This is a genomic window from Halomonas sp. C10-5, from assembly GCF_057169305.1.
This window is the reverse complement of the sequence record NZ_CP175665.1, coordinates 901,479-958,154: the sequence shown is the minus strand read 5'-3', so window position 1 is coordinate 958,154 and position 56,676 is coordinate 901,479. Positions and strand designations below refer to the sequence as shown.

Annotated in this window: 51 protein-coding genes (2 of these 51 running past the window's edge); 8 read left to right on the top strand and 43 right to left on the bottom strand. The window is 66.7% G+C overall.

Going from position 1 to position 56,676, the window contains the following annotated elements; translation table 11 throughout:
• Nucleotides 1-886, bottom strand: partial view of a virulence RhuM family protein/type II toxin-antitoxin system death-on-curing family toxin gene (locus ACJ7IV_RS04475; RefSeq protein WP_483865956.1) — the 5' portion only. 131 nt of this gene lie to the left of the window's left edge; 886 of the gene's 1,017 nt are visible here — the first part of the coding sequence; its start codon is at nt 884-886; its stop codon lies off the left edge, out of view.
• 211 nt (nt 887-1,097) lie between these two features.
• Complete coding sequence (locus tag ACJ7IV_RS04470) at nt 1,098-2,231, bottom strand: alkene reductase (protein ID WP_483865955.1); 1,134 nt, start codon at nt 2,229-2,231, stop codon at nt 1,098-1,100.
• 228 nt (nt 2,232-2,459) lie between these two features.
• On the opposite strand from ACJ7IV_RS04470, the gene argE reads away from it, so the two are divergent.
• Together argE and ACJ7IV_RS04460 are read left to right on the top strand one after the other, a co-directional pair.
• A complete protein-coding gene (gene argE / locus ACJ7IV_RS04465) occupies nt 2,460-3,614 on the top strand; it encodes an acetylornithine deacetylase (RefSeq protein ID WP_483865954.1) in 1,155 nt (384 codons plus the stop codon).
• Nucleotides 3,615-3,647: 33 nt separating this feature from the next.
• Entirely contained in the window at nt 3,648-4,370 is a 723-nt protein-coding gene (locus ACJ7IV_RS04460) for a glutamine amidotransferase (protein ID WP_483865953.1), read from the top strand.
• A 222-nt stretch (nt 4,371-4,592) separates the two neighbouring features.
• Here the strand turns inward: ACJ7IV_RS04460 and ACJ7IV_RS04455 are convergent, their stop codons facing one another.
• The gene (locus ACJ7IV_RS04455; protein ID WP_483865952.1) at nt 4,593-5,576 is read right to left on the bottom strand and encodes a DMT family transporter; all 984 of its coding nucleotides are present in this window, start codon (nt 5,574-5,576) and stop codon (nt 4,593-4,595) included.
• A gap of 111 nt (nt 5,577-5,687) precedes the next feature.
• A complete protein-coding gene (locus ACJ7IV_RS04450) occupies nt 5,688-7,391 on the bottom strand; it encodes a DEAD/DEAH box helicase (RefSeq protein WP_232912846.1) in 1,704 nt (567 codons plus the stop codon).
• 444 nt (nt 7,392-7,835) lie between these two features.
• Here ACJ7IV_RS04450 and ACJ7IV_RS04445 point away from each other — a divergent pair, with 444 nt between their 5' ends.
• Nucleotides 7,836-8,285, top strand: a complete 450-nt coding sequence (locus tag ACJ7IV_RS04445) for a YaiI/YqxD family protein (RefSeq protein WP_483865951.1) — start codon at nt 7,836-7,838, stop codon at nt 8,283-8,285.
• A 51-nt stretch (nt 8,286-8,336) separates the two neighbouring features.
• The gene (locus ACJ7IV_RS04440) at nt 8,337-8,450 is read left to right on the top strand and encodes a DUF188 domain-containing protein (protein WP_420841743.1); all 114 of its coding nucleotides are present in this window, start codon (nt 8,337-8,339) and stop codon (nt 8,448-8,450) included.
• A gap of 6 nt (nt 8,451-8,456) precedes the next feature.
• Here ACJ7IV_RS04440 and hslR read toward each other — a convergent pair whose 3' ends face one another.
• Both hslR and yrfG read right to left on the bottom strand, forming a co-directional pair.
• Nucleotides 8,457-8,843 carry a ribosome-associated heat shock protein Hsp15 gene (hslR, locus tag ACJ7IV_RS04435; protein ID WP_483865950.1) on the bottom strand — a complete coding sequence of 129 codons (387 nt, stop codon included), beginning with the start codon at nt 8,841-8,843 and terminating at the stop codon, nt 8,457-8,459.
• Entirely contained in the window at nt 8,836-9,540 is a 705-nt protein-coding gene (gene yrfG, locus ACJ7IV_RS04430; RefSeq protein WP_483865949.1) for a GMP/IMP nucleotidase, read from the bottom strand. Before yrfG ends, hslR begins: the two co-directional genes overlap by 8 nt.
• Nucleotides 9,541-9,612: 72 nt before the next feature.
• On the opposite strand from yrfG, the gene nudE reads away from it, so the two are divergent.
• Nucleotides 9,613-10,197, top strand: coding sequence for an ADP compounds hydrolase NudE (nudE, locus tag ACJ7IV_RS04425; protein WP_161431104.1), 585 nt, complete (start codon nt 9,613-9,615; stop codon nt 10,195-10,197).
• Between the two features lie 6 nt (nt 10,198-10,203).
• Here nudE and ACJ7IV_RS04420 read toward each other — a convergent pair whose 3' ends face one another.
• The 18 genes from ACJ7IV_RS04420 to ACJ7IV_RS04335 all read right to left on the bottom strand — a co-directional run bounded on the left by ACJ7IV_RS04420 (nt 10,204) and on the right by ACJ7IV_RS04335 (nt 30,076).
• Nucleotides 10,204-11,289: an oxidoreductase gene (locus ACJ7IV_RS04420; protein ID WP_483865948.1), complete on the bottom strand. Its 1,086-nt coding sequence runs from the start codon at nt 11,287-11,289 to the stop codon at nt 10,204-10,206.
• Nucleotides 11,290-11,350: 61 nt separating this feature from the next.
• Nucleotides 11,351-13,195: a dihydroxy-acid dehydratase gene (gene ilvD, locus ACJ7IV_RS04415; RefSeq protein WP_483865947.1), complete on the bottom strand. Its 1,845-nt coding sequence runs from the start codon at nt 13,193-13,195 to the stop codon at nt 11,351-11,353.
• Nucleotides 13,196-13,291: 96 nt separating this feature from the next.
• Nucleotides 13,292-13,840, bottom strand: a complete 549-nt coding sequence (locus ACJ7IV_RS04410; protein WP_483865946.1) for a hypothetical protein — start codon at nt 13,838-13,840, stop codon at nt 13,292-13,294.
• A 9-nt stretch (nt 13,841-13,849) separates the two neighbouring features.
• Nucleotides 13,850-15,661: a TRAP transporter permease gene (locus tag ACJ7IV_RS04405; protein ID WP_483865945.1), complete on the bottom strand. Its 1,812-nt coding sequence runs from the start codon at nt 15,659-15,661 to the stop codon at nt 13,850-13,852.
• A complete protein-coding gene (locus ACJ7IV_RS04400; RefSeq protein ID WP_483865944.1) occupies nt 15,661-16,626 on the bottom strand; it encodes a TAXI family TRAP transporter solute-binding subunit in 966 nt (321 codons plus the stop codon). Before ACJ7IV_RS04400 ends, ACJ7IV_RS04405 begins: the two co-directional genes overlap by 1 nt.
• A gap of 126 nt (nt 16,627-16,752) precedes the next feature.
• Entirely contained in the window at nt 16,753-17,415 is a 663-nt protein-coding gene (locus ACJ7IV_RS04395) for an ATP-binding cassette domain-containing protein (protein WP_483865943.1), read from the bottom strand.
• 1 nt (nt 17,416) lies between these two features.
• Nucleotides 17,417-19,075: a thiamine/thiamine pyrophosphate ABC transporter permease gene (gene thiP, locus ACJ7IV_RS04390; protein WP_483865942.1), complete on the bottom strand. Its 1,659-nt coding sequence runs from the start codon at nt 19,073-19,075 to the stop codon at nt 17,417-17,419.
• On the bottom strand, nt 19,051-20,049 hold the full coding sequence (gene thiB / locus ACJ7IV_RS04385) for a thiamine ABC transporter substrate binding subunit (RefSeq protein WP_483865941.1): 999 nt from the start codon (nt 20,047-20,049) through the stop codon (nt 19,051-19,053). The genes thiP and thiB overlap by 25 nt, the downstream gene beginning before the upstream one ends.
• Before the next feature lie 112 nt (nt 20,050-20,161).
• Complete coding sequence (gene lon / locus ACJ7IV_RS04380; protein ID WP_483865940.1) at nt 20,162-22,606, bottom strand: endopeptidase La; 2,445 nt, start codon at nt 22,604-22,606, stop codon at nt 20,162-20,164.
• A 79-nt stretch (nt 22,607-22,685) separates the two neighbouring features.
• Nucleotides 22,686-23,927, bottom strand: coding sequence for a DUF945 family protein (locus tag ACJ7IV_RS04375; RefSeq protein ID WP_483865939.1), 1,242 nt, complete (start codon nt 23,925-23,927; stop codon nt 22,686-22,688).
• 58 nt (nt 23,928-23,985) lie between these two features.
• A complete protein-coding gene (locus tag ACJ7IV_RS04370; RefSeq protein ID WP_161431090.1) occupies nt 23,986-24,459 on the bottom strand; it encodes a phosphatidylglycerophosphatase A family protein in 474 nt (157 codons plus the stop codon).
• Entirely contained in the window at nt 24,456-25,421 is a 966-nt protein-coding gene (thiL, locus tag ACJ7IV_RS04365) for a thiamine-phosphate kinase (protein WP_483865938.1), read from the bottom strand. The genes ACJ7IV_RS04370 and thiL overlap by 4 nt, the downstream gene beginning before the upstream one ends.
• Nucleotides 25,422-25,432: 11 nt before the next feature.
• Entirely contained in the window at nt 25,433-25,930 is a 498-nt protein-coding gene (nusB, locus tag ACJ7IV_RS04360) for a transcription antitermination factor NusB (RefSeq protein WP_232913647.1), read from the bottom strand.
• Entirely contained in the window at nt 25,927-26,421 is a 495-nt protein-coding gene (gene ribH, locus ACJ7IV_RS04355; protein WP_213311347.1) for a 6,7-dimethyl-8-ribityllumazine synthase, read from the bottom strand. The genes nusB and ribH overlap by 4 nt, the downstream gene beginning before the upstream one ends.
• Nucleotides 26,422-26,512: 91 nt before the next feature.
• Nucleotides 26,513-27,682 carry a bifunctional 3,4-dihydroxy-2-butanone-4-phosphate synthase/GTP cyclohydrolase II gene (ribBA, locus tag ACJ7IV_RS04350; RefSeq protein ID WP_483865937.1) on the bottom strand — a complete coding sequence of 390 codons (1,170 nt, stop codon included), beginning with the start codon at nt 27,680-27,682 and terminating at the stop codon, nt 26,513-26,515.
• A 181-nt stretch (nt 27,683-27,863) separates the two neighbouring features.
• Nucleotides 27,864-29,009 (bottom strand): bifunctional diaminohydroxyphosphoribosylaminopyrimidine deaminase/5-amino-6-(5-phosphoribosylamino)uracil reductase RibD, encoded by a 1,146-nt coding sequence (gene ribD / locus ACJ7IV_RS04345; RefSeq protein WP_483865936.1) that lies wholly within the window; start codon nt 29,007-29,009, stop codon nt 27,864-27,866.
• 13 nt (nt 29,010-29,022) lie between these two features.
• Nucleotides 29,023-29,496, bottom strand: coding sequence for a transcriptional regulator NrdR (gene nrdR, locus ACJ7IV_RS04340; protein WP_213311350.1), 474 nt, complete (start codon nt 29,494-29,496; stop codon nt 29,023-29,025).
• A 76-nt stretch (nt 29,497-29,572) separates the two neighbouring features.
• Nucleotides 29,573-30,076, bottom strand: coding sequence for a copper chaperone PCu(A)C (locus ACJ7IV_RS04335; protein ID WP_483865935.1), 504 nt, complete (start codon nt 30,074-30,076; stop codon nt 29,573-29,575).
• Between the two features lie 184 nt (nt 30,077-30,260).
• On the opposite strand from ACJ7IV_RS04335, the gene ACJ7IV_RS04330 reads away from it, so the two are divergent.
• Nucleotides 30,261-31,082: a TlpA disulfide reductase family protein gene (locus ACJ7IV_RS04330; protein ID WP_232912327.1), complete on the top strand. Its 822-nt coding sequence runs from the start codon at nt 30,261-30,263 to the stop codon at nt 31,080-31,082.
• Nucleotides 31,083-31,140: 58 nt separating this feature from the next.
• Nucleotides 31,141-31,902 (top strand): thiol:disulfide interchange protein DsbG, encoded by a 762-nt coding sequence (gene dsbG / locus ACJ7IV_RS04325; RefSeq protein ID WP_269816164.1) that lies wholly within the window; start codon nt 31,141-31,143, stop codon nt 31,900-31,902.
• A 102-nt stretch (nt 31,903-32,004) separates the two neighbouring features.
• On the opposite strand, the gene ACJ7IV_RS04320 is transcribed toward dsbG, so the two are convergent.
• The 13 genes from ACJ7IV_RS04320 to ACJ7IV_RS04260 form a co-directional block, all read right to left on the bottom strand.
• Nucleotides 32,005-32,970, bottom strand: coding sequence for a c-type cytochrome (locus tag ACJ7IV_RS04320; RefSeq protein WP_483865934.1), 966 nt, complete (start codon nt 32,968-32,970; stop codon nt 32,005-32,007).
• Nucleotides 32,967-33,665, bottom strand: coding sequence for a c-type cytochrome (locus ACJ7IV_RS04315; protein WP_483865933.1), 699 nt, complete (start codon nt 33,663-33,665; stop codon nt 32,967-32,969). Before ACJ7IV_RS04315 ends, ACJ7IV_RS04320 begins: the two co-directional genes overlap by 4 nt.
• 30 nt (nt 33,666-33,695) lie before the next feature.
• Complete coding sequence (locus tag ACJ7IV_RS04310) at nt 33,696-35,024, bottom strand: ATP-binding protein (protein ID WP_483865932.1); 1,329 nt, start codon at nt 35,022-35,024, stop codon at nt 33,696-33,698.
• On the bottom strand, nt 35,021-35,710 hold the full coding sequence (locus ACJ7IV_RS04305; protein WP_232912331.1) for a response regulator: 690 nt from the start codon (nt 35,708-35,710) through the stop codon (nt 35,021-35,023). The genes ACJ7IV_RS04310 and ACJ7IV_RS04305 overlap by 4 nt, the downstream gene beginning before the upstream one ends.
• A 158-nt stretch (nt 35,711-35,868) precedes the next feature.
• The gene (locus ACJ7IV_RS04300; RefSeq protein ID WP_483865931.1) at nt 35,869-36,282 is read right to left on the bottom strand and encodes a DUF6691 family protein; all 414 of its coding nucleotides are present in this window, start codon (nt 36,280-36,282) and stop codon (nt 35,869-35,871) included.
• Nucleotides 36,279-36,740: a YeeE/YedE family protein gene (locus ACJ7IV_RS04295; RefSeq protein ID WP_483865930.1), complete on the bottom strand. Its 462-nt coding sequence runs from the start codon at nt 36,738-36,740 to the stop codon at nt 36,279-36,281. Before ACJ7IV_RS04295 ends, ACJ7IV_RS04300 begins: the two co-directional genes overlap by 4 nt.
• A gap of 34 nt (nt 36,741-36,774) precedes the next feature.
• A complete protein-coding gene (locus ACJ7IV_RS04290) occupies nt 36,775-38,583 on the bottom strand; it encodes a SulP family inorganic anion transporter (RefSeq protein WP_483865929.1) in 1,809 nt (602 codons plus the stop codon).
• Nucleotide 38,584: 1 nt separating this feature from the next.
• The gene (locus ACJ7IV_RS04285) at nt 38,585-39,019 is read right to left on the bottom strand and encodes a protein tyrosine phosphatase family protein (protein WP_483865928.1); all 435 of its coding nucleotides are present in this window, start codon (nt 39,017-39,019) and stop codon (nt 38,585-38,587) included.
• A gap of 20 nt (nt 39,020-39,039) precedes the next feature.
• Nucleotides 39,040-39,906: an MBL fold metallo-hydrolase gene (locus tag ACJ7IV_RS04280; protein WP_483865927.1), complete on the bottom strand. Its 867-nt coding sequence runs from the start codon at nt 39,904-39,906 to the stop codon at nt 39,040-39,042.
• Nucleotides 39,907-40,075: 169 nt separating this feature from the next.
• Nucleotides 40,076-40,987 carry an MBL fold metallo-hydrolase gene (locus ACJ7IV_RS04275; RefSeq protein ID WP_483865926.1) on the bottom strand — a complete coding sequence of 304 codons (912 nt, stop codon included), beginning with the start codon at nt 40,985-40,987 and terminating at the stop codon, nt 40,076-40,078.
• A 202-nt stretch (nt 40,988-41,189) separates the two neighbouring features.
• Nucleotides 41,190-41,381: a YgaP family membrane protein gene (locus ACJ7IV_RS04270; RefSeq protein WP_483865925.1), complete on the bottom strand. Its 192-nt coding sequence runs from the start codon at nt 41,379-41,381 to the stop codon at nt 41,190-41,192.
• Between the two features lie 23 nt (nt 41,382-41,404).
• On the bottom strand, nt 41,405-41,893 hold the full coding sequence (locus ACJ7IV_RS04265) for a DsrE family protein (RefSeq protein ID WP_483865924.1): 489 nt from the start codon (nt 41,891-41,893) through the stop codon (nt 41,405-41,407).
• A 109-nt stretch (nt 41,894-42,002) separates the two neighbouring features.
• On the bottom strand, nt 42,003-42,581 hold the full coding sequence (locus ACJ7IV_RS04260) for a rhodanese-like domain-containing protein (protein WP_483865923.1): 579 nt from the start codon (nt 42,579-42,581) through the stop codon (nt 42,003-42,005).
• A gap of 220 nt (nt 42,582-42,801) precedes the next feature.
• Between ACJ7IV_RS04260 and ACJ7IV_RS04255 the strand changes: the two genes are divergently transcribed.
• A complete protein-coding gene (locus tag ACJ7IV_RS04255; protein WP_483865922.1) occupies nt 42,802-43,428 on the top strand; it encodes an ankyrin repeat domain-containing protein in 627 nt (208 codons plus the stop codon).
• A gap of 6 nt (nt 43,429-43,434) precedes the next feature.
• On the opposite strand, the gene ACJ7IV_RS04250 is transcribed toward ACJ7IV_RS04255, so the two are convergent.
• From ACJ7IV_RS04250 to ACJ7IV_RS04225, 6 genes are all read right to left on the bottom strand, one after another.
• A complete protein-coding gene (locus tag ACJ7IV_RS04250; RefSeq protein ID WP_483865921.1) occupies nt 43,435-44,406 on the bottom strand; it encodes an arsenic resistance protein in 972 nt (323 codons plus the stop codon).
• A gap of 81 nt (nt 44,407-44,487) precedes the next feature.
• Nucleotides 44,488-45,897 (bottom strand): MBL fold metallo-hydrolase RNA specificity domain-containing protein, encoded by a 1,410-nt coding sequence (locus ACJ7IV_RS04245; RefSeq protein WP_483865920.1) that lies wholly within the window; start codon nt 45,895-45,897, stop codon nt 44,488-44,490.
• Between the two features lie 178 nt (nt 45,898-46,075).
• The gene (locus tag ACJ7IV_RS04240) at nt 46,076-52,003 is read right to left on the bottom strand and encodes a beta strand repeat-containing protein (protein ID WP_483865919.1); all 5,928 of its coding nucleotides are present in this window, start codon (nt 52,001-52,003) and stop codon (nt 46,076-46,078) included.
• Nucleotides 52,004-52,928: 925 nt separating this feature from the next.
• A complete protein-coding gene (locus ACJ7IV_RS04235; protein WP_483865918.1) occupies nt 52,929-55,190 on the bottom strand; it encodes a DUF5801 repeats-in-toxin domain-containing protein in 2,262 nt (753 codons plus the stop codon).
• A gap of 397 nt (nt 55,191-55,587) precedes the next feature.
• Entirely contained in the window at nt 55,588-56,262 is a 675-nt protein-coding gene (locus ACJ7IV_RS04230; protein WP_483865917.1) for a LuxR C-terminal-related transcriptional regulator, read from the bottom strand.
• A 45-nt stretch (nt 56,263-56,307) separates the two neighbouring features.
• A protein-coding gene (locus ACJ7IV_RS04225) for an HlyD family type I secretion periplasmic adaptor subunit (RefSeq protein ID WP_483865916.1) crosses the window boundary here: on the bottom strand, nt 56,308-56,676 show its end. Its footprint extends 1,020 nt past the window's final position; 369 of the gene's 1,389 nt are visible here — the last part of the coding sequence; the start codon falls outside the window, past its right edge — the gene reads right to left on this strand; it ends in the stop codon at nt 56,308-56,310.

Below are 56,676 nucleotides of genomic sequence, written 5' to 3'. Positions count from 1 at the left end.
TGACCACCACCTCGCCGTGGGCATCGAGCAGGCGATCGTTGCGGTAGAGGAAGTCGACGAAGAGGTAGGCGGCACTACGCTTGTTGCCATCGGCAAAGGGATGGTTCTTGACCACGAAATAGAGCAGGTGCGCCGCCTTGGCCTCCACCGAAGGATAGGCCGGCTCGCCGAAGACCGTCTGGTCGAGATTGCCGAGCAGAGAACCGAGGCCGTCGCCACGCTCGCGGGCGAATAGCTCGGTGGCTTCCCCCTTGGCGATCAGCTCGGCCTTGAGCGACGCAAGCGCCTTGTGGGCCTCATCCAGCGTCGGCAGTCGGCCTCCGACCTGGGCATGGGGCTCTGTCAGCAGGCCCTCGTCGTAGCGCTGCAGCAGCAGGAAGGTCTGGGCGTAGCGGGTGAAGATATCCACCAGGCCCCGTCCGCTGGTGGCATCCAGCGCTGGGCTGCCGGCAGTCTTGCGCACCAAAGCCATGGCGGCCTCCAGCTCGCGGGCGTTCTCCTCGAAGCGCTGGCGGTTCAGCGTCCAGCCCTGGGTGAGGTGCTCGCGCAGCACGCGGGTGGCCCACTGACGGAACTGCACAGCGCGCCGAGAGTTGACGCGATAGCCCACCGAGATGATGGCATCGAGGTTGTAATACTCCACCTGATAGGTTTTGCCATCTGCGGCAGTTGTTGCATTTTTTGCAACAACTGACTCGCGATCCAGTTCCGCATCACCGAAGATGTTCTTCAAGTGTCGCGAAATCACAGACTTGTTGCGTTCGAACACGTCGGATAGCTGCTGCAGACTGAGCCAAACGGTCTCATGTTCGGCATCCAGTCGTACCTCGACCTCACGGCCGGCCTCCTGATAGAAGACGATGGGTGTCTCGCGGTTGGTGGTCATGTCCTGTATCCCCGATTCCCCTGCCTGCCCGTGCCTGCATTATGCGACGACTGTCCCGGATAGCGCTCCTTGCAGACGCATTATGTGGATGCTAAGCCGCAGCGTTGAAGGACGCCAATCGGCAAGTCCCCCGTACAACCCGCCCACAAAGCCACAAGCCCGGCTCGATGGCCGGGCTTGTGGCATTCAACGGCTTGTTGCTGGCGTCGGCTCAGCCGAGGCGGTCGTAGCCGTTGTCGAGGAAGGGGTAGTCGGTGTAGCCCTCCTCGGCGCCGCCGTAGAAGGTGGCGTGGTCGGGCTCGTTGAGCGCGGCGACCACCCGGAAGCGCTCTGGCAGGTCGGGGTTGGCGATAAAGGGGCGACCGAAGGCGATGGCGTCGGCGCTGTTCTCGTCGAGGCGCGACTGGGCACTTTTCGCGTCATAGCCGCCGCAGTAGATCAGTCCACCCTTGAAACACTCGCGCATCTGCTCGCGGAAGCCCTCGGGGTAGGTGATGTCGGCACCCGCGAAGCCGGGCTCGTTGAAGTGGAGATAGGCCAGGCCGCGCCGGTTGAGTTCATCGGCCAGGTAGTGGGCCATTTCCTCGGGCTCGTCGTCGGTAAGGCCGAACAGCTCGAGGAACGGCGTCAGGCGGATACCGACGCGCTCGGGGCCGAACACCTCGGCCACCGCATCGACCACCTCAAGAGTCAATCGCGCGCGGTTCTCGAGGGAACCCCCGTACTGGTCGGTGCGCTGGTTGGTGCCGGTGGCCAGGAACTGGTTGAGCAGGTAGGCGTTGGCGGCGTGGACCTCGACCATGTCGAAGCCGGCGCGCTTGGCACGCACGGCGGCCTGGCGGTAGTCCTCGACGATGCCGGGGATCTCGTCGGTCGCAAGCGCCCGCGGGGTGCTGGTAGGGTGCGGACCCGCCGTGCCGTCCTCGAACTCGACGAAGCACTCCGCGCCCTCGCCTTTCAGGGCGCTGGGGGCCACGGGCGGCTGACCGTCGGGCTGGACCATCTCGTGGGAAACGCGGCCGACGTGCCACAGCTGCAGGGCGATGCGCCCACCCTTGGCATGCACGGCCTCCACGACGCCCTTCCAGCCGGCCTCCTGCTCGTCGGTCCAGATCCCCGGGGTGTAGACGTAGCCGCGGGCGGTGGGCGAGATATTGGTGGCCTCGCTGATGATCAGGCCCGCCCCGGCGCGCTGGCCATAGTAGGCCTGCTGCAGCTTGCCGGGCACGCTGTCCGGGGTGCGTGAGCGGGTCAGCGGCGCCATGATCACGCGGTTGGGCAGGGTCAGGCTGCCGAGCTTGAGCGGCATGAATAGCCCGGGATTGAACTGGGGTGTATCGGTCATGGATCGCCTCCTGAGGCAAAAGATATTTCACTGAATGAAGATGCGACACACCATAAGCCTGTTAACGGCCAGCGCCAAACCAGTGAGAGGATCGACCAGATAGCCTGGCGCTATCACCCAGGCACACTGCCCCGCCTTCGGCCCGCCCGGCGGGCATGGTAGGCTGCTGCGAGTCGTCTTCATGCTTGCCCGCCATTCCATCTCTCACCCTCAGTCCAGGAGTGCGCCATGACCGCTGCCGAAATGCTCGACCGCCTGGTGGGCTTTCCCACCGTATCCCGGGATTCCAACCTGGCCCTGATCGAGTGGGTCGAAGCCTGGCTCGACGATTACGGCGTGGCGCACTGGCGGGTGGAGAGCGACGACGGCCGCAAGGCCAACCTGCTGGCACGCATCGGTCCGGACGTGGCCGGGGGCGTGGTGCTCTCCGGGCATACCGACGTGGTGCCGGTAGATGGCCAGCCTTGGGCGACCGACCCCTTCACCCTGACCGACAAGGGGGATGGTCGCCTCTATGCCCGCGGCACCTGCGACATGAAGGGCTTCATCGCCTGCGCCCTGGCCGAGGTACCGCGCTGGGTGAGCATGGAGCTCGACACGCCGATCTGGCTGGCGCTCTCCTACGACGAGGAGGTGGGCTGCATCGGTGCGCCGCGCATGATCGAGAAGCTGATGGCCGAGCATCCGCTGCCGGCGGCGGTCATTGTCGGCGAGCCGACCCTGATGCATCCAGTGGTGGCCCACAAGGGCGCCACCAACCTGCGCACCACGGTCACCGGGCGGGCCAGCCACTCCAGCCAGGTCAACCAGGGGGTCTCGGCGATCCACGTGGCGGCGCGGCTGGTCACCTATATCGAGGAGGTGATGGCCGAGCTGCGCGCCGAAGGGCGGGTCGACGAGGCCTTCAACGTGGTGCACTCCAGCCTGCATGTGGGCAGGATCCAGGGTGGCACGGCGATCAACATCATGGCCCGGGAGTGCACCTTCGAGTGGGAGATCCGCCACCTGCCCTCGGACCGCTTCGAGGACCTGATCGGCCGGGTCGAGGCCCGCGCCGCCGAGCTCGAGGCGGAGATGCGTAAGCGCGCGCCGGAGGCGAGCATCGTCACCCAGGCGCTCAACCAGACGGTGCCGGCGCTGGCCGACGACAACAACGCCGAGGTGCTGGCGCTGTGCCACGACCTGCTCGGCGAGCGCCCCGCCGGGGCGGTGGCCTACGCCACCGAGGCCGGCCAATTCCAGCGCCAGGGGCTGCCCACGGTGATCTGTGGCCCCGGCAGCATCAGCCAGGCCCACCAGCCCGACGAGTACATCGAGCACGAACAGCTCGAGGCGGGAACACGCTTCATGGCGGCACTGGGCGAGCGCCTGCAACGAAAGTAGAATACGGAGCCGTCACCCACGCCAGGAGTTCCCATGCCCCGACTACTGATCGTCAAGACCGGCGACGCCTTCCCCGAAGTGATCGAGCAATACGGCGACTTCGAGGGGCTGTTCCGGGAAGCCCTGGCGGGTGCCGGCTTCGCGGCCGAGGTGTTCGACGCCCGCCATGAGCCGCTACCTGACCTGGCCGAGATCGATGGCCTTATCATCACCGGCTCCCACGCCATGGTCAGCGACGAGGAACCCTGGAGCGAGGCGCTCAAGCCCTGGCTGGTCGCGGCCCGGGAGCGTAACCTGGCGATGCTCGGGGTGTGCTACGGCCACCAGCTGATGGCAGCGGCGTTCGGTGGGGTCAGCGGCTACCATCCCGCGGGGCGTGAATCCGGCACCCACGAGGTGACGCTCACCGAGTCGGGCCACGAGGACCCGTTGTTCGGCCGCCTGCCGGCGCGCTTCCCCGCCCAGCTGACCCATGCCCAGTCGGTGCTCAAGGCGCCCAGCGGCGCGGTGGTGCTGGCCCGCAATGCCCACGATGCCCACCAGGCCCTGCGCTACGGCCCGCGCCAGTGGAGCGTGCAGTTCCACCCCGAGTTCACCCCCGAGGTGATGCACGCCTACCTGGCCCGCCAGGTCGACAAGCTGCGCGACCAGGGGCAGGACGCCCACGCGCTAATGCGCCGTGTCATCGACACGCCCGAGGCGCGCTCGCTACTGGTGCACTTTGCCGAGGTGGCGGGGCAACACCCCAAGCGCTGAGACCGAGCCAACACCAACACCGAGGCGCCTGACGGCACCATTTGCCCGGGAAACCCGGCCTCCCACCAGGCAACGCCACATTTGCCAGAAGCTGGTCGTGAGCAGAGCCCTGGCCCATCACGACACAACCCCACCATATCGATAGGGTGGGGTTGTGTCCTCGCTTTCCGCTTCCAGCCGCGAAGCGGCGCCCTTCCAGCTTCAAGTCCCGGCGCAGCCGGGTCAGTGGCGCTCGCCCACCGGCGGGGCGGGGTCGCCGCGTGCGATGCTCGCCTCGGCGGCTTCATCACGCAGCCGTCTGGCATCCGGCGCGCCTTCGGCGGCCTTGCGCCGCTGGCGAGCGAGGTCACGCAGCGAGCTTGCCAGCATGGCGGCGACGATCATGCCGCCCCCCACGAAGGCCAGCGGCGCCGGCACCTCGCCGACCCACCACCACACCAGCAGGGTGCCGACCAGGGTCTCGAGCAGCATCACCAGGCTCACCTCGGCGCCCGGCAGATAGCGTGCCCCGGTCTGGATCAGGAAGTAGGCCAGCGGCAGCAGCAGCCCCATCAGCAACAGGCGCTGCATGTCCTCGCTCCCCGGCAGCTGGGCACCTCCCATGAGGGCCGCGGGCAGCAGCATCGCCAGGCAACCCAGCGGCAATACCACGGTGGTATCCAGGCCGCGCTGGCCGGTGCCGGGCCGGGAGCTGGCCACGCTGGTATTGACCGCAATGGAGACCGGGATGATCAGCGCCACCCCCAGCCCCAGCAGGCTGCCCTGCCCCACTTCGCCGGCGGCCATCAGGCTGGCCCCGACGATGCATACGCCGATCACCACCCAGGTCTGGCGGCGCAGTCGCTGGCCGAAGAACAGCATGCCGATCAGCCCGGCCACCAGCGGCGCCAGGTTGAGCATCACCAGCACGTTGCCTGCCGAGGTCAGCCGGGTTGCCCCCACGAAGGCCCAGGCACTGGCGGCGAACGCCAGCGGACACCAGAGCGCCGCCGGGCCGCAGTCGAGGATCGCCTGACCCAGACGCTGGCGGTAGCGTGCGGCGGCGATCAGCAGCAGCACCAGGCCCAGCATCAGCCCGCGCCAGAACATGAAAGTGGCCACGTCCACCGTGGTGTCCTTGACCAGCAGGGCATCCGGCGAGAGCAGCAGCACGCCGCTCATGGTGATCAGGTAGCCGCGCAGGCGAAACGGCAGCCGCTTCCACATCGGGGAGTCCTCCTTCCAGGCGAGATGGCGTGGTTACCAACGACAACAGGCCGGAGCGAGGCTCCGACCTGTCGTTGGGTGGGGTGCCGCCCGAGGGCGGCATCCGGGGCGTTACGCGCGCGACTGGCGGCGAATCGGTGACTCGCCGTCATCGCTGCGACGACGCGGGGCACGCTCGGGAGCACCACGGTCCTCGCTGATCTCCAGCGGACGGCCGGCCACGCGGGCGCGGGCCATCTTGGCCAGGATGCTGGCGGGCAGCGAGTTGGGCAGCTCGACCACCGAGAAGGCGTTGCGGATATCGATGCGCCCGATGCGGGCCCCTTCGATGCCACCCTCGTTGGCCAGGGCGCCGACCAGCTGGCCGGGCTTGACGCCGTCCTTGTGGCCCACGGAGACGCGATAGCGAGTCATGCCCTCGCTGGGACCACGCTCGCGGCGCGCCGGTTTGCCGTCACGCGGGGCGCGATCGTTGCGCTCCTTGCGCGGGGCCTGGAGGCGACCGATGGGCGCCTCGTCGGCACGCGCCAGGCGGGCGAAGGCACAGGCCAGCTCGACGGGGTCGTAGCCCTCACCGATCAGGCGCTCGACCAGGGCCTGCTGCTCCTCGGCACCGGCGGTCAGGGCGGCGATCACCTTCTGGTGGAAGGCCTCGTCGCGGTGGGCGCGGATGGCCGCCTCGTCGGGCACCTCCATCTCGCTCATCTTCTGGCCGGTGGCCTGCTCGATCCAGCCCGCCTTGCGGCCTTCGCGGAAGCCCACGAAGGTGATCGAGATACCGGTACGCCCGGCACGGCCGGTACGACCGATGCGGTGGGTGTACGCCTCGGAGTCCTGGGGCAGGTCGTAGTTGAAGACGTGGGTGATGCGCGGCACGTCGAGGCCACGGGCGGCCACGTCGGTGGCGATCAGCACGTCGACCTTGCCGCGCTTGAGGCGCTGGATGGTGCGCTCGCGCAGGCTCTGGTCGAGGTCACCGGAGAGGCTGGCCACGTTGAGGCCACGGGCGGAGAGCTGCTCCATCAGGGTGGTACAGGCCGCACGGGTACGCACGAAGACGATGGCACCATCCACCGGCTCCACCTCGAGGATGCGGGCCAGCGCTTCCAGCTTGGCGCCACCATCGACGCGCACCAGGCGCTGCTCGATGTTCTCGCCGGTGGTGGTGCGGGACTCGATGGCCACCTTCACCGGGTCCACCAGGTAGCGATTGACGATGCGCTCGATCTCGGCAGGCAGGGTAGCGGAGAAGAACACCCGCTGGGCGGCCTTGGGGGTGTCGGCGACCACGCGCTTGACGTCGTCGATGAAGCCCATGCGCAACATCTCGTCGGCTTCGTCCAGCACCAGGGCGGAGAGGCCGTCGAGCTTGAGGCTGCCGCGATCCAGGTGATCGATGATCCGGCCCGGGGTACCCACCACCACCTGGGCGCCGCGCTTCAGCGCACCCAGCTGCTCACGGTACTCCTGGCCGCCACACAGGGTGGCCACTTCCAGGCCCTTGAGGTTCTGACCATAGCGGGTGAAGGAGACGGCAACCTGCTGCGCCAGCTCGCGGGTCGGTGCCATCACCAGCACCTGGGGCTCGCGACGGGTCAGCTCGAGACGCGAGAGCAGCGGCAGGGCGAAGGCCGCGGTCTTGCCGGTGCCGGTCTGGGCCTGGCCCAGCATGTCGCGCCCTTCCAGCAGTGCCGGAATGGTCTCGACCTGGATCGGCGAGGGAGTCTGGTAGCCCAGAGACTCGACGGCAGAGAGAACGGCAGGCAGCAGAGCGAGATCGCCGAAGCTCGGCGAAGCGACAGAAGAAGAGGTCATCAATCACACCTTGGTAGGCCGGGATCACCGGCGTAAATTCATTGGCGTCCCTGACGCAGCAATAACGGTCAGGCGCGCTGTGCCCTCGAGGGGTGGCAGCACGGGACATCGGAGTCGGGGACGCCGGTCGCACCTGGCATCGGTTCCTGCCATCGTGGATGGCGAACAGGAACCCTGTGGCGACCGTTTGCGCCGATCTCGCCAGAACGGCGGGATCTCGGTGGCGCTCCATCTACACAATTCGAACGCTTGCGGCCTTCAGCGATGGCGCTGGACCTGGCGTTGCGGCGCCCATCCTGTGCTCGGTCGGTGACCGGCGGCGATGGCGTCGTACATGATGGTGGGGTCAACACATGCGAGGAGCGCGCATGCTACCATCGTCGACCTGTTCTGTCCACCCCTTTCGGCCGCTCTCTTGTTGCTGCTGTTAATCGAGGAGATGTCATGCCCAGCCTGTGGGTCGATGCCGACGCCTGCCCCAAGGTGGCCCGCGAGATCATCGTACGCGCCGCCGAGCGTACCCGGACGACGACCTGGTTCGTGGCCAACCATACGCTGCCACTGCCCCGCTCCCCGTGGGTCAAGGCGCTGGCCGTCAGCCAGGGCTTCGATGCCGCCGATGACGAGATCGTCGAGCGCATCCAGCCGGGCGACCTGCTGATCACCTCGGACCTGCCCCTGGCCATGGCGGCCATCGAGCGGCAGGCGAAGGTGATGACCACCCGCGGCGAGGCCCTGGACGCCAACAACATTCGCGCCCGGGTTCAGATGAGGGACTTCATGGAGACTATGCGCGCCAGCGGCGAGCACACCGGCGGCCCCAGCGGCTATTCCGACAGCGACCGCCGCGAGTTCGCCAACGCCCTGGATCGCTGGCTGGCGAAGAACGTCTAAGCGATGACGCATCTGCACCCGGGGTGCAGATTCGGCTGATTCAAGGGCAGCATGGAGACCATGCGCGCCAGCGGCGAGCATACCGGCGGGCCCAGCGGCTATTCCGACAGCGACCGCCGCGAGTTCGCCAACGCCCTGGATCGCTGGCTGGCGAAGCAGCGGTAGCCTGTCTTACTCCCCCTGGTTGCGCTGGAAGCGCTGGATCTCGCGGCGCTGCTTCTTGTCGGGGCGCTTGAGGGGGTGCTGCATGGCCTGGTTGGTCAGCCGGCGCGCCTCGGCTTCGCGCTCGCGACGGGCCACGCTCTCCTCGGTCTCGCGGTAGAGGGCGCGCGCCTCGGGGGCGCCGCGGCGCTGGTCGGAGAGCGCGATGACCTCCACCTCGAGGATGTCCCAGCCCTGGGGCACGCGAATGATGGCCCCCACCTCCACGGTCTTGCTGGTCTTGGCCCTGGCACCGTTGTAGTGCACCTTGCCGCCCTCGATGGCCTTCTTGGCCAGGCCGCGGGTCTTGAAGAAACGCGCCGCCCATAGCCACTTGTCGAGCCGTACGCTATCCATGGGCGCCTCCTCCATTCGCCTCGGCGCCCGGAGCCAGCGGCGGCTCGTTGCCGGGCAGGATGGCAGCGAAGGTATCCAGGGCGACGAACTCCTCTAACTCGCGTTCGGGCCGCCGACTGTCGGGCTGCTTGATGCCCAGCAGATGGCGGATGCCGAACTCCCGTGCGCTCTCCAGCACCCGCGGGTTGTCATCGATGAACAGGGTGCGGGAAGGGTCGAAGGGCTCCACCTCCTGCAGCGCGAACCAGAACGCCTGCTCCTCCTTGGGCACACCGAGGTCGGCGGAGGAGACGATGACGTCCAGGTACTGCTCCAGGCCGGTGAGCGGCAGCTTGAGCTCGAGGCTGGCGCGGTCGGCATTGGTGGCGAGCACCACCCGCGGGTGGGCCTGCTTGAGCCACTTGAGGAAGTCCAGGGCATCGCCGCGCAGGCCGATCAGGTGCTGGATCTCGCGCTTCAGGGCGACCACGTCGACGTCGAGCTCGCGGCTCCAGTAGTCGAGGCTATACCAGTTGAGGGTGCCCTGCTCATGCAGCACCTTCGAGCGCACCACCTCCTGGGTGGCCTCGTCGAGCTGGTGCAGCTCGACGTAGCGGCGCGGCAGGTGCTCGAGCCAGAAATGGCTGTCGAAATGCAGGTCCAGCAGGGTGCCGTCCATGTCCAGCAGGACGGTATCGATGGCGCGCCAGTCGATCATGGGGATTCCGGGTCGTGGCTTGCGGGAGGTGATATGGTAACAGGCGATCCCTCCCCCAGAAACGGAGCCGCCATGACCTCGCCCAGTTGGCCGCAGAAACCCGCTATCCTCGACCGCCGCTCGGTGGCCAGGAGCCGCCTGTTCCACGTGGAGTCACTGGACCTGCGCTTCTCCAACGGCGAAGAGCGCACCTTCGAGCGCCTGACCGGCAGCGACAGCGGCGCGGTGATGATCGTGGCCATGCCCGACCCCGAGCACGTGCTGCTGATCCGCGAGTACGCCGCGGGATTCGAGGACTATGTGCTGACCCTGCCCAAGGGGCTGGTGGACCCCGGCGAGGACATCATCACCGCGGCCAACCGTGAACTGATGGAGGAGTGTGGCTTCGGCGCCCACAACATCCAGCCGCTGGTCGAGCTGTCGCTGGCGCCCAACTACATGCGCCATCGCATGCAGGTGCTGCTGGCCAGTGACCTCTACCCCAAGCGACTGCCTGGTGACGAACCCGAACCACTGATCGTCGAGACGCACTCGATCCACGAGCTGCCCGCCCTGCTCGCCCGGGAGGACTTCCACGAGGCCCGGGCCATCGCCGCGTTGTATATCGCCCGCGACAAGCTGCTCGAACGCGAAGCGGAGACGGCCCTGCGCTGGTAGCGGGACTCAGCGCCGGTGCAGTCGCTGGCGCAGCAGCCCGTTGCCCTCCTTGAGACGCACCCAGCGCGCCTGGCGATAGCTGTCCAGGCCCGCCTCCAGCAGTTCCATCACCTCCATGGCACCGTCCAGCTGCACCGGCGGTGGCGTATCGTGCAGCAGCATCTCGGCCACCCCCGTGTAGAAGGCCGGGTAGTCGCCGGGCCGGTTGGGCTGCTCATGCACCGCCGGTGTTTCGCTCTCGTCACTGGCCAGGGTCAACCGCCCGAGGTCGGGGTCATCGCCCAGGCCAGCCACCACCGCCAGGCTCTCCCTGAGGCGTGCCTCCTGTGGATCCTGGCCGAACTTCACGTAGCTGCCGAGGGTCCCGTGCACCCGGAAGCGGGGCGTGGGATCGGCCACCAGCGAGCTCGCCTGGAGGGTGACCCGCGGGCCGTCGTACTCCAGCAGGCAGAGGAAGTCATCGTCCACCTCGGCGCCGTCGCGCAGGGTGGCGAGTTCCAGCAGGATCGCCCGCGGCATGCCGAACAGCTGCACCACCTGGTCGAGCAGGTGCGGCCCCAGGTCGTACCAGATCCCCCCGCCCGGTCGATGGTTCTCGAGCCAGCGATCGGTCACCGTGGGCCGGAAGCGATCGAAGCGCGACTCCAGCGACACCACCCGCCCCAGGGTGCCCGCCTCGAGCAGCCCCTTGAGGGTCAGGAAGTCGCTGTCCCAGCGGCGGTTATGGAAGACACTCAGGCTACGCTCGGCGTTATCCGCCTGGGTGCGCAGCAGGCGTGCCTCGGAGAGTGACACCGTGAAGGGCTTGTCCACTACCACATGCTTGCCCGCGGCGAGCGCCGCCTTGGTCAGCGGGAAGTGGGTATCGTTGGGGGTGGCGATGACCACCAGGTCGATATCGCGACGCGCGAACAGTGCCGGCGACTTGGCCAGCACCTCCACCTCCGGCAGGTCAGCGTGGACCCGTTCGGCATCGCCGCTGACCACGGCGACGAGCTCCAGGCCCTCGGTGGCCTGTATCAGGGGCGCGTGGAACACCTGGCCCGCCTGGCCATAACCGACCAGCCCGACGCTGAGCGTATGGGTCTTCATCGCAGCCTTCCTTGAAAGAGACGCCGACGCCCCGGCCAGAACCGGGGCGTCGGGGAGTGGATCAATCGAGCTTGGTCAGATCGCGTACCGCACCCTTGTCGGCCGAGGTGGCGAGCAGTGCATAGGCCTTGAGTGCCGCGGAGACCTTGCGGTCGCGCTGGATACTGGGCTTCCAGGCATCGCCCCCCCTGGCCTCCATGGCCGCGCGGCGCTTCGCCAACTCCTCATCGGAGAGCTTGACGTTGATGGCGCGGTTGGGGATATCGATCTGGATGATATCGCCCTGCTCGACCAGGCCGATGGCGCCGCCGGCGGCAGCCTCCGGGGAGGCGTGGCCGATGGAGAGACCGGAGGTGCCGCCGGAGAAGCGACCGTCGGTGAGCAGCGCACACGCCTTGCCCAGCCCCTTGGATTTCAGGTAGCTGGTCGGGTAGAGCATCTCCTGCATGCCGGGACCGCCCTTGGGTCCCTCGTAGCGGATGACGACCACGTCACCCTCCTTCACCTTGCCGCCGAGGATATGCTCCACCGCCTGGTCCTGGGATTCCACCACGTGGGCCGGCCCCTCGAATACCAGGATCGACTCGTCCACGCCGGCGCTCTTCACCACGCAGCCGTCGACTGCGATATTGCCCTTGAGCACCGCCAGGCCGCCCTCCGTCGAGAAGGCATGCGCCAGGTCGCGGATACAGCCGGTGGCGCGGTCACCATCGAGGCTCGGCCAGCGCGCGCTCTGGGAGAAGGCGGTCTGGGTGGGAATGCCGCCGGGACCGGCCTTGTAGAACTCCACCACCTCGGGGCTGGGATTGCGCATGATGTCCCACTCATCCAGGGCAGCCTTCATGGAGTCGCCGTAGACGGTGGGCACCCGGGTATCCAGCACCCCGGCGCGATCCAGCTCGCCGAGGATCGCCATGATGCCGCCGGCGCGGTGCACGTCCTCGATATGGTACTTCTGGGTGTTGGGGGCCACCTTGCACAGCTGCGGCACCTCACGCGAGAGGCGATCGATATCCTCCATGGTGAAGTCGACCTCGGCCTCCTGGGCGGCGGCCAGCAGGTGCAGGATGGTGTTGGTAGAGCCACCCATGGCGATATCCAGGGTCATGGCGTTCTTGAACGCCGCCTTGGAACCGATGGCACGCGGCAGCAGGTGCGCCTCGTCCCCCTCATAGACCCGCTTGGCCAGCTCGACGATACGGTGCCCGGCATTCTCGAACAGGCGACGGCGATCGGCATGGGTAGCCACCACTGTACCGTTGCCCGGCAGCGCCAGGCCCAGGGCTTCCATCAGGCAATTCATGGAGTTGGCGGTAAACATGCCGGAGCAGCTACCACAGGTGGGGCAGGCGCTGCGCTCCACCTCGGCCAGGGTCTCGTCGTCGACGCTGTCGTCGGCGGCCATCACCATGGCATCCACCAGGTCGAGGCCGTGGTCGAGCAGCTTGGTCTTGCCCGCCTCCATGGGGCCGCCGGAGACGAAGATCACCGGGATATTGAGGCGCATGGCGGCCATCAGCATTCCGGGAGTGATCTTGTCGCAGTTGGAGATGCACACCAGGGCGTCGGCGCAGTGGGCATTGACCATGTACTCGACGCTGTCGGCGATCAGGTCGCGGCTGGGCAGCGAATAGAGCATGCCGTCGTGGCCCATGGCGATACCGTCGTCCACGGCGATGGTGTTGAACTCCTTGGCCACCCCGCCGGCCTTCTCGATCTCGCGGGCCACCAGCTGCCCCATATCCTTCAGGTGCACGTGGCCCGGCACGAACTGGGTGAAGGAGTTGGCCACGGCGATGATCGGCTTGTGGAAGTCGTCATCCTTCATGCCAGTGGCGCGCCACAGGGCGCGGGCGCCGGCCATGTTGCGACCGGCAGTGGTGGTGCGGGAACGGTACTCGGGCATGGTGTCCTCTTCTTCGCGTGCGGCCGCCTGTGCCGGCGGCTCGGTGTCCAGGTCAGCCCACGATTCTGGCACGCGACCGGCCGTCAGGCCAGTGACTCAGGCAAGTACCAGCGGGTGGTCCTCGGGCAGCGGCCGAGTGCCGTAGAGCACCCAGACATCCAGCGCCGGCCCCAGGTCCTCCATCAGGCGCAGCTGATCGGGGTTTCGCTCAAGCGCTTCCCAGGCGCAGATACCGGCATCGAGCTCCCCTGACAACAACGCCTCCGACACCGCCACGATGGTGGCGTAGTCACGCTGCTCGCTGAAAGTCGAGAGATCCGTGTAGTAGCGCGTGGCGGGCTGCAAACCTACCCTCGCCGGGGCGCCCACCCCCGTCCTCGCCAACAGCGCCAACGGACGACTTCCGGCAACGAAGGTATCCACCGGAAAGGCACGGTGCATAGTGCGCCCCACGCAATCGGCGTGGCTGAAGTGGGCACTACACTGCAGCACCCGATCGACCCGGCCAGCGAGGAGCGCCTCGAAGGCCGCGGGGAAGGCCTCGAACAGCTGGATTTCCGCGCCGGCGGGACCGCGCCGCTCGAGATAGCGACGTAACACCAGCGCATGGTTGCTGGCCTCAGGACCCAGGGTGGCAAAACGCATCGCGACCTCCTAAAGCAGAAAGACGATCACCGCCCCCGCGACGATCAGCAGCAGGCGCAGCCACACCGCCCGCCGCGCGATCACACCGAAGGAGATGGCTGACAGCCCGGCACCAATCTTGACCATGTCGAACAAGGCCGCCACCGGCGAAGATGCCAGACGGATGACTTCCGGGTTGGCCACCATGGCCAGCGGAATCAGGTAGAGCCCGATCCCCAGCGCCATGGCCCGTAAGGCCACCTTCAGCCAGCTCTCACCCGCCATGCCGGCAGCAATGAAGACCCCGCCACATACAGGAGGCGTGATGGTGGAGAGCAGCGCGTACCAGAACACGAAGAGGTGAGCCATCAGCGGTGGCAGACCCAGTTCGGTCAATGCCGGGCCGGCCACCGAGACGCAGATCACGTAGGCCGCAGTGGTGGGAACTTCCATCCCCAGCACCAGGCAGGCCAGGGCGGTCAGCAGCAACGCCGGCCACAACATCTCCCCGGAAAGCGAGAGGATACCCGAGGTGATCTTGACTCCTAGCCCGGTCATCGACAGCACACCGATCACCAGTGAGGCACAGATGATGATCGAGCCGATCACCGCCACCTGGCGTCCGGCCGTCAGCAGCGCCTCGGCAAGCCGCGAACCGAAACCACGCAGCGAGAAGGAAAGCGTAACGTCGAAGAAGAGCAGTGCCAGCCCAGCGAAGATCGCCAGGCTGGCCGCATACTGGGGCGTATTACCACCCAGGAAGATCCGTTCCAGCAGGATCACGAAGGGAACGGTGAAGAACAGCGAGGTGATCAGGACCTCACGCCCAGAAGGGCGATCTGCCTCGGCAACCGGCTTGAGGTCGTGCCGGGTAGCATAGGCATTGATTCCCACCCAGACGGTGGAGAAGTAGAGAATCGCTGGCAGCATTGCCGCCGCCATGATCTGCGTGTAGGGCGTGCCGGTAAGCTCCACCATGACAAAGGCCCCAGCGCCCATCAGCGGCGGCATGATCTGCCCACCGGAAGAGGCGACAGCCTCCACGCCACCGGCAAGCGCACGCGGGTACCCCAGGCGCACCATGGAGGGAATCGTGATGGCTCCGGTTGAAGCCACATTGGCCGAGGCAGAACCGGAAATGGAGCCCATCAGTGCCGATGAGATCACCGAGACCTTGGCCCCGCCACCGGTCAAGCGGCCGGCCATGGCACCGGCGAGATTCATGAACCCCCGCCCCGCCTCACCGGCATTGAGCACCGCCCCGAAGATCACGAAGATCGCCACCACACCGACACTGACGCCGGTCAGCGAGCCCCAGAGGCCACCTTCCGAGATCGTCAGAGTGCCCATGAAGCTCGGCAGCGGCATGCCGGGGTGGCCGAACTGGCCAGGTACCAGATTGCCGAACAGCCCATACAGCAACGCCACCAGGGCCACCAGCGGTAGCGGCCAACCGATGGCACGCCGTGCCGTCTCCAGCGCCAGCAGCACCAGGAAGGTGCCGATCGCCATCTGCAGCGTATTGTCGATAAAACCATACTGCTGCATCAGGACGTCGTGATTGAAGGCAATATAACCACAGGCGACCACGCCCAGAACGGTCAGCACCCAGCCGCTGAGGCGTTCGAAGCGGGTGCGCGCCATGAAGATCAGGATCCAGGGCAGCGCCAGGGCCATGTGCACGGGGCGACTGATCAGCGCCGGCGCAAGCCCATAGAAGATCAGCCCCAGATGGAAGATGACACTGACGGCACCGAGCGTCACCCAGGCGGGATGCAGCGGAGCAGACACGACATCGCCGGCCGGAGCCGGCGATGTTGATGACGATGTGGAGTGAGACATCAGCGCAGCTCGTCGGGGATCTCGATGCCGGCCTCATCGTAGTAGCGTACGGCCCCCGGATGCAGGGTACCGGCGATATTGTCGATCATGTCGTGGGTGATACTGCCCCACCAGGCGGCTTCTTCGGCCATCGCATCACGACGCTCCCAGAAGGTCCGGGTCAGGTTGTAGGCGGTGTCTTCATCCATGCCGGTGGTGGTGTAGGCGATGACCGGCAGCGAGGTAGTCTCCACATCCTGATCGACGCCGGCATACGTGCCTGCTGGAATGGTCTGACGCGCAGCACCCGTCATCTCGATCTGCTCATCGCTCAGGCTGACGAGGCTGACCGGCATGCTGGCGGCAGTCTCGATGACGTTGGGGGTGGGGAAGGAGCTGGCAGTAACGAAGGCGTCGATCTGGCCATTCTTCAAGGCATCAGGACCGCTGCCGATACTCGCGTTGGCCACCTCCACCCTGTCGATGAGGTCGAAGAGTTCCAGATAGCGCTGGGCCTCACGGGCGCCGAAGGTGCCCTGGCCAATCAGGATCTCCTTGCCCTCGAGCGCCTCGATATTTACAACGCCTTCGTCACCGGCAAGCACGAAGTGCATCGTTATTGCCGGTATCGGGAAGAGGCCACGAATCTCCTGGAAGCGGGGATTCTGACGCTCGGCGAAGGGGCCGGAACCTTCCTGAGCACTCTCCACCAAGCCCGGCGGCGTGGTGAACACATAGTTCCCCTGACGCGCCATAACCTCCATCACGTTCTGAACAGAACCCTGGCTCTCTTCCAGGGTCACCACCACTTCACCATCGGTACCCTGTCGAATGGCCTCGGCCAGTTCCACACCCATCTGGTAGTAGGCGGTACCCGCGGACGCCGACTTGTAAGTCACGCGGGTCTCGGCATGGGCCTGCAGGGCCGCGGCTCCCATCAGGATTGCGGTGGTGGTGGCCAGCAAGGTGCGGCTAAGGCGGGGCATCGGCGTCTCCCAGAATGTCCAGTATTGAGCATGTTGTGATTGCATACTTCAGCAATCACTATAATGCCGAACGTCCACCCGAGGAACCTCACCCAATGCCGAAGCACTGGCGGCCTCGGCGATGATCTAAGCCCGCACGGGAATCTCCACCATCCGTCCCGCCTCCAGCCGGCAGCGGCGATCAGCCAGAGCGTCGATGTCGTCGCGGTCGTGGCTGACCAGGATCACCGCAGCGCCCGCCTCCTTCTGCCGGTGCACAAGCGCCCACAGGCCCTCGCGGGTGGCCTCGTCGAGGCCGGTGAAGGGCTCGTCGAGCAGCAGCAGCGGCGAGGCCCGCAGCAGGGCGCGCAGCAGCGCCACTCGCTGGCGCTGGCCGCCGGAGAGCTCGCTGGGCAGGCGCGCCTCGAGGCCGGCCAGCCCCACATCGGCCAGGCCTTCCGTGATGCACCGGCGCTGGTCGGCGGTCAGCTGCAGGTCCGGCGCCAGGCCGAGCCCCAGGTTGGCCCACACCGGCAGGTGGTCGAAGAGGTTGTGCTCCTGGAAGACGGTGGTGATGCCACGCCCCCAGGGCGGACGCGCCAGCAGGTCCTCCCCTTGCCAGGTCAGGGTACCGCCCTCGGGCTCGAGGAAGCCGGCCAGCAGCCCCAGCAGGGTACTCTTGCCGCAGCCGGAGGGGCCCTCCACCGAGAGGCACTCACCCGGAGTCAGGCGGAAGGTGAAGCAGAAGGCCGGCGTCTCGCCGGGGTCAGCGCGGTCGTAATGGAAGGTCAGGTCGCGACAGTCGAGCATCTCAGGGTCTCCAGCGCGGACGCGGTGGACGGCGGGTCAGGCCACCCAGCACGGCGAATGTCAGGGTCACCAGCACCAGCAGCAGCAAGGCGGTGGCCGCCGCACCCTGCCAGCGATAGCCACCCAACTGCTGGTAGAGCAGCATCGGCAGGGTCGGCGCCGAGGGGCTGCCGAACAGGGCGATGACGCTGAAGTCCCCCAGCGACAGCGTCATGGCGTAGGCCAGCGCCAGGGCCAGAGGGCGGCGCAGCCGGGGCCAGGTGAGCCAGCGCAACCGAGCGGCCCCGCGCACCCCGAGCTGGTCGGCCAGACGCGCCTCGGGGGCGGTCAGCCCCGGCAGTGCCCCGCGCAGCACCTGCATGGCGAAGGGCAGCGCCATCAGGGCGTTGACTAACACCACCAGGGCGTAGCCTTCCCAGCCGCTGCCCAGGGTGGGGCGCAGCAGCAGGAAGAGCCCGGTGCCCAGCACCAGCGCCGGTACCACCAGAATCAGCTGACCGCCGCCCTCCATGACCAGACCCAGGACTCCGCGACCGCGGCGGCGCAGCCAGCGGCTGCCGGCCAGCAGCGCCAGCGCCAGGACGAGGGCCCCGAGGCCCGCTCCCAGCGCCATGACCAGGCTCCTCGCCGCCGCCGGCCACAGGCTCGCGGCCCGGGGTAGCTCGGCGAGCCCGCCCAGGCCGGCGATGACGATGGCCACCAGGGGCGGGGCCAGCAGCGCGACCAGGGCCAGCATCCAGAAGCCATCGATCCAGCGCGACAGCCCCAGGGCGTCGCGGCGGCGCCAGCGTCCCAGGGCCGGCAGGCGCACGCTGCCCACCATCAGCGAGGGCGCCCCACCCCGGGAGAGTGCCAGCAGCCACAGCGTCAGGCAGATCGTCAGCTGGGTCAGCGCCAGCAGCGCGGCCAGGGCCAGGTCATGGTCGAACTTGAGCGCTTGGTAGATCGCCACCTCCAGGGTGGAGCTGCGCGGCCCCCCGCCCAGGGTCATGACGATGGCGAAGCTGGTGAAGCAGAGGGTGAAGACCAGCGCCCCCAGCCGCGGGATCAGCGAGGCCAGGCGCGGCCACTCCAGGGTGCGCCAGATTGCCCCCCGCGAAAGCCCCAACTGGGCGGCCAGCCGCCAGTGGGCCGCCGGCGCCGTCTCCAGGGCCTGCAGCATCAGCCTCGCGGCGAGCGGCAGGTTGTAGAACACATGGGCCAGCACGATGCCCGAGAGGCCATAGAGGTAACCGGCCTCCAGGCCGAAGAGCCACTCCCACAACGGCGCCGCCCAGCCACGCCGGCCGTGCACCGCCACCAGGCCGAACAGGCCGATCAGGGTGGGCAGTACCAGCGAGAGCTCCATGGCGCGCAGCAGCAGGGCCCGGCCGGGGAAGGCGGGTCGCCGCGCCAGGGCCACGGCCACGGGCACGGCGAGCCCCACGCTGAGCAGCGTGGAGAGCGTGGCCTGCCACAGGGTGAAACGCAGGATGGCGGCGAGCCAGGGCTCCTGCCAGAGCATGGCCGGGTGCACCTCGCGGGCCTGCCACAGCAGCGCCCCCAGGCTGCCGAGCCCGAGGCCCGCCACCAGCGCCAGGGCGGCGAACCCCAGCCCCGGCGGCCAGGGTGAGGGGCGCGCCCAGCGCGGCGGCGTCAACGCGCCGCGGCGTTCAGCCACTCGCGGATCCAGGCGCGGCGATTGTCGCGCACCTCCTCGGGAGTGAACGTCAGGCTCTCGGGGTCGATCAGCCGCTCGAACACCGCCGGCAGCTCGTCACCCAGGTCGATGGCCGGGTTCATCACGTTGCCCAGCGGGATATGACGCTGGAAGTCGGGCGTGAGCATGAAGGCCAGGAAGTCGCGGGCCAGCTCGGGCTCGTCGCTGGAGCGCAGCATCGCCGCGGTCTCCACCTGCAGGTAGTGGCCTTCGGCGAACTCGGCGGCCTGGTAACGATCGGTCTCCTCCACCGCCATGTGGTAGGCCGGCGAGGTGGCGTAGGAGAGCACCATGGGCGCCTCGCCGTTCATGAACAGCGAGAAGTAGGCCTGGCTCCAGCCGTTGGTCACGGTGAGCACCCGCTCGTTGAGCATCGCCCAGGCCGCAGGGGCTTCATCGCCGTAGACATGCTTCATCCACAGCAGCAGCCCCTGGCCGGTGACGCTGGTGCGTGGGTCCTGGAGGATGATCTTGACGTCGTCCGGGGCCTCGAGCAGTTCGGCGAAGCTGCCCGGCGGATCCTCCAGCTGCTCGCTGTCGTAGACGAAGGCGAAGTGGCCCCAGTCGTAGGGCAGGAAGGTGTCGTCGTCCCATGCGATGGGCAGCTCGAGCGCGCTCGTGTCGACGCCATGGGGCGCCAGAAGGTCGAGTTCACGGGCCTCGGCCATCAGGTTCATGTCGAGACCGAGCACCAGGTCGGCGCCGCTGCCCTCCCCCTCCAGGCGCAGGCGCTGGAGGATATCCACGCCACCGTCGAGTGCCACGAAGCGCAGGTCGCAGTCGCCGCAGCGCGCCTCGAAGGCCTCCTCGATGGCGGGCCCCGGCCCCCACTCGGAGACGAAGGAGTCGTAGGTATAGACAGTGAGCGTTCGCTCCGCAGCAGCGGCACCCACCGCCGACATGCCCAAGGCTAGTGCTACCAGAGATCTCATCATGGGGGGAGTCCCGTTATCGGTAACAAGCCCGGAGCCCATGTGGTAACGGGCTCCGGGGGTTCTTCCAGCTTATGGCTTATGGCTTACGGCTTACGGCTCCGGCGCAGCCGGGTCACCCGAATACCACCTTGGCCACGTCCTTGTAGCGCCTGGCGAAGTGTACGGTCATACCCTCCTTGAGGTGCTCCGGTAACTCGTCGTAGTCGCGGTGGTTGGCCTCGGGGAGGATCACCTCGAAGATGCCGCTGCGCCGGGCGGCGATCACCTTCTCGCGGATACCGCCCACCGGCAGCACATGCCCGGTCAGGGTCAGTTCACCGGTCATCGCCAGGTTGCGATCGATGGCCTGGTGCTTGGCCAGCGAGAGCAGTGCGGTGGTCATGGTCACCCCCGCCGAGGGGCCATCCTTGGGCGTGGCGCCCTCCGGCACGTGCATATGCACGAAGGCGGAATCGAAGAAGTCGGCGTCGGCGCCATACTCGGCCAGGTGCCCCAGCACATAGCTGTAGGCGATGTTGGCCGACTCCTGCATCACCTCGCCGAGCTTGCCGGTGAGCTTGAAGCCGCGGGTCAGCGAATGCACCTTGCCCGCCTCGATGGGCAGGGTCGCGCCGCCCATGGAGGTCCAGGCCAGGCCGGTGACCACACCCTCGCCCTGGAGCACCTGCTCCTTGCGGAACAGCGGCGCCCCCAGGTACTCCTCGAGATTCTTCACCGAGACCTTCACCGACTGCTGCTCGCTCTCCAGCAGCTTGACCGCCGCCTTGCGCACGATGCGATGCAGCTGCTTCTCGAGCTGGCGCACCCCGGCTTCCCGGGCATAGCCCTCGATCACCTGGCGCAGCGCGGCGTCGGTGAGATTGATGCGCTTCTTGGGGATATTGTCGCGCTTGAGCAGCTTGGGCCACAGGTGGTGCTTGGCGATCGCCATCTTCTCCTCGGCGATGTAGCCGGAGAGGCGAATCTGCTCCATGCGGTCGAGCAGCGCCGGGGGAATCGAGTCCAGGGTGTTGGCGGTACACACGAAGAGCACCTTGGAGAGGTCCAGGCGCACGTCCAGGTAGTGGTCGAGGAAGTCGACGTTCTGCTCCGGGTCGAGCACCTCGAGCAGTGCCGAGGCGGGGTCACCCTGGAAGGACTGCCCCATCTTGTCGATCTCGTCGAGCATGATCACCGGGTTCTCGACCTCGACCTCCTTGAGGGCCTGGGCGAGCTTGCCGGGCATGGCGCCGATATAGGTGCGCCGGTGCCCCTTGATCTCCGCCTCGTCGCGCATGCCGCCCACCGAGAAGCGGTAGAACTCGCGGCCCAGCGCCTCGGCGATGGAGCGACCCACCGAGGTCTTGCCGACCCCGGGTGGCCCCACCAGCAGCACGATGGAGCCGCCCACGTCGCCCTTGAAGGTGCCCTCGGCGAGGAACTCGACGATGCGCTCCTTGACGTCGGCCAGGCCGTCGTGGTCGCGGTCGAGCACCTGGCGCGCATGGGTGAGGTCGAGCTGGTCCTGGCTGCGCACGCCCCAGGGCATGCTGGTCAACCAGTCGAGGTAGTTGCGGGTGGTGCCGTACTCCGGCGAGCCGGTCTCGAGCACCGCCAGCTTGTCGAGCTCCTCCTCGATGCGGGTCAGCACCTTGGGCGGCACCACCAGGCTCTCGAGGCGGTCACGGAAGGTGTCGACGTCGTTCTCGCGGTCGTCCTTGGAGATGCCCAGCTCGCGCTGGATCACCTTGAGCTGCTCGCGCAGGAAGAACTCACGCTGGCGCTCCTGCATCTGGGCGTTGACCTGGTCGCTGATCTCGCTCTGCAGCTGGGCGACCTCGATCTCCTTGCGCAGCAGCGGCAGCACCTTCTGCATGCGAGCCAGCACCGGCAGGGTGGCCAGCACGTCCTGCAGCTCGTGCCCCTTGGCCGAGGTGATGGCGGCGGCGAAGTCGGTGAGCGGCCCCGGCTCGTGGGGGCTGAAGCGATTGAGGTAGTGTTTGAGCTCCTCGCCATAGAGCGGATTGATCGGCAGCAGCTCCTTGATGCCGTTGATCAGCGACATGGCATAGGCACGCGCCTCGTCCGCCTCGGCATCCACCGGCTCGCGGGGGTAGCTCACCTCCACCAGGTAGGGCGGCTCCCGGGAGATCCAACGCTGGATCCGGAAGCGCTGCAGGCCCTGGGCAATGAACTGCAGCTGGTCATCCTCGCCCTGCAGCTTGTGCATCTTCACCGCGGTACCGATCTCGGGAAAGTCGCCGTGATCCAGACCCTCCAGGGCGGCATCACCGACGAAGGCCAGGCCCACAGTATGGTGGGGCGTCTTGGCCACCCGCTCGATGGTCTCCTCCCAGCGCTCGCGGTTGATCACCAGAGGCTGCACCTGGGCGGGGAAGAAGGGGCGGTTATGGATGGGAAGCAGGTAGATGCGCTCGGGCAGCGCCTCTCGGGCCGGCACCACGGAACGCTGGCTGTCGCCGGACGCCTCACCGAGGTCGAGGGACTCGTCCTGCTCCTGCTCGTCGTGGATCCATTCCGGCTCGTCAGAATCGTGGCGGTCCTGGTCGTCGCTCATGGGGTCTCCCTGTCCAAGCGGTTGGGCATATGCCGATGGACTGTGGAATGCGGGCGATGACCGGCAACTTCAAGTCTGGCTATCGCCATAGTGGTGGCAGCGGGCGGCCATTGACGCGCACCTTGCCCCGCACCACGTCCACCGCCAGCTCTCGTGTGTCCAGGGGCAGCCCCAGCCACAGGGCCACCACGGTGGGCACCTCGCGCCACACGAAGTCGCCGTCCAGGCGGCTGCGCCAACGGGCCTGCTCGGCGGAATCATCGAGTCGTGCGACGCTGAGCTCATCGAGGCGCCGTGGATCGAAGATCAGCGCCCCCTCGCCCTGGGCGGAAAGGCCCAGCATGGGGCTGTCGAGTGCCACGGCGGTGACATCCAGGCGTGGCGAATCCTGCAGCAGCGCCTTGAACTCCGGCTCGAGCCGCTCGATCAGCTGGCGGGGCGTCGGGGTGTCGCTGCCCCCCGTCATCACCTCCTCGCGCAGGCGGCGCAGCAGGGTACGCAACGCCTCGGCATCGACGCGGGAAAACTGCGCCGTCGCGCCTCCGGTAAGCAGCACCTGATCGGCGGCCAGCACCTCCCCCAGGTTGAGCTCGCCGTCGATAAGAAGCTCGCTGTCGTCGAGCTGCATGCGACTGCGGTAGACCAGCTCGCTGCCATCCAGCTCGAGGTCCGGCTGACTCCAGGAGACCCGGTCGAGGCGTAGCAGGTCATGCTGGGTGAAATGGTGGGCATCGGCGGTATAGGCGTAGCGACTCTCCAGGCTGGCCGGGCCGGCCTCCAGGGTGACTACCCCGTCGGTCAGGCGCAGCGGCTTGAGACGGGCGCGCAGCCACCAGTCGCCGTACTCGCCGCCGAAGGTGACCTGCCCACCCTGGAAGTCGAGCTCGCGCTGGCCCTGGCGAACCACGAAGGGAGACAGCCCGACACTGCCCTTGAGGGCGCCGCCCAGGGTCTGGTAGCGGGCGTGCCAGCGCGGCGCCGTGGAGGGCAGCGCATCGCCGAACAGGCGCCGCTGGGCCGGCCCCAGGGTAGGCTGGATCTCGCCGTCCAGCCGGGTGCTGAGCACGCCGTGGCGCGCGGTATAGGTGAAGGCGAGTTGCCAGCCATCGCCCAGCAGCGGGGCGATCAGCACCCGTCCCGAGGAAGAGAGCCAGCCGCGTTCCACGTCCTCACGCTCGACCACCAGCTCACCGCGCGCCTCCAGGTCGTTCAGGGTGCGCAGCAGCTCGCGTTCGAAGAGCAGCGAGGCGGCGTACTGGGCCACCGCCCAGACCAGCGCCAGCCCTACCACCACCGGCACGATCAGTCGTTCCTTGCGCATGCTCACTCCCTTCCCTGCGACGCCTGCTACGGCATTCGCGAAATACCGCCGTGCCGTGCTAGTGCAGCCAGAACCACAGATGCATGAGGCTCCAGGCGTAGATGCCGGCGAGGACATCGTCGATCATGATGCCGAAGCCACCGGCCACATGGCGGTCGGCCCAGCGGATGGGGAACGGCTTGATCACGTCGAATACCCGGAAGACCAGGAACCCCCATAGTGCCGACTCCCAGGAGAAGGGCACTGCCGCCATGGTGATCCAGTAGCCCACGAACTCATCCCAGACAATACCCGAATGGTCGTGGACGCCGAGGTCGCGGGAGGTCTTCTCGCACAACCACACGCCCCACACGAAGGCGATGAAGACCACCCCCCAGTACCAGGAGAGTGGCAGTTCGGAAAGCAACCAGTAGAAGGGGATGGCGGCCAGGGTTCCGAAGGTTCCCGGCGCCCAGGGCACGGTGCCGCTCCCCAGGCCGAAGGCCAGGAAGTGGGAGGGACGATGCCAGACGCTGGATGGGGCGCGATTCATGGAGTGCCTCCCGGAGGGGCGCCACGGAAGTGCTGCCAACCGGTGCGCTGGGCCGCCGGCACGCCGCTGACGCCCGGCGCATGGGTCAGGCGACCGACCACCGTCAGCGGCAACTCGAGTGCTGCCAGGCGTCGGCGGGCCTCGTCCAGGTGCTCGGCGGGCAGGCACACCAGCAGCTCGTAGTCATCGCCGCCGGTCAGCGCCGCCTGGCGTGCGCCCTCCTCGCCCAGCGCCGCCACCAGACCCTCGGCCAGCGGCAGCGCCTCGGGCTCGAGATGGGCGCCGCCCCCGGAGTGTTCGAGGATATGGCCCAGGTCGGCGAGCAGCCCGTCGGAGATATCCACTGCGCCCGTGGCCAGCCCGGCCAGGGCCTCGCCGGCGGCCAGCCGCGGCCGGGGTGTCAGGTAGCGCTGCAGCAGCGGATGGGCAGGGTCGCGCTCGCCTGCCTGCCACGCCGCCAGGCCACCGGCACCGCCACCCAGGGCGCCGGTCACCGCCACCAGGTCGCCAGGACGGCCGCCGCCGCGGGTCATGGCCGCCTCGGGTGCCACCTCGCCCATCACGGTGACGCCAATGGCCAGCTCACCGCGTGTGATGTCGCCCCCGGCCAGGCGGGTGCCGGTCGTTTCGCAGAGTGCCAGGAAGCCACGCGAGAAGCCCTCCAGCCAGGCGTCCTCGCTCTCTTCCAGCGACAGCGACATGAAGCACCAGCGAGCCCTGGCACCCATGGCGGCCAGATCGGAGAGGCTGACCGCCAGGGCCCGATGGCCCACCGTCTCGGCGGGGGCGTCGGGGGGAAAGTGCACCCCGCATACGGAGGTATCGACGCTCACCGCCAACCGGCGCCCGGGGGTGGGGGCCAGCAGCGCACAGTCGTCGCCCACGCCCAGCACCACGCCGGACTCGGGATCGGCGACGGGGGGAGTGAAGTAGCGCGCGATGAGATCGAATTCGCTGTGCATCCGGTCACCCTTCAGCGGCGGCGGGCGGCCACCTCGGCGCCGCGCAGGCGCCCGGCAAGCTTGTCGAGGATGCCGTTGACGTACTTGTGGCCGTCAGTGGCACCGAACGACTTGGCCAGCTCGACGCCCTCATTGATCGCCACGCGGTACGGCACCTCCAGGCGCCGCGAGAGCTCGTAGGCGCCCAGGCGCAGGATGGCCAGCTCGATGGCGTCGAGCTCCTCGAGCTTGCGGTCGAGCAGCGGCGCGATGGAGGCGTCGAGGTCGGCGCGGAAGCGCGCCACGTTGTGCACCAGCTCATGGAACAGCGCCAGATCGGCGATCTCCATGACCTTGTGCCAGTTCTCGTGGTCCTCGAGGTCATCGTCGGCCAGCTGGCTGCGGAATTCCACTTCGACCGCACTCATTGACTTGCCGGTCATCTGCCACTGATAGAGACACTGCACCGCCAGTTCGCGGGCGGCACGCCGCCCCTGCTGCGCCTTCGAGGGCGTACGCTCGCGGCTCATGCCTCCTCCTCGGCGCCACCGCCCAGCTGGCGCATCAGCGAGACCATCTCCATGGCCGCCATGGCCGCCTCGGCGCCCTTGTTGCCGGCCTTGGTGCCGGAACGCTCGATGGCCTGCTCGATGGAGTTGACGGTGAGCACGCCGTTGGCGATGGGGGTCTCGAACTCCAGCTGCAGGTTGCCCAGCGCCGTGTTGCAGCCGCCCGCCACGTACTCGAAGTGCGGGGTGCCGCCGCGGATTACCGCGCCCAGGGCGATGACCGCCTCGGGGCGTGCCACCTTGAGCACCTGCTGGACCGCCAGCGGCAGCTCCCAGGCGCCGGGCACGTGGACGATGTCGATGTTCTCGGCATCCACACCATGGCGCACCAGGATATCCACGGCTCCCTCGACGAGGCTATCCACCACATGGTGGTTGAAGCGCCCCACCACGATCACATAGCGGCCGTCGACGTCGACGAAGCTGCCTTCCAGTTGAGAAATGGGTTCCATGTCGGTTTCCTGCTGAGACTCTCGGGCGCAGCCGAGCCGCGCCTGGTGTTGAACAAGAGTGTTGAATATAGAGTGTCGAATAGGCGCCGGCTCACTCGCCGACGGTACCGTCACCGCCAGCCGTGACATCCTCGGGCCCCAGGCGCTCCACCACCTCCAGATCGAAGCCGGAGATCGCCGAGAACTTCCAGGGCGAGCTGAGCAGGCGCATCTGGCCTACACCAAGGTGACGCAGGATCTGCGAGCCGGTGCCGATGGTCAGGTAGTTGCCGGCACCATCGGAATCGCTGGTACGCGGGGCACGGCGACGCTCGAGGAAGATATCGAGCTGGTCACGCAGGTCGAGACGCGGCCGACCATGATCGAGCAGCACGAAGACGCCGCGCTCGCTGCGCGCCACCTCGGCGATGGCCTCGTGGGAGGTCCAGTGGCCCCCCTCGCCCTTCTGCAGGCAGAGCAGGTCGCGCATGGTGTCGGCCAGGTGCACGCGAACCGTGGTCGGTGTCTCGGGACTCGGCCGGCCCTTGACCAGCGCCAGATGGTGGGCGCCCTGGATGCTATCGCGGAAGACGTGCAGGGTGAGCTCGCCGTGGGCGGTCTTCACCGTGGTCGACTCCTCGTGATCCACGGTCTGCTCGTTGTGGATGCGATAGTGGATCAGGTCGGCGATGGTGCCCATCCTGATCCCATGCTCCTCGGCGAAGCGCTCGAGCTCGGGGCGGCGAGCCATGGTGCCGTCGTCGTTCATGATCTCGCAGATCACGCCGCTGGGGTCGAGGCCGGCAAGGGAGGCGAGGTCGCAGGCGGCTTCGGTATGGCCAGCGCGGCGCAGCACACCACCAGGCTCGGCCATCAGCGGGAAGATATGACCAGGCTGGACGATATCCTCGGGGCGGGCATCGCGGGCCACGGCGGCCTGTACGGTGCGCGCGCGGTCGGCGGCGGAGATGCCGGTGGTGACGCCCTCGGCGGCCTCGATGGAGAGGGTGAACTTGGTGCCGAAGCCGGAGCCGTTGTCGTTGACCATCAGCGGCAGCTTGAGCCGCTCACAGCGACTGCGGGTCATCGGCAGGCAGATCAGGCCGCGGGCATGGCGGGCCATGAAGTTGATGTGCTCGGCCTGCACCTTCTCGGCGGCCATGATGATGTCGCCTTCGTTCTCGCGATCCTCATCGTCCATCAGGATCACCATCTTGCCCTGACGGATGTCCTCGATCAGGTCTTCGATAGGGGCCAGGCCCCCGGCAGTGGCGTGCACCATGAGATCTCCAGAAATTCTGCGTGGCAGGCGTCGGCAGGCGGCGACAATCATGTCGTCCACAGGCGTCGCCTCGCCTCGAAACGGCGTCAGGGTACCGTGGTCGGTCGCTGCGCGCCAGTAAAGCCGCGCCAGGCCAAGTCGCTCGAGGCTGCTCCGGCGAAAGGCCTTTCGCTTGATATCGCTATCGCGCCTGGCTGTGCCGCCGCGGCCGGGCGGTAATGCGCCAGTCCTGCCCCACGGCGCGGATATCGAGTATCTCCAGGCCGCGCTGGTGGGCCATGGTCTCGATACCGGCGAGCTGGAACAGCGGCCGGGCGTCGCCGCCGAGCAGGGTGGGCGCCACGAAGAGCTGCATCTCGTCCACCAGGCCGGCATCGAGCATGGCACCGGCCAGGGTCGCCCCGGTCTCCAGCAGTACCTCGTTGGCCTGCTCGACCTCGGCCAGGTGACGCAGCAGGGCGTCGAGGTCGACCCGGCCATCACCGCCGGCGGGCAGGGTGAGCACCTCGGCCCCGGCGTGGGTCAGGCGCGCGATGCGCTCGTCCTCGACGCCCTCCACCGCCACCACCAGGGTGCGCCCCGGTTCGGTGAGGCAGGCCGCCGCCTCGGGCAGGCGCAGGCGGCTGTCGACGATGACCCGCAGTGGCTGGCGAGTTGCGATGGACTCGGCATCGTCGAGACCGAGCTGGTCGGGGCGCACGGTGAGTCGCGAGTTGTCGAAGATCACCGACTCCACTCCGGTGAGCACGGCGCTGGAGCGGGCGCGCAGGCGCTGCACCTGACGCCTCGCCTGGGGGCCGGTGATCCACTGTGACTCGCCGGACTGCATGGCGGTGCGGCCGTCGAGGCTCATGGCCATCTTCAGGCGCACGAAGGGGCGGCCGTGGTCCATGCGCCGCACGAAGCCGACGTTCAGCGCCCGGGCCTCGTCCTCGGCGATACCCACAGTCACCTCGATGCCCGCCTCGCGCAGCAGGGCGATGCCACGCCCGGCCACCTCCGGATTGGGGTCTTCCATGGCCACCACCACACGGGCCACGCCGGCCTCGATCAGTGCCACCGCACAGGGCCCGGTGCGGCCGTGATGGGAGCAGGGCTCCAGGGTCACGTAGGCGGTGGCGCCGCGGGCCGCCTCGCCGGCGGATCTCAGCGCATGCACCTCGGCATGGGGTTCGCCGGCACGGGCGTGGTAGCCCTCCCCGACCAGCCGCCCATCCTTTACCAGCACGCAGCCGACACGGGGATTGGGGTGCGCGGTATAGAGGCCGCGCCGGGCCAGCTCGAGGGCTCGGGCCATCCAGGTTTCCGGGGGCGTGGGGTGGTCCATGGAGCGCTCCAGGTCAGCGTGGGGGCGTCTGATCGGGATCCTGGGCGAGACGTTCGATCTCGGCACGGAACTCGTCGATGTCCTGGAAACGGCGGTAGACCGAGGCGAAGCGGATGTAGGCCACCTGGTCGAGGCCACGCAACGCAGCCATTACCGCCTCGCCGATGTCGCGGGCGTGAATCTCGCGCTCGCCGCGGGCGCGCAGGGTCTGGCGGATGCGCTGCACCGAGGCCTCGATGGCCTCGGCACTGACCGGGCGCTTCTCCAGGGCACGCAGCATGCCGGCACGCAGCTTCTGCTCGTTGAAGGCCTCTCGGGAACCGTCACCCTTGATCACCCGCGGCATGATCAGCTCGGCGGTCTCGTAGGTGGTGAAGCGCTCGCCGCAGGCCACGCACTGGCGACGCCGCCGCACCTGGTCCCCTTCGGCGACCAGCCGCGAGTCGGTGACCTTGGTGTCGTGGGTGCCGCAGAAGGGACAGTGCATGGCAGGGTTCCAGAAAGGGGAAACGGGACTCGTCGTATTGTACTGACTCGAGCCCCGCCCGCCCAGCGGCGCTGCCTCAGTGGCCGGAGTGTGACATCCCTGCGGCCGGCTCGTCCGCCTGGCCGTGCCCCATGGTCTCGATGCGACGCACCGGCGCCTGGAGCTCCAGGGTCTGGCCATCATCGAAGGTCAGGCTGAGCGCCACCTCGTCGCCCTCGTGGAGCGGCTCGACCAGATCGATCAGCATCAGGTGATAGCCGCCCGGGGCCAGTTGCGCGCCCTCACCCGCCGGCACCGGGATCGTTTCCACCTGGCGCATCTGCATCATGCCATCCACATCCACATGATTGTGGAGTTCCGCCACCCGGGCCGCCGGGGTGCTGGCCGCCACCAGGGCGCGGTCCGACTCGCCGGCGTTATGCAGCATCATGAAGGCAGCAGTGGTCGTGGAGACCGGCGGCACGGCACGCACATGCGCACCCTCGACGCTCAGCGAGTCGGCCAGTGCCGCGCCGCTGGCCAGACAGGTAAGCAGCGCAACCATCGGGCCGCGCCAGGACAGGGGGAAACGTGGCAGCATGCGGGTGATCCTCTCGAGAATGGGAACCTGATGACACAGCATAGGTCAGGAGCGGCCGCGTGTTCGCGCTTGCGACATAACGCCCCAGCGCGATGGAGATTAATGCACCGCTAATCACCGGCTGTCAGGCTCTGCTCCTGGCGGCATGACCGCCGACGGATTCATCGGCAAGGAGCCTTTCGCCATGCAGGCATTGAACCAGAGCATCGCCGTGGGTCCCATGGGATTCTCGATCGGCCAGTTGCTGATCATCCTGGCCTTCGGCATCGCCCTGTTGACCGGGGCACTGATCGGCCGACGCCACCGCACGCCCACGGCCGACACCCTCTTCAACCTGCTGCTGATCGCCCTGGTCGGCGCGCGCCTGGTGTTCGTGGCGCGCTACTGGGGCAGCTACGACGGCGTCCTTTCACTGCTGGATATCCGCGATGGCGGCTTCGACCCCCTGGGCGGCCTGGTAGCCGGCCTGGGCTATGCCACCTGGCGGCTGTGGCGCTCCCCCCGCCAGCGTGTGCCGCTGGGCGGCGCGCTGCTGGCCGGCGCCCTGGCCTGGGGGCTGACCGCCGGCCCGCTGCTGCTGATGGAAGATCGCGGCCGCCCGCTTCCCGACACGCCCCTGACCACCCTGGCGGGCGAGGCCACCGATCTGCCGGGCCTGGCCGAGCGTCAGGGCCAGCCGCTGGTGGTCAACCTGTGGGCCACCTGGTGCCCGCCGTGCCGGCGCGAGATGCCGGTATTCGAGCAGGCCCAGGACGAGGCCAGCGACATCACCTTCGCCTTCGTCAACCAGGGAGAGGATGTGGCGCTGGTGAACCGCTTCCTCGATGAACAGTCTCTGGAACTGGACAACGTGCTGCTCGATGCACGCACCGCCCTGGGCGACGTGACCGGCGCCATGGCCATGCCCACCACGCTGTTCTATGACGCCGAGGGGCGTCTGGTGGATACCCACTTCGGCGAACTCTCCCACGCCACCCTGCGCCAGGGACTGGAACGTCTGCGCTGACGCCCTGCTTCGAGACACTTCACCTCAGCCTTCACGACAACCGTCACAAGGACCCACAATGCGACACACACTCAAGTTGCCGGCCATCGGCGCCCTGACCCTGGCCTTCATGGCTCCGGCCCTGGCCAATGATGACCTGCCCGCCCCAGTGGCCGCCCTCACCGAGCAGGGCCTGACCATCCACGGCGAGTTCGAGGGCCCGGCCGGGTTGACCGGTTACGGCGCCAGCCACTCCGCCGGCGAAGTGGCCATCTACCTGCTGCCGGGTGGCGAGCACGCCATCGTCGGCACCCTGGTCGATGCCGAAGGCAACAACCTCTCCGAGCCCGCGCTGGACAAGCACGTGCGCGCCGCCCAGTTCGCCGAGGTGTGGCAGGACCTGGAGGAGAGCCACTGGATCGCCGATGGCGACCCCGATGCCGAGCATGTCGTGTATACCTTTACCGATCCCAACTGCCCCTACTGTCGCCAGTTCTGGCACGACGCCCGCCCCTGGGTCGAGGCCGGCAAGGTGCAGCTGCGCCATATCATGATCGGCGTGCTGGCATCGGACAGCCCGGCCAAGGCCGCCGCCCTGCTCGGCGCCGACGATCCCGCCGCCGCCCTCCACGCCCACAGTGGCGACGGCGAGGAGATCGAGGCCGGGCCCCAGTCACGCGAGGTCGAGGAGCAGGTCTACGCCAACAACCAGCTATTCGACTCGCTGGGCTTCATGGCCACCCCGACCACCCTCTTCCGCAACGGCGACCGGGTCGATCGCATCGAGGGCGTGCCCAGCCCCGAGCGCCTCGAGGAAGCCATGGGCGGCCCGGCGCCCTGACGCTGGCCGACACGCAGGCAGCCTCGTAGCCGCCTGCTGACACATAACAAACGGGCCCCGCTGCCAATGGCAGCGGGGCCCGTCGCTTTCACTCGTTGTGGATCAGCCGTCGGTGGAGGTGGGGTTCTCTCCGTAATCCGCATGGTCGCCGAGACGCTGGCCATCGACCTCATCACCATAGAAGCCATGGTGATTGTGGAAGATCTCGTCGGTCTCATCCAGCGACTCGAGGTCGCGACGACGCGGATCCTGGGGACGCTCATGGCTGTTGATGAAGGCAGCCACATCCCAGGCCTCCTGGTCCGAGAGCGAGTAGGGCTTGCCCAGCGGCATATTGGCCTTGATGAAGTTGGCGGCGGTGTTCACCCGGTGCATGCCGGCACCCCAGTTATAGGAACCGTCACCCCACAGCGGCGGGAAGACCTGGCGTTCGCCGACCTTCTGGCCCTGGCCATCGTCGCCGTGGCAGACGGCACATTGCTGGGCATAGACTTCAGCCCCACGCTCGCGGTCGGCACCCTGCTCGGTCTCCTCAAGCTTGGGATAACCGCGACCCGGCATGGACTCGTTGATTGGCGCGCCAGTCGCCATCCAGTGCAGGTAGGTCTGCATGGCAACCAGCGGCTCGCTGCCATTCTCCGGCGGCTTGCCATTCATGGAGTAGGTGAAGCAGCCCTGGATACGCTCGGCCAGGGTGTTGACCTTGTCGTTCTTGCCACGATAAGCGGGGTAGACACCGAAGGAGGCCCACATCGGCGCCGAATTGGCGAGGCGGCCGGCATCGAGGTGACAGTTGGAGCAGTTCTGGTCGTTGAAGACGTACTTCCCCCGCAGCTCCTGGGTGTTGAGGAAGAGGTCACGGCCCCGGCGCACCATATCGCCGTACTGGTTGTCGGGGATGTCACCCTCGTGGGGCGGCTGGAAGGTGACCTCACCCTCGGGTGCCTCGGGCAGCGGGATCTGGTAGTCGCGCTCGGTCGCGTCATCCTGGGCCAGGGCGGCCAGGGGAAGGCTCAGGGCCGAGGCCAGAGTGCCGGCCATCAGCAGGTGGAATGTACGCTGGCTCATTGACCGTCCTCCTCTTGTGCCGCGTCGTTCTGCTCGGCGAGACGCTCCGGCAGGGTGGCATAGTAGTCGGCGATCATGCCGATCTGCTCCTCGTCGAGGCGCTTGGCGATGCCCACCATCAGACCATTGGGATCATTGCGCCGCGTGCCCTCGCGCCAAGCCTGGAGCTGCGTGGCGATATAGTCCGGATGCTGGCCTGCCAGCGGCGGGAAGGTGGCCCCGACGCCCTGCCCGTTGGGGCCGTGGCACTGGCTGCAGGCCGGGATCATCTTGTCCTCGGCCCAGTCACCGCGCTCTGCCAGCCACTCCGCCTCGTTGTTCGGATCGGCTGCATGATAGGCCGTGGGCAGTTCCGGCCAGGGCTCCAGTTCGGCGTAGTAGGCGGCCACATCGGCGATCTGCTGTTCATCGAGCATGTTGACGAAGGGCAGCATGGTGGCGCTCTCGCGACGCCCCTCCTTCACATCGTACAGCTGCTTGACGATGTACTCGGCCGGCAGCCCGGCCAGGCGCGGCCAGGATTCCCCATTGGGGTTGTTCATGCCCATGCCGTCGGCCTGGTGACAGGCCACGCAGGTTCCCGCGACCCCCTCACCACGCGCGGCGTCCCCCTCGAGCGCCACGGACTGGCCGGCGGCCAGGCTGGCGCCCAGCAGCAGGCCGAGCCCACTCAAGATCCTCTTGCTGGTCGTCATCAGGTAATCCCCTTGTTGTTTCATGGCCCCTCAGAGGGCCACGGTATTAGCCTGCACCGGGAAGGTCAGGCGAGCCTCCAGCCCACCCCTCGCGGGACGGACAAACTTCAGGTCACCGCCGAAGCGCTCGGCGATGGCCACCACGATGGCCAGCCCCAGGCCGCTGCCGTGCTGCTTGCTGGCACGCCAGAAGCGTCTAGCCATCTGCTCCAGGGCTTCGTCATCGACCCCGGGCCCCTGGTCGATCACCCGGAATGTCAGGGTATTGTGGTCTTCGTACTCCACATCGAGGGTGGCTCGTGACCCCTCGCCGCCGTGGCGGAGCGCGTTGTCGATCAGGTTGCGCAGCGCGGTCACCGCCAGCTCCCGTGGCAGCGCAAGAGGTGCCTCGGGCCACGCCTCGGGCAGTTCGAAGCGCGCGGTCGCTGCACCGCTGTCGCGCAGCGCCAGGGCCACCACCTCGGCCGGGCGGCACAGGGTGCCGTCCTCGAAGGCCAGTCGCCCCTCCACCCGCGCCAGCATCAGCAGCTGGTCGAGTATCCGCGCCAGGCGCTCGACACCCTCCTCAGCGTAGCCGACGGCATCACGCGCCGCTTCACCCTCTACCCGGCTGGCCACCTGCAGGTGGGTCTTGATGGCGGTGAGCGGCGTGCGCAGCTCATGGGCGGCATCGTTGGTGAAGCGCTGCTCGCGAACGATGGCCTGCTGGACGCGGGCCAGCAGACCGTTGAGGGTCTCCACCAGCGGACGCAGTTCGCTGGGCACCCCATAGGTGGCCACCGGCGCCAGGGCATCCGGATGGCGACGCGCCAGGGAGTCGCGCAGCCGGGCGATGGGCGACAGGCCACGCACCACACCGATCCACAGCGCCACCAGACTGCCCAGCATGGCCACCACGAAGGGCACCGTGGCCACCTTGATGACGTTGCCGAGCAGCAGGTCACGCTCATCCATGCGGTCGGCGGTGGTGATGGTCAGCCCGCCACGCTCGTAGGTGAACACCCGCCAGGTCACGCCGCCCTCTTCACGATAAGCATGCCCACCGACCTCACCCACCGCCAGGATCGACTCCAGGTCGGTGTGGGTACGCGCCATGATCTCGCCGCGCGGCGAGTGCACCTGGCAGGCCAGCCCCTCGATGGGTGGGATCGACAGTGCCCGCCGGTCGGCCTCGAGCCACACATCCTGGGGCAGCTGCGCCATCAGCCCTGCGACCATGCGCGCCGACTGGGCGAGACGCTGGTCGAGGGTGGCCACGAACTGCTCCTCAAGATCGCGCAGCAGCCAGGCGGCGGCCAGCCCCCAGAGCAGCACCAGGGTGACGCCGAGGGTCACCAGCAGCCGCGTGCGCAGGCTCACGGACGCCCCTTCTCGCCAGACTCACCCAGCGGCGGCCCCAGCCGGTAGCCCAGCCCGCGCACCGTCTCGATCACCTCGCTGCCGAGCTTGCGACGCAGATGATGGATATGCACGTTGAGGGCGTTGCTCTCCACATCCTCGCTCATGCCGTAGAGGCTGTCCTTGAGCTGGTCCGCCGAAAGCACACTGCGCGGCGCCTGCAGGAAGGCCTCCAGCAGCACCAGCTCGCGGCGCGAGAGGGCCACCGGCCTACCGCCGAGAGTGACCTCCCGGGCCACCGGGTCGAGGCACAGGGCGCCGTGCTCGATCAGCGGATGCGAGCGCCCCGCCGCGCGGCGCAACAGCGCCTGCAGCCGGGCCACCAGCTCGTCGAGGTCGAAGGGCTTGACCAGATAATCGTCGGCACCGCCCTGCAGGCCGGCCACCCGGTCGCTGACCGCATCGCGGGCGGTCAGCACCAGCACCGGCGTGGTCACCCCGGCGTCGCGCCACTCCTCGAGCAGGCTCAGGCCATCACCGTCGGGCAGGCCGCGGTCGAGGATCACCACATCGCTGTCGACACTCTCCAGGGCGCGACGCGCCTCGGCAATGGAGGCCACATGATCGACGACATAGTCGTGCACGGCGAGCCCGGCGCGAATGCCTGAGGCCACCAGGGCGTCATCCTCGATCAGCAGTACGTGCATGGCATAAGGTCCTCTCGTTGTGCGACATCCTGTCACTGGGCCATTAAGCCTGCGTTAATCGTCATATGGATATAAGCAGGATGGCGGCATCCATTGGTCGTAGACGCAGACTCCCCCGCAGGCAGCCCTGCGGGGGAGTCTCTTGATCGAGCTCAAGCTCAGCTGCGCGCGGGAATCGCCCTGGCCAGGAACCAGCCGGCGACCATCGCCACCAGCATCGCCAACAGCGGTGCGCTGGGCCCGGCGATGGAGGCGATGGCCGGCCCCGGGCAGTAGCCGGAGAGCCCCCAGCCGATACCGAACAGCGCCGAGCCACCGATCAGCCGCCCATCGAGATCCTGGCGGGTAGGCAGTTGGAAGGCCTCACCGTAGATGGGAGCCGTGCGCTTGAAGGCGAGACGGTAGCCAATGAAGTTGGTGACCACGGCGCCGCCAAGCACGAACATCAGGGTCGGGTCCCAGGCGCCGAAGAGGTCGAGGAAGCCGAGCACCCGCGCGGGGTCGGTCATGCCGGAGACGGCAAGCCCCATACCGAACAGCAGCCCGGCGATATAGCCCATCAGCGTCTTCATGCGCCACCTCCAATCACGTGCCGAACCACGAACACGGTGATGATCGCCATCACCAGGAAGGTGAGGGTCGCCACCAGCGAGCGCGGCGAGAGCCTGGCCAGGCCACACACCCCGTGGCCGCTGGTGCAGCCGCTGCCCAGGCCGGTGCCCAGGCCCACCAGCAGGCCGGCAACCAGCATCAGCAGCACGCCGCCGGCGGGCTCACCGATCACCTCGCCGGCGGCACCCGCCACATTGCCCAGGCCGCCGCCCAGCAGCATCACCACGATGGGGCCGCTGATCATGCCGAGCAGGAAGGTCACGCGCCAGGCGCTGTCGCCCCTGGGGCGCTCAGTGACCAGGTTGCCGATGATGCCGCTGATGCCAGCGATACGGCCCAGGGTGGCCATCAGCCAGGTGGCAGAGAGGCCGATCAGCACGCCGCCGGCCAACCCTTGCAGGGATGAACTCCAGTCCACACTTTCTCTCCTTTAAAAACCTTGGGTAAGTCCTTCAGGGCATCCGCGGATGCGGCTGCGCCTCGTCGTCACGCGTCGCGCCTGGCACGGCGCCCAGCTGCATCTCGGCGCAGCGCCGCGACAGGCGACCGTCGCCGAAGCCACGCAGCTCCTGCCAGGCATCGAAGGTACTGAGGAACACCTTGCCGGTCATCTCGTGGCAGAACTCGGTGTGCTGCAGGCGATCCATCACCGGGCCCTTGACCTCGGCCAGGTGCAGCGCCACGCCGGAGTCCCTGAGGCGAGCATTGATCGCCTCCAGGCTCTCCAGCGCCGAGGCGTCGATAACGTTGACCGCCTGGCAGGCCAGCACGATGTGCTCGAGGCGTGGCTGGCGGGCGGCCAGTTCCATCACGGTGTCTTCCAGGTAGCGCGCATTGGCGAAGTAAAGACTCTCGTCGACCCTCAGGATCGAGAGGCGCTCGTCGGTCTCCACCCGATGGCGCTGCACATTGCGAAAGTGCTCGGTGCCCGGCACCCGCCCCACCACGGCGCTGTGCGGCCGGCTGGTGCGATAGAGATGCAGCGCCAGCGACAGCCCCACGCCGACCATGATACCGCTCTCCACGCCATGGCCCAGGGTGACGGCGATGGTCGCCAGCATGGCGGCGAAGTCACCGCGTGAATAGTCCCAGGTGCGCTTGATCGCCGCGAAGTCGACCAGCGACAGTACCGCCACGATGATGGTGGCGGCCAGCGTCGCGATGGGCAGGTGGGCGATCAGCGGGGTGAGCAGCAGCGCGGCCAAGCCGATCCCCACCGCGGTAAAGGCCCCGGCGGCCGGCGTCTCGGCGCCGGCATCGAAGTTGACCACTGAGCGCGAGAAGCCACCGGTGACCGGCATGCCGCCGGTCAGCGAGGCGGCGATATTGGAGGTGCCCAGCCCCACCAGCTCCTGGTCGGGATCGATCCGCTGGCGACGCTTGGCGGCCAGGGTCTGGCCCACCGACACCGACTCCACGAAACCGACGATGCTGATCAGCAGCGCGGCCACGAACAGCTGGCTCCACAGGCCGCTATCGAAGCCGGGCAGGGTCAGCGGCGGCAGCCCGGCAGGCACCGCCCCGACTACCGCCACACCGTGCTGGTCCAGGCTCAGCCCCCAGCTGGCCAGGGTGGTCACCGCCACGGCGAGGATCGGCGCCGCCTTGGTCAACATGTCCGCCGGGCGCGATGGTACGCCGAGCCGGCGCAGGGTAGGCTTGAGCCAGCGCCGCGCGGCGTAGAGGAACGCCAGCACCCCGAGCCCGATCACCAGGGTGGGGAGGTTGACGCTGCCTAGCTGGCTGCCCAGTCCGATCAACAGCTCCAGCAGGTTATGCCCGCTCGCCTCGACGCCCAGCACATGCTTGAGCTGACTGGCGGCGATGATCAGCCCCGAGGCGGTGATGAACCCCGAGATCACCGGATGGCTCAGGAAGTTGGCCAGAAAGCCCAGCCGCGCCACCCCCATCAGGGTCAGGATCAGGCCCGACATCAACGCCAGTACCAGGGCCGCACCGAGATACTCCGGCGTGCCCTGGGGAGCCACCTGCCCTACCGCCGCCGCGGTCATCAGTGACACCACCGCCACCGGCCCCACGGCCAGGGTGCGGCTGGTGCCGAACACCGCATAGACCACCAGCGGCGTGATACTGGCGTAGAGCCCCACCTCGGGTGGCAGCCCGGCCAGCATGGCGTAGGCCAGCGACTGCGGGATCAGCATGATGGTGACGATCACCGCCGCCAGCAGGTCGCTGGCCAGGGCGCTACGCCCATAGTCGGGCAGCCACTGCAGGATCGGCAGATAGCGTTTCGGGTTCATCTCAGCGCTGCCCGGCGACGGCTTCCAGATGCGGCCGATGCTCATCCAGATCGTGGCCGGCGGCCCGCGCCGCTGCCAGCAGCGCCGGGATATCGCAGCTCTCGCCCTGGCTGCGGGCGCGGGCCCACAAATGCACGGCACGCTTGCCGGTCTTGCAGAAGGCCAGGATCGGCGTCGGCAGTGTTTCCAGCGCCTCGCCGAAGGCGGCGATGTCGTCCTCCGAGTACTCACCCGGCGTCACCGGAATGCAGCGCCACGCGAGACCGAGCTCGGCGGCACGCTCCTGCAGGGGACGGTCGTCGGGATGGTCCTCGGCCTCGCCGGGGCGACGGTTGCAAACCACCGAGCGGAAGCCGCGACGGGCTACCTCGTCGAGATCGGCGGGGCTGACCGCGTCGGTGATGGCGAAGCCGGATTCGAGTTGATGAATCTGCATATCGACTGGCTCCTGAGCCTTTAGAACTTGTTGATCGGGACCTTGAGGTAGACCTGGCCGTTATTCTCGGCGGGCGGCATCTGGCCGGCACGCATGTTGACCTGCACCGAGGGAATGATCAGCCTCGGCATGCCGAGGATGGCATCACGCTCGGTGCGCATCTTGACGAACGCCTCCTCGTCGATGCCCTCGTGGACGTGGACGTTGTGGGCGCGTTGTTCAGCCACCGTGGTCTCGTGCTGGTACTCCTCACGCTCCGGTGCCTTGTAGTCGTGGCACAGGAAGAGGCGAGTCTCGCCGGGCAGTGCCAGTACCTTCTGGATGGAACGATAGAGGGTGCGGGCATCGCCGCCGGGGAAGTCACAGCGGGCGGTGCCGTAGTCGGGCATGAACAGGGTGTCACCGACGAAAGCGGCATCGCCGATCACGTAGGTCAGGCAGGCCGGCGTATGGCCCGGGGTGTGCAGCACCCGCCCTTCCAGGTTGCCGATGGTGAAGGTGTCGCCCTCCTCGAAGAGGCGGTCGAACTGGCTTCCGTCGCGGGCGAACTCGGTGCCGGCATTGAAAGCCTTGCCGAAGACGTCCTGCACCACGGTGATGTTGGCGCCGATGCCGGTCAGCCCGCCCAGCTTCTCGTGCAGGTAGGGGGCGGCGGAGAGGTGGTCGGCGTGCACGTGGGTCTCGAGGATCCACTCCACCTCGAGGTCGTTGTCACGCACGAAGGCGATGATCGCGTCGGCTGAGCGCACGTCGGTGCGCCCGGCGGCGTAGTCGAAGTCGAGCACCGAATCGAGGATCGCGCATGCACGGCTGGCGGGATCCTGCACCACATAGCTGAAGGTGTTGGTGGGCTCGTCGAAGAAGTGGGTCACGATTGGCTGGGACATGGGAAACAACCTCCATCGGATGTCGCTGGCCGGGGCATGGAGACAGTATAGCCCAACACATGTTCTAAGGATATACCTATTAGCTATATAAGGACTCGACTGCCCTCCTGACGGCACGAGCCCCGACGGCAGGGCCTTCGGGGCTCGTTGTTCCAACAGGGTTGGGCGCTTACTCCCAGGCAGCCCCCTCCAGGGCATCCAGCGGGATCTTCAGGTAGCGCTTGCCATTGGCCTCCGGCTCCGGCAGACGCCCGCCACGGGTGTTCACCTGGAGCGAGTGCAGGATCAGCTTGGGCATGGGCAGTTCGCTGTCGCGCTGGTCGCGCATCACCGTGTAGTCATCCTCGGTGACGCTGTCTGCCAGGTGCTTGTTGGTCTCGCGCTGCTCACGCACCGTGCTCTCCCACTGCGGCTCGCGACCATCGGGCATATAGTCGTGGCCGGTGAACAGCCGGGTGTCGTCGGGCAGCGCCAGGATCGCCTGGATGGAACGCCACAGCTGGTGGGCATCGCCGCCGGGGAAGTCGGCCCGGGCGGTGCCGAAGTCCGGCTGGAAGAGGGTGTCATGGACGAAGGCCGCGTCGCCCACCACATAGGTGATCGAGGCCAGGGTATGCCCCGGCGAGAACATCACCCGCACTTCCAGTTCGCCGATGGCGAAGGTGTCCCCCTCGGCGAAGAGGCGGTCCCACTGGGAGCCATCGGCAGGGAAGTCGGGCCAGTGGTAGATCTCCTTCCACAGCTTCTGCACCTCCACCACCTTCTCGCCGATGGCGGTAGGCGCCCCGGTCTTCTCGCTCAGGTACTGCGCCGCCGAGAAGTGGTCGGCATGGGGATGGGTGTCAAGGACCCACTCCACCTCGAACCCCTTCTCCTTCACATAGGCAAGCAGCTCATCGGCGTGATGGCTGGCGGTGGCACCGGACTTCTCGTCGAAGTCATATACCGGGTCGATGATGGCGCACTTGCCGGTGGCCGGGTCACTGACCACATACTGGATGGAGAAGGTGCGCGGGTCGAAGAAGCCCGCCACATCGGGGCTGCCGGCACCGGTACTGGATGACAGAGCAAAGGTCTTCATGGAATACCTCCGATAGCGTGTCGAGACGAGTCGACTGCCTGATTGCCGATTATGTAATAAGCTTAGCTCAATATGATCTATATGGCGATTGTGCCACTCCATGGCAGCGATAGCCTTTCCATGCAGTGCCACCAACGCACGGCGCCCGCGACCTGAAGGCCGCGGGCGCCGCGATTCGAGAGCCGGCTATGGCCGGCGGTGACTATTTCTTCAGCTTGCAGGTATTCATGCCCAACAACCTGTAAGCCGGGCAGAAATTGAAGATACCGGTGGCCAGCGGTACTACCCCGATCCAGCCCCAGGCACCGATGGTGCCGGTCAATGCCAGCAGGATCAGCACGGCACCCACCAAGATACGCAGCCACTTGTCGATACCGCCTACGTTACTCTTCATGTTCTGCTCCTTGATCGGCTGACTCAGTAGTTGTAGACCGGAACGGACGGGTCACGCATCAGCTCGGCGATCGGCCCCGGAGCCGCAACACCCACGCCATCCAGCAGCACCTCCTCACCGTAATCACGGTTGGGCAGATAGATGGCACAGACGTCCACCTGGGCACCGTTGTCCATCAGCATCTTCATGATGCCCTCAGGCGTCACCTGGCCGGCCGGGTTGCTCGGCGGAGTGTTGATCGGCTGGGCGCTCTGGTAGCCCTCCACCGCCAGGTCACCGGCCTGGTCACACAGCAGAATCTGAAGGTCGGTGCCCTGCTGTTGCATGGCATTGGCGAGGATCATGGCCATGCCCTGGGTCTCCAGGGAGTTACTGGTCAACACCACCAACGCCTTGTCGCCGGCAGCCTTGTCACCCTCGGCCTCGCCACCGTGGTTGTCCGCCAGGGCGTTGGCGCCAAAGGCAATGGCACCCGTGGCCAGCGCCACACTCAGGGTCGTCTTGAAACTCATGGGCCTCTCCTTGCTTGGATCGAAGAATTGCGTGGAAATCTCTTGGCGGAAACGTCTTGCCCGGAAGTGCGGGCAGGCCACCAGCCCCACCCGCGTGCCGATCATCGGGTTACTCGGCAGGCTGCCAGGCAACCTCGGGGTCGATCTCGTAGCTCCACGGCAGGCCGGAGTTGCGCCAACCGTCGACGGCACGCACGCCCTTCGAGTCGCCCTCTTCGAGCTTGCCCCCCTCGAAGCCATCGGTCACCGAGTAGACCTGGCTGAAGCCCATCTCGGCGATGGCATCGGCGGCCGGGGCGCTGCGCGTGGAACCCGAACGGCACATGACGATGATCGGATCATCCTCGGCCACCCCCAGCGCCTCGAGCTCGGCGCGCATCTGGGTGTCAAAGTCGGTGTTCTTGACCATCGGCCAGCTCTTCACCTCGGCATCGAAGTTGTCGCGATCGGCCAGCACCCAGGGCACGTGGATATCGGTAGGCTCAGCGAAGCCAGTGAACTTGATCTCTACCGGGTCACGCACGTCGATCAGCACGGCCCGCTCGTTCTCCTGCATCAGTTCCCAGGCCTCGGCGGCGTTGACGTAGAGGCCAAGGGACGTCTCGCGATAGGCTTCGGCCTCCTCGGCGAGGGTCGGCCCACTCGCCAGCATGGCCGCCATGACTGAGCCGGCTAGCAGGGTCTTCATCGCTGCTTTCATAACCATTCCCTCTAAAACCATGACATAACTCGACGTTAATCCCAGCGTAGTCCAGAAGCGGCCGCGCCGGCATGAGGCATGTGGCCGCACCTTGATGTGCATCAACAGAAATGCAGCCACCCGGGCACGGGACAACGTGCCGCAGCCAGAACGTGTGCGAAACGGGCATCATGCACCAAGGTCAACGACACCACTGGCGGAGGCACGCATGTCCAGAATCTGGCAATGGATCACCCTGCCCTATCGGCGCTACCCCTTGCTGACCGGCATCCTGGTGCCGCTGACACTGGTGGTGGCCTTCATGCTGGCCCCCGGTCTGATGGCACCGGAGCCGGAGACGGTGGATCCGATGGGTCGAACGGCACTGACCCTGGCCGCCGAGAATGGCGAGACTGAGCGGGTATTGGCGATGCTCGACGACGGCACCGCGGTGGATGCCAGCGACCGCTGTGGGTGGACAGCCCTGATGAAGGCCGCCGCCAACGGCCATCTGGAGATGCTCGAGGCGCTGCTGGCCCGCGGTGCCGATACCGAGCACCGCGACCAGGCCGGTTACACGGCGCTGCTGGTGGCGGTGGTCAACAACCAGGCGGCCACCAGCCGAGCACTGCTTGCGGCCGGCGCCGATGTCGATGCCGTGGATGATGAAGCGGGCTGGTCGAGCCTGACATGGGCCGCCAAGGATGGCCGCCCGGAGCTGGTCGAGCTGCTGCTGGCGCAGGGTGCCGACCCCGCCCATGTGGCCGGCGACGGCACCACGCCGCTGCACTGGGCGAGGGAGAATGGCCATACGGAGATCGCCGCACGCCTGGAAGCCGCCGGCGCCGGTGAGTAGCTCGTCTCAGGCCGGCTCGGCCGGCCCGAACAAACGATCCGAGAAGCGCACGTACCAGGCCGCGGACTGCACCTGGATGATGTAGGCCAGGGCGATCAGCAGGGCGGCGTCGGTTCCGGCCTCGCCGAAGGCGTTCATGGCCAGCGCCAGGGCGATGGAGAGGTTGCGCATCACCGTGCCGTAGACCAGGGCGATGCCGTCGCCCCGCGAGAGCCAGGCCCGGGCCACCAGGGTACTGATCAGGTAGTTGACGGCGTAGAGGATCAGCAGCGGCACGGCGATATCCAGCAGCAGCCCGGGGCTGGCCAGCAGGTCATCGGCCTTGAGCGCCATGGCCACGAAGACGATGCCCAGCACCCCCAGGGTGGAGAGCGGCGGAAAGCGCGGCGCCCACTGCTTGCGAAAGCCCTCGGCGCCATGGCGCTTGATAAGGAAGTGTCGCGTAAGCTGGCCGGCCAGCATGGGAATGCCCACCACCAGGATGATCTGGCGGAACACCGCCACCAGATCCACCGGGATCGCCGCCCCCATCAGCCACTTCACGTAGATCGGCGTGGCCAGCGAACCCAGGATCAGACCGACCACGGTCATCTTCACCGCCGCCGGCAGGTTGCCGCGCGCGAAGCCGGTCCAGGAGATGGTCATGCCGCTTGTGGGCAGCAGTGCGGCCAGCAGCAACCCCAGCGCCAGATAGGGCGCATCGGCAAACCACCACAGGCCCAACCCGAAGGCCACAAAGGGGATCACCGCGAAATTGATCAGCTGGGCCAGCCCCTGGGCGCGGCCATCGCCGCCCATCAGCAGTTCACGCAGGCGCAGGTTGACCATCATCGGGTAGATCATCAGCAGGGTCAGCGGTATCACCAGCATCGAGAGCCAGCCCACCGGCACCAGTGCTCCGAAGACCAGTCCCAGCAGCAGGGTCACTGGTATCGCCACCACCAGATTGCGCGTCAGCGCCTGGATCAAACCCATCATGCTCGTTCCTCCCGCTCCATTGATACAGTAACGCTGCGCCTCCGCCCGCATGACGACAAGACGGCAGGTTGTCGCGGCAAGCTAGAGTTCGATGCGGTCGCCGTAGGCGGGAATCTCGGCCTCGATCTCGCTTTCGGCCAGCGCCGCCTGGAGCACCTTCTGGGTCTCGGGCTCGCCATGCACCAAGTAGAAGCGCGGACGATTGCGGAAGGCCCCGGCCCAGCCGATCAGCTGACTCTGGCCGGCATGGGCCGAGAAACCACCGATGGTATGCACCTTCGCCTTCACCGCCAGATCGTGACCGAACACGCGGATGCGCTCGGCGCCGTCGACGATCTGGCGACCGATGGTGCCACCGGCCTGGAAGCCGACGATCACCAGCCGGGTGGCGGGTTTCTCCAGGTTATAGCGGAAGTGGTGGACGATACGCCCGCCGTTGCACATGCCCGCACCGGCGATGATGATCGCCCCGCCGTGGATGCGGTTGATGGCCATGGACTCCTCCACGGTGCGGGTCATGCGCAGTACCGGCAGGTACTGGCCGGGATCACCGCTGGCCGCCTTGTTGAGCACCTTGAGGTCCTCGGGGTCGAGCGCCTTGCGCGCCCGGTGGTAAAGCTCGGTGACCCGGATCGCCATGGGGCTGTCGAGGAACACCATCTGCTGGCGCAGGCGCCCCTCGTGGTAGAGCACGCTGAGGTGATAGAGGATCTCCTGGCTGCGCCCCACCGCGAAGGCGGGGATCAGCACGTTGCCGCCGTCGGCATGGGCCTGCTCCAGTACGCCGGCGAACTCCTCGAGGGTCTCCTCCAGCGGACGGTGGTCACGGTCGCCATAGGTGCTCTCCATCAGCACCAGGTCAGCCTCATAGAGTTTCTCGGGATCCTTCATCAGCACCGAGCTGGGGTTGCCCAGGTCGCCGGAGAACACCAGGCGCTTCTCCTGCCCGCCGGAGGGCACATTGAGCTCGACGATCGCCGAGCCGAGGATATGGCCGGCGTCGCGGAATATCAGGGTCACGCCGCCGGGCAGGGTGACCGGCTGGCCGTAGGGGTGAGAGACGCACTGGGCAAGCGTCTGCTCCACGTCATCGAGGTCGTAGAGCGCCTCCACCAGGGGCCTGTCGTGGCGGCTGCGCCACTTGTTCTCCCACTCGATGTCCTTGGCCATCACGAAGGCCGCGTCCTGAAGCATGATCTCCAGCAGGTCGCGAGTGCCGCGGGTACAGTGAATGGGCCCGCGATACCCCTCGCGCACCAGCTTGGGCAGCAGGCCCGAGTGGTCCAGGTGGCCATGGGAGAGCACCACCGCCTCGAGCTCCTTGACCAGCTTGCCGAAGGGCTTCTCGTTGGCGCGGTCGGCGTCCGCCCCGCCCTGGTGCAGGCCGCACTCCAGCAACAGCCGGTGGGGCCCCTGCTCGCCATCCACCTCGAGCAGGTAGCGGGACCCGGTGACTTCCCCCACCGCGCCCAGAAAGGTCAGTGTCGACATATGCGTGCTCTCCCGTCCTGGTCATCTCCCCGGTGGCCGCAAGGGCACGCCGGATCCTTATGGACCAGTATGGCGGGAATCGGGGGGCGGATACCAATGAAAGGGGCCGGCCCGCGATGCGGGTCGGCCCGAGCCCATCAAGGGGCGGACCCACCGAATGGCAGGCCCGTCTGTTGGCTTAAAGCAACACGTCAGGGTCGTCGAGACTCACGGAGGATGCCTCCGCCGGTGGCTCCGGGCTAAAGTCAACGGTGAAGTCGTCCGTCGCGGTGTCCTCGTCGCCATCCTCGAGCGTGGCGGTGAAGTCCAGCGAGAGAGTTCCCGGATCGAATGTATCAAAGGTGGTGAACTCGATCACCGGGATCTTGATGGTTCCAGTTCCCATGGTGAGCTGGACCGCGTCGATCTGCCTGTCGCCGACTTCGTCTTCAATGGTGAACGAGCTTCCTCCCCGTGCTTCCTTCGGTACCTCCGGGTCGTTTTTGTCGAGGGGGGTTATTTCCGTGACCTTCTGAGGCGAGTCAATGGTCCCATCCGCGTAATAGACGGTGTAGTACAGATCCTCGGTCGCCGGGTCGTAGCCCTGCACCGTGCTCGAGATGTAGACCGTCACGCTGTCGACGAGCTCCTCCGGATTGACGACGAAGCTCTCATCGCCCGTGGTGATCGTCGTCCCCGCGAATGCCCCAGTGCCTAACCCCTCGTCGGCGCCATCGAGGTTGTTGTTGTTGATCCCGATGCCGGCGGTCGAGACGTTCATCTGCGTCCCCGAGTTGACCAGATTAGTCAGCGGCAACAGCGCCTCGATCTGTGACTCGGTAAGATCCGGTTCACCCTCGACCACGAGATCCTCGATGTCGTTCGGAGCCGGTCCTGTCCCATTCTCCCGAGTTGCCGTCGCCACCGCACCGAAGAACACGATGTCGTCACTATCGGCATCACTGCCACCGAACAGCAGGGTCCTCACTGCATCGGGTCCACCGGCATCCAGTGAGCCATCCGCCGACGACTTTGTGGTTTTCTGGTCCGGCGGGGCATCGAGGGTGACGGTGTACGCGTCATTGCCGAGATCGACATCCAGGGTGAACGCGACCGTCTCGGACACGCCATCTCCGTTGAAGTCATCGAAGATGGTCCCTGTCCACTTGGCATTGGGATCGGTGGTCGACTCATCGAAAGTGATAATTCCACTCCCGACCACACCGTTGATCCGATACTCATCAAAGGTGATCGACAGGTCGGCTAAACCATCGGCTCCGGGTCCGTCGACAAAGGTGCCTGTCGCCTCGGCCGGATCCGCATAGGTTCCGCTGGCATTGCCGACGGCAATCGTCGGGGTGTCGTCGTCGAAGCTGAACGCGTCGCTGATGTCGACGGTCTCGTCGTCGCTGGCGCTATCGTCGTCGCCATCCGTGATGGTGGCCGAGGCAGTGAGTTCGACGCTGCCGGCGGCCAGGCCCAGGTTGTTGACGTCGTTGTTGGTACCATCGCCGTCGTCCAGTTCGCCGACATGGTCGATCTCGGCGTACTGGGTCAGGGTGACCTCGCCTTCGTTGCCGGCCGTGTTGTCCACGCTGATGCGGAAGATATCCGTCACCACCGTATCCACCGTGGTCTGGCCGACGATGTCGTCACCGTCCATCGCCAGGGTGATGGCGTTGCCGTCGCTGGTCAGCCCGGTGGTGGCCAGGCCGGCGCCGATCGACAGGCTATAGCTCAGGGCCGCCGGGGTGCCGTCGTCGTCCGCCCCCATGTCCTGGGTCAGCCCGAACAGGCCCGAGAAGTCCCCGCTGGCCGTATCGCTGGCCGCGCCGATGGTCTCGGCATCCTGGGTGGTCAGGCTCGGCGCCGCGGCCTCGGTGAGCGTGACGTCCACCGTCGGTACATCATCGTCGAAGCTGAACGCGTCGCTGATGTCGACGGTCTCGTCGTCGCTGGCGCTATCGTCGTCGCCATCCGTGATGGTGGCCGAGGCAGTGAGTTCGACGCTGCCGGCGGCCAGGCCCAGGTTGTTGACGTCGTTGTTGGTACCGTCGCCGTCGTCCAGTTCGCCGACATGGTCGATCTCGGCGTACTGGGTCAGGGTGACCTCGCCTTCGTTGCCGGCCGTGTTGTCCACGCTGATGCGGAAGATATCCGTCACCACCGTATCCACCGTGGTCTGGCCGACGATGTCGTCACCGTCCATCGCCAGGGTGATGGCGTTGCCGTCGCTGGTCAGCCCGGTGGTGGCCAGGCCGGCGCCGATCGACAGGCTATAGCTCAGGGCCGCCGGGGTGCCGTCGTCGTCCGCCCCCATGTCCTGGGTCAGCCCGAACAGGCCCGAGAAGTCCCCGCTGGCCGTATCGCTGGCCGCGCCGATGGTCTCGGCATCCTGAGTGGTCAGGCTCGGCGCCGCGGCCTCGGTGAGCGTGACGTCCACCGTCGGTACATCATCGTCGAAGCTGAACGCGTCGCTGATGTCGACGGTCTCGTCGTCGCTGGCGCTATCGTCGTCGCCATCCGTGATGGTGGCCGAGGCAGTGAGTTCGACGCTGCCGGCGGCCAGGCCCAGGTTGTTGACGTCGTTGTTGGTACCGTCCCCGTCGTCCAGTTCGCCGACATGGTCGATCTCGGCGTACTGGGTCAGGGTGACCTCGCCTTCGTTGCCGGCCGTGTTGTCCACGCTGATGCGGAAGATATCCGTCACCACCGTATCCACCGTGGTCTGGCCGACGATGTCGTCACCGTCCATCGCCAGGGTGATGGCGTTGCCGTCGCTGGTCAGCCCGGTGGTGGCCAGGCCGGCGCCGATCGACAGGCTATAGCTCAGGGCCGCCGGGGTGCCGTCGTCGTCCGCCCCCATGTCCTGGGTCAGCCCGAACAGGCCCGAGAAGTCCCCGCTGGCCGTATCGCTGGCCGCGCCGATGGTCTCGGCATCCTGGGTGGTCAGGCTCGGCGCCGCGGCCTCGGTGAGCGTGACGTCCACCGTCGGTACATCATCGTCGAAGCTGAACGCGTCGCTGATGTCGACGGTCTCGTCGTCGCTGGCGCTATCGTCGTCGCCATCCGTGATGGTGGCCGAGGCAGTGAGTTCGACGCTGCCGGCGGCCAGGCCCAGGTTGTTGACGTCGTTGTTGGTACCGTCCCCGTCGTCCAGTTCGCCGACATGGTCGATCTCGGCGTACTGGGTCAGGGTGACCTCGCCTTCGTTGCCGGCCGTGTTGTCCACGCTGATGCGGAAGATATCCGTCACCACCGTATCCACCGTGGTCTGGCCGACGATGTCGTCACCGTCCATCGCCAGGGTGATGGCGTTGCCGTCGCTGGTCAGCCCGGTGGTGGCCAGGCCGGCGCCGATCGACAGGCTATAGCTCAGGGCCGCCGGGGTGCCGTCGTCGTCCGCCCCCATGTCCTGGGTCAGCCCGAACAGGCCCGAGAAGTCCCCGCTGGCCGTATCGCTGGCCGCGCCGATGGTCTCGGCATCCTGAGTGGTCAGGCTCGGCGCCGCGGCCTCGGTGAGCGTGACGTCCACCGTCGGTACATCATCGTCGAAGCTGAACGCGTCGCTGATGTCGACGGTCTCGTCGTCGCTGGCGCTATCGTCGTCGCCATCCGTGATGGTGGCCGAGGCAGTGAGTTCGACGCTGCCGGCGGCCAGGCCCAGGTTGTTGACGTCGTTGTTGGTACCGTCCCCGTCGTCCAGTTCGCCGACATGGTCGATCTCGGCGTACTGGGTCAGGGTGACCTCGCCTTCGTTGCCGGCCGTGTTGTCCACGCTGATGCGGAAGATATCCGTCACCACCGTATCCACCGTGGTCTGGCCGACGATGTCGTCACCGTCCATCGCCAGGGTGATGGCGTTGCCGTCGCTGGTCAGCCCGGTGGTGGCCAGGCCGGCGCCGATCGACAGGCTATAGCTCAGGGCCGCCGGGGTGCCGTCGTCGTCCGCCCCCATGTCCTGGGTCAGCCCGAACAGGCCCGAGAAGTCCCCGCTGGCCGTATCGCTGGCCGCGCCGATGGTCTCGGCATCCTGAGTGGTCAGGCTCGGCGCCGCGGCCTCGGTGAGCGTGACGTCCACCGTCGGTACATCATCGTCGAAGCTGAACGCGTCGCTGATGTCGACGGTCTCGTCGTCGCTGGCGCTATCGTCGTCGCCATCCGTGATGGTGGCCGAGGCAGTGAGTTCGACGCTGCCGGCGGCCAGGCCCAGGTTGTTGACGTCGTTGTTGGTACCGTCGCCGTCGTCCAGTTCGCCGACATGGTCGATCTCGGCGTACTGGGTCAGGGTGACCTCGCCTTCGTTGCCGGCCGTGTTGTCCACGCTGATGCGGAAGATATCCGTCACCACCGTATCCACCGTGGTCTGGCCGACGATGTCGTCACCGTCCATCGCCAGGGTGATGGCGTTGCCGTCGCTGGTCAGCCCGGTGGTGGCCAGGCCGGCGCCGATCGACAGGCTATAGCTCAGGGCCGCCGGGGTGCCGTCGTCGTCCGCCCCCATGTCCTGGGTCAGCCCGAACAGGCCCGAGAAGTCCCCGCTGGCCGTATCGCTGGCCGCGCCGATGGTCTCGGCATCCTGGGTGGTCAGGCTCGGCGCCGCGGCCTCGGTGAGCGTGACGTCCACCGTCGGTACATCATCGTCGAAGCTGAACGCGTCGCTGATGTCGACGGTCTCGTCGTCGCTGGCGCTATCGTCGTCGCCATCCGTGATGGTGGCCGAGGCAGTGAGTTCGACGCTGCCGGCGGCCAGGCCCAGGTTGTTGACGTCGTTGTTGGTACCGTCGCCGTCGTCCAGTTCGCCGACATGGTCGATCTCGGCGTACTGGGTCAGGGTGACCTCGCCTTCGTTGCCGGCCGTGTTGTCCACGCTGATGCGGAAGATATCCGTCACCACCGTATCCACCGTGGTCTGGCCGACGATGTCGTCACCGTCCATCGCCAGGGTGATGGCGTTGCCGTCGCTGGTCAGCCCGGTGGTAGCCAGGCCGGCGCCGATCGACAGGCTATAGCTCAGGGCCGCCGGGGTGCCGTCGTCGTCCGCCCCCATGTCCTGGGTCAGCCCGAACAGGCCCGAGAAGTCCCCGCTGGCCGTATCGCTGGCCGCGCCGATGGTCTCGGCATCCTGAGTGGTCAGGCTCGGCGCCGCGGCCTCGGTGAGCGTGACGTCCACCGTCGGCCCGTCATCATCGAAGTTGAGCGTGACGGCATCTGCGTCGTTGAGCTCGTTGACATCGCCGATACCAATACCGCCGATGTTGAACCTAGCGTTACCCGTCCCGGCGTTCTCCACTTCGAACCGGTTGTGATATAGCTCGCCGGTCTCGAAGGTAATGGTGTCATTGTTGGTGACGCCATAGACCACCACGCTGCCATCGGGTTGAAGACTATAGTATTGCGGCTCATTCGAATCCATACCCAACGGGGTCTTGCTGCCACCAGCCGACGTGATAAAGACCTTGTCGATGCGGACAATATCATCATCACCCAGCCCCTGGATAAAGCTTTCAGAGTCTGGTGAGCCGTCGCCCAACTCGATATCTGTGTTGCGCGCAGTGAGATGAACCGTCGCGGTGCTGCCAGGCCCCACCTTGACAATGGTCACCGAGGCTTCGGTGGCCGACTTCAACGAATCAAACTGGATGTTGGCCGGATCGCTCGCCTCTGGACCGGAAAGATTTGGGACAATATAGTCATCGACCATGTTGTTCACATAGGTGACTACCAACCCCTCCCCGGCATTGATATTGTTGCTGTTGGCGGCCAGCGACGTGGGTTCGTTATTGGATTTACTGCTGTTGACGGTCTGCCCTTCCTCGGTACCAGTGACTACCACCCCAACTCCGTCAAGTTCTCCGAACGCCATGAATACGTTCTGTCCCGAGGGAGCATCTTCGAAGTCAACGATGAAGGAGTCATCAACGGTGACGTTGACGTAGAGCCCATCCAGCGTGGCGGTATCGTCGTGGTTCTCCCCGCCTAGGTTATGCTGCTTCGGCAGGTAGTCCAGCAGATAGACATCGTAGGATCCGGCCGTGGTGCCCGGCACAATCACCGCAATGAATGCGATGCTCCCCGAGGCCGTCGTCCCGATCAACACGTTGTCGTCATTCTGGTCGACGTTCAACGTGACCGCTTCATAGCCGCCAACGGGATCAAGTGCCAGAAGGTTGCTCGTGACGCCAGTGCCTCCGACTTCGGGAAAGGCAGAGCCATTGATGTCTTGCGCCCAGCCGATATTCTTCAAATCCAGCGTAGCTTCCGCAGAGAGCGTGATCATGCCGGCCTTGTAGGCGAGATTATCGGGTGTACCGTAGGTAGTGTAGAGACCAGTAATCAGGGCGGGCGGTGGCGTCACCGCAATATCATCATCGCCCTGCGTGCCAGCTGTTTCATCCACCGTGATCGGTGACATGACGACTAATAGAGTTTCATCGTGGCTTGACATGACCCTTCTCCCCGAACTGCATGGTGTCGCGTTGTTGACCTGGCCCACTCCCTCTGCCGAAGGCCTGGCGAGGGGACTTGCCCTGCCGAAGCGGCCTCACTCCTCCCTGATGCCCCGTACCCGTGATGTGAGTTACCGGCTTGCCGTCGTCGTTGATGGCCGTGAAATCCGTCTTGGTGTGTCTTACACGAGCACGGCTGGCAACTCGATCACTCATACCTTCAAGCTAGCCATCACACAGTTGGAAACTGCTCAATTAGTCGGGGAGGCACGCACCAAAGTTCTGAATACCGGATAGCGGCTTAGGTAACCAAAACCTCTTCCAGGAACCTTTAAAAAACGAACCAGGTGATCAGGTTTCATCCCCTCCTTGGGCATGAGTTTCCTGATAAAGTCGATGAACCGAGGTGGTCCTCATGGGATGGGGAGTAACAGGTAGGGCAGGATGGACGACGAGGGCTACTAACGGTGTGGTAGACGATGGCGACCCCAGCTTTATCGCTGGGCAACGTATCGAAGGGGCGACAGGTAACAGAACGACGTCGGCCCGCGAGATGCGGGCCGACGCTAACCAGGCAGGTGGCTCTTGCCGGGTGTCAGGGGCTTACAGGAGGCCCTCCTCGATCGGCGGCAGGGGAGTCTCGCCACCGCCTTCGCCTCCTTCGCCTGTTTCGCCTCCTTCACCACCTCCTCCTTCGCCTTCTCCTTCACCACCTCCTTCGGGGGTGCCGTCGATAAAGACCTGAAAGCTGCCGTCGACGGCATCGTCGTCGCCATCAAAGGCCCTCACATCGAACTCTAGCGTCAGGTCACCCTCCCAGGGTCGCGTCCCCGACTCACCGCCGGGCACCTGAGGCGGGCCCTGGAGCACCTCGAAGCGGTAGCCACCGTCGGCGTCCTGATCGAGCGTGAGGCGGAAGAGAGGGCCATCCGCGTTCGAATAGGTCAGTACGGTGTCAGCCTCGGACAAGGTCTCGGTAATCTCACCAAGATCGGTGTCACCGGGTAGATCCGTATAGCCGGTGATGACGAAACTGCCCCGGCCGTCGGCACCGTAGTCAAGGAAGGCGTCGTCCTCGTAGAAGTCACCCGACTCGAAGTCCACCACGCCGTCGTCGATGGTTGACAGCTCGGGCAGGTCGTCATCGAAGCTAAGCCTGTCACCGATGTCGACGGTCTCACTGTCACTCTCGCTGTCGTTATCCCCGTCCACGATGGTGGCCGAGGCGGTGAGCCGCACACTGGCCGGGGCCAGCCCCAGATTGGCCACGCTGTTGTTGGTGGCATTGTCGTCCGCCAGCTCATCGGTGTGGTCGATCTCGGCATACTGGGTCAGGGTGACCCTGCCCTCGTTGCCAGCGGTGTTGTCCACGCCGATGCGGAAGATAGCCGTTACCACACCGCCCACCTCGGTCTGGCCGACGATGTCGCCATTATCCATCACCAAGGTGATGGGGTTACCGTCGCTGGCAAGCCCGGTGTCAGCCATGCCATCACCGATCGATAGGCTGTAGGCCAGGCTGGCCGGGGTGCCGTTGTCGTCGGCACCCATGTCCTGGGTCAGCTCCAACAGCACCGAGAAGTCGCCGCTTTCGGTATCACTAGCATCGCCGATGGTGTCGGCGTCCTGGGTGGTCAGGCTCGGCGCCTCGGTGTCGGTGCGGATGACGTCCAGCATCGGCCCGTCGTCATCGAACTGGAGGGTGATGGGGGCGTAGTCGGTCTCCTCGGTAGGCGCGCCGACGGCGATGCCGCCGATGTTCCAGCTGACGTTGGACCCGGCCCCCTTCTCGGGCTGGCCGTTCTCGACGATGAAGCGGTTATGGTCGCCCGCGGTCTCGAAGGTGATGGTGTCGTTATTCTTCACGCCTTCGATCACGACAGTATCGCCATCGGTCGTGAAGTCCCACGCCACGCCATTGACGAAGACCGCGGTTATCGGGACCGTGGAGTCGCCGTCGTTGTTGCCCGGAATGAAGTCGGTGCCCTCTTCCTGATCGGTCAGCAGCGCGGTGATGCGCACCACCGACTCGGCCTTGGGCGGGGTGAACTTCACGAGTTGCACCGAGGCTACGGTCGCTGTCTGCAGTGAGTCGAACTGGATATTCCCGGCATCCTTGGCCTCGATCGAGGTCAGGTCCGGCACCAGATAGTTAGGGTCCATGCCGCTGACATAGGTCACCACCAGGCCCTCACCGGCGTCCACGTTCTGGTTGTTGGCGCCCAAGGAGGTGTCGTTGGCCTTGCTGCTGTTGACGGTCTGGCCCTCGGCGGTGCCGGTGACCACGATGGACAGGCCGTCAGGGTCACCGAAGGCCATGAAGGCGTTCTGCCCAGCCGGGGCGCCGCCGAAGTCGAATGGCTGGAGGCCGGTGCCGGTGACGGCGACAGAGAGCTCATCGAGAACGGCGGTGTCGTCCGCATGGTCTCCGTTGGCATGCTGCTTGGGCAGGTAGTCCAGCAGGTAGACGTCGGACGCGGTGCCATCGGCGTTGGGCACGATCAACGCGATAAAGGCGACATTGCCTGACGCCGTGGTGCCAATCAGTACGTTGTCGTCGTCGGGATCGACGTTCAGCGTGACCAGCTCATAATTCCCGCTCTCGGGATCGAGGGCGAATAGGCTGGTGTCGAGGTCGCTGATGGGGTCACCGTCCTGGTCCGCCCAGCCGATCTCGGTGACCCCTTCCGGGGTGCTGATCATGTCTCGCCGGTAGGCCAGGTTCGCGGGCTCGCCGTAATCGCCGTAGAGACTGGAAATCAGGGCCGGCACGCCGGTCAACGGGATATCGTCATCCTGCCGACCCGCCGACTCATCGACCGTGATCGGTCCGCTGATCTCCAAGAGGTCTTCGTGGTTTGACATGTCCCTTCTCCCTTGCCGTCAGATATCGCGATGGTGGCGGGTGCCGGCGCAAGACCAAGTGGCAGCCGACCCCTCCTAACTGAAAGCTAGCCAAGCCAGTGAGTTGCAGTGGTCATTTACGCAGGCGACGGATACCAATCTTTTGCCTCTCGCAACGTCAGATCACCTCATTCTTTTTTCGAAGACTAATGAGAAAACCTCATACCTTGGTGACTAAAGGCCTCGATCCGGCGAGCGGTGTACGGGCCGGGCGCACGCCGAGAGCGCTCGTCCGGAAGGATGAGGCGCAGGAGGGTCGCGGTCACGTCGAGGAAGCACTCCTGCGCGGGGCAGGAGAGGTAGCGGGGCGACGAGCATCTACTGACGCCGGGGCCTCAGGGGTCCGGAGAGATCACGACTAGTCCTGGCGGCGCTTATGCTTCTGGAGGGGGGGCGGAGCACCGAGGTGGCGCCGGGTCCAGTTGATCGCCTGACCACGACTGTGCACGTCGATCTTGCGGAAGATGTTGTAGAGATGGGACTTGACCGTGTGCTCGCTGACGAACAGCTGCTCGGAGATCTCGAGGTTGGACGCCCCCGAGCCCAACATGCCGATGATCTCCAGCTCGCGGCGGGTGAGGCCGCAGGAGGGGCGATAGAGATTGATCTGTCGCTGGTGGTAGTACTCGAGCAACCGCGCCATCAGCGACCGCGACATCCAGGGCTTGCCCTGACGCAGCAGCTTCAGTCCCTTGCAGATGAGGTCGAGGCTGTCACTGCGATAGAAGATACCCTGGAGGTGGATGGCAGAGAGCAGTTCCACGGCCTGGATCTCATCGTTAAGGTTAAAGGCGGCGAGGTACACCTCGGGCTGCTCGGCGGCTCGCAGCTGCCAGGCGTGTAGATCGGCCTCGTCCAGGTGGTCAATATCCAGCAGGACCAGCCGCCTGCCTTCGCTTCGCGGCCTGCCATTGAGGCGGGGCGACAACAGGATGGCCGCGCACCCCAGCTGACGATGCAGGTAGTCGGCGAAGAGCTGCGACTGGGGTGTCGACTCGGTCACCAGATGGATCGGGGGTTCATTTGACGACATACCGAAGCATTTCCTTCCGTGTAATGGTGGCAGTGGTCTGGCTCCCTACGCCTCGCGAATGGCCCTGGCCAGGATGTCGGTGATCGGCTTGGTGATATAGCTGGCGAAGGTGCGTTGGCCGGTGTGGATCAAGACCTCGGCGGGCATACCGGCGAGCAGCTGCATCTGCCGATCGAGCTTCTCTCGCTCGGTGTCCAGGACCCGCAGGCGCACTCGGTAGAAACGCGCGCCGGTGGCCTCGTCCTGCTGGCTGTCCGCGCTGACGAAGACCACCTCGGCAGCGATGACGTCGGTGGTTCGCTGATTGAAGGCGGTGAAGCGGATCTCTGCATGCTGGCCGGGATGCAGGCGATTGATGTCGCGGTCGACCACCCGGGCCTCGACCAGGAAGCGACCGTCGGCGGGCACGATGTC

Excerpts from the sequence above, each read along its gene's own strand:
- ACJ7IV_RS04470 (WP_483865955.1), bottom strand. The coding sequence starts at position 2,231 with ATGACCGATACACCCCAGTTCAATCCCGGGCTATTCATGCCGCTCAAG.
- argE (WP_483865954.1), top strand. The coding sequence starts at position 2,460 with ATGACCGCTGCCGAAATGCTCGACCGCCTGGTGGGCTTTCCCACCGTA.
- ACJ7IV_RS04460 (WP_483865953.1), top strand. The coding sequence starts at position 3,648 with ATGCCCCGACTACTGATCGTCAAGACCGGCGACGCCTTCCCCGAAGTG.
- ACJ7IV_RS04455 (WP_483865952.1), bottom strand. The coding sequence starts at position 5,576 with ATGTGGAAGCGGCTGCCGTTTCGCCTGCGCGGCTACCTGATCACCATG.
- ACJ7IV_RS04450 (WP_232912846.1), bottom strand. The coding sequence starts at position 7,391 with ATGACCTCTTCTTCTGTCGCTTCGCCGAGCTTCGGCGATCTCGCTCTG.
- ACJ7IV_RS04445 (WP_483865951.1), top strand. The coding sequence starts at position 7,836 with ATGCCCAGCCTGTGGGTCGATGCCGACGCCTGCCCCAAGGTGGCCCGC.
- ACJ7IV_RS04440 (WP_420841743.1), top strand. The coding sequence starts at position 8,337 with ATGGAGACCATGCGCGCCAGCGGCGAGCATACCGGCGGGCCCAGCGGC.
- hslR (WP_483865950.1), bottom strand. The coding sequence starts at position 8,843 with ATGGATAGCGTACGGCTCGACAAGTGGCTATGGGCGGCGCGTTTCTTC.
- yrfG (WP_483865949.1), bottom strand. The coding sequence starts at position 9,540 with ATGATCGACTGGCGCGCCATCGATACCGTCCTGCTGGACATGGACGGC.
- nudE (WP_161431104.1), top strand. The coding sequence starts at position 9,613 with ATGACCTCGCCCAGTTGGCCGCAGAAACCCGCTATCCTCGACCGCCGC.
- ACJ7IV_RS04420 (WP_483865948.1), bottom strand. The coding sequence starts at position 11,289 with ATGAAGACCCATACGCTCAGCGTCGGGCTGGTCGGTTATGGCCAGGCG.
- ilvD (WP_483865947.1), bottom strand. The coding sequence starts at position 13,195 with ATGCCCGAGTACCGTTCCCGCACCACCACTGCCGGTCGCAACATGGCC.
- ACJ7IV_RS04410 (WP_483865946.1), bottom strand. The coding sequence starts at position 13,840 with ATGCGTTTTGCCACCCTGGGTCCTGAGGCCAGCAACCATGCGCTGGTG.
- ACJ7IV_RS04405 (WP_483865945.1), bottom strand. The coding sequence starts at position 15,661 with ATGTCTCACTCCACATCGTCATCAACATCGCCGGCTCCGGCCGGCGAT.
- ACJ7IV_RS04400 (WP_483865944.1), bottom strand. The coding sequence starts at position 16,626 with ATGCCCCGCCTTAGCCGCACCTTGCTGGCCACCACCACCGCAATCCTG.
- ACJ7IV_RS04395 (WP_483865943.1), bottom strand. The coding sequence starts at position 17,415 with ATGCTCGACTGTCGCGACCTGACCTTCCATTACGACCGCGCTGACCCC.
- thiB (WP_483865941.1), bottom strand. The coding sequence starts at position 20,049 with ATGATGAGATCTCTGGTAGCACTAGCCTTGGGCATGTCGGCGGTGGGT.
- lon (WP_483865940.1), bottom strand. The coding sequence starts at position 22,606 with ATGAGCGACGACCAGGACCGCCACGATTCTGACGAGCCGGAATGGATC.
- ACJ7IV_RS04375 (WP_483865939.1), bottom strand. The coding sequence starts at position 23,927 with ATGCGCAAGGAACGACTGATCGTGCCGGTGGTGGTAGGGCTGGCGCTG.
- ACJ7IV_RS04370 (WP_161431090.1), bottom strand. The coding sequence starts at position 24,459 with ATGAATCGCGCCCCATCCAGCGTCTGGCATCGTCCCTCCCACTTCCTG.
- thiL (WP_483865938.1), bottom strand. The coding sequence starts at position 25,421 with ATGCACAGCGAATTCGATCTCATCGCGCGCTACTTCACTCCCCCCGTC.
- nusB (WP_232913647.1), bottom strand. The coding sequence starts at position 25,930 with ATGAGCCGCGAGCGTACGCCCTCGAAGGCGCAGCAGGGGCGGCGTGCC.
- ribH (WP_213311347.1), bottom strand. The coding sequence starts at position 26,421 with ATGGAACCCATTTCTCAACTGGAAGGCAGCTTCGTCGACGTCGACGGC.
- ribBA (WP_483865937.1), bottom strand. The coding sequence starts at position 27,682 with ATGGTGCACGCCACTGCCGGGGGCCTGGCCCCTATCGAAGACCTGATC.
- ribD (WP_483865936.1), bottom strand. The coding sequence starts at position 29,009 with ATGGACCACCCCACGCCCCCGGAAACCTGGATGGCCCGAGCCCTCGAG.
- nrdR (WP_213311350.1), bottom strand. The coding sequence starts at position 29,496 with ATGCACTGTCCCTTCTGCGGCACCCACGACACCAAGGTCACCGACTCG.
- ACJ7IV_RS04335 (WP_483865935.1), bottom strand. The coding sequence starts at position 30,076 with ATGCTGCCACGTTTCCCCCTGTCCTGGCGCGGCCCGATGGTTGCGCTG.
- ACJ7IV_RS04330 (WP_232912327.1), top strand. The coding sequence starts at position 30,261 with ATGCAGGCATTGAACCAGAGCATCGCCGTGGGTCCCATGGGATTCTCG.
- dsbG (WP_269816164.1), top strand. The coding sequence starts at position 31,141 with ATGCGACACACACTCAAGTTGCCGGCCATCGGCGCCCTGACCCTGGCC.
- ACJ7IV_RS04320 (WP_483865934.1), bottom strand. The coding sequence starts at position 32,970 with ATGAGCCAGCGTACATTCCACCTGCTGATGGCCGGCACTCTGGCCTCG.
- ACJ7IV_RS04315 (WP_483865933.1), bottom strand. The coding sequence starts at position 33,665 with ATGACGACCAGCAAGAGGATCTTGAGTGGGCTCGGCCTGCTGCTGGGC.
- ACJ7IV_RS04305 (WP_232912331.1), bottom strand. The coding sequence starts at position 35,710 with ATGCACGTACTGCTGATCGAGGATGACGCCCTGGTGGCCTCAGGCATT.
- ACJ7IV_RS04300 (WP_483865931.1), bottom strand. The coding sequence starts at position 36,282 with ATGAAGACGCTGATGGGCTATATCGCCGGGCTGCTGTTCGGTATGGGG.
- ACJ7IV_RS04290 (WP_483865929.1), bottom strand. The coding sequence starts at position 38,583 with ATGAACCCGAAACGCTATCTGCCGATCCTGCAGTGGCTGCCCGACTAT.
- ACJ7IV_RS04285 (WP_483865928.1), bottom strand. The coding sequence starts at position 39,019 with ATGCAGATTCATCAACTCGAATCCGGCTTCGCCATCACCGACGCGGTC.
- ACJ7IV_RS04280 (WP_483865927.1), bottom strand. The coding sequence starts at position 39,906 with ATGTCCCAGCCAATCGTGACCCACTTCTTCGACGAGCCCACCAACACC.
- ACJ7IV_RS04275 (WP_483865926.1), bottom strand. The coding sequence starts at position 40,987 with ATGAAGACCTTTGCTCTGTCATCCAGTACCGGTGCCGGCAGCCCCGAT.
- ACJ7IV_RS04270 (WP_483865925.1), bottom strand. The coding sequence starts at position 41,381 with ATGAAGAGTAACGTAGGCGGTATCGACAAGTGGCTGCGTATCTTGGTG.
- ACJ7IV_RS04265 (WP_483865924.1), bottom strand. The coding sequence starts at position 41,893 with ATGAGTTTCAAGACGACCCTGAGTGTGGCGCTGGCCACGGGTGCCATT.
- ACJ7IV_RS04260 (WP_483865923.1), bottom strand. The coding sequence starts at position 42,581 with ATGAAGACCCTGCTAGCCGGCTCAGTCATGGCGGCCATGCTGGCGAGT.
- ACJ7IV_RS04255 (WP_483865922.1), top strand. The coding sequence starts at position 42,802 with ATGTCCAGAATCTGGCAATGGATCACCCTGCCCTATCGGCGCTACCCC.
- ACJ7IV_RS04250 (WP_483865921.1), bottom strand. The coding sequence starts at position 44,406 with ATGATGGGTTTGATCCAGGCGCTGACGCGCAATCTGGTGGTGGCGATA.
- ACJ7IV_RS04245 (WP_483865920.1), bottom strand. The coding sequence starts at position 45,897 with ATGTCGACACTGACCTTTCTGGGCGCGGTGGGGGAAGTCACCGGGTCC.
- ACJ7IV_RS04235 (WP_483865918.1), bottom strand. The coding sequence starts at position 55,190 with ATGTCAAACCACGAAGACCTCTTGGAGATCAGCGGACCGATCACGGTC.
- ACJ7IV_RS04230 (WP_483865917.1), bottom strand. The coding sequence starts at position 56,262 with ATGTCGTCAAATGAACCCCCGATCCATCTGGTGACCGAGTCGACACCC.